Genomic DNA, 49,063 nt, shown 5'->3' on the forward strand with positions numbered 1-49,063 from the left:
CCCGGTGGCCGCCACCAGGTGGCGCGGCAAGACCGTGATCAGGTCGGAACTGGCGACAATCCGGCCTGCCGTAAAGAACTGATTCACCGTCAGCAGAATCTTGCGCTCGCGGTTCATGCCGGTCAGCACATCGTCGATCACCGCGTGCGGCTTGCCCGACAAGCTCACCAGCAAGTGGTCGGCGGCGCAATAGGTATCCAGCGTCATCGGCTGGTTCGCCAGCGGGTGATTCTTGTGCATCACGCACACATATTGTCCGGTGTACAACCTGGCGTGGCTGATCTGTGACTTGGCCATGCCCTGGCCGTCGGCCAGCTGAGCGGTGACGCCAGGGAAAAAGCCGACTGCCAGATCGATGTCGCCGCGCAGCAACATGGCGCGCGGGTCGCGTGTGGTCAGCGGCATCATGCGGATCTTGATGCGCGGGGCGTCGCGCATGATGGTGCGCACCAGCGACGGCAGCCACAACGCGGCGGTGGCATCCACCATGGCCATGCGGAAAGTGTTCTGGGCCCGTGTGATATCGAAGGTTTCCGGCGTGATGACCGCTTCCAGCTCGGACAGCGCCCGACGCACGGTCGGCCACAGCTCTTCCGCGCGCGGGGTCGGTTTGACGCCGTGCGCGGTGCGGATCACCAGTTCATCATTGAGCGTGTCGCGCAGGCGGCGCAGGGCGTTGGACACGGCCGGCTGGGTCATCGCCAGCAGGTTGGCGGCGCGGGTCAGATTCTGTTCGGTCATCACTGCGTCGAAAACACGCAACAGATTCAAATCAAGGGTCAGGAAACTCATGGTAGCGGGCCCTTACGGAACAGTGGAAGCTGAAAACGGCGGAAAGCCAGTAGAGGAAAGGGTTTCGGCGGAAAAGCCCGACCGAAAAAATCTAAGACATAACTGCGAAAAGCGACGAGAAAAACGCTATTCATGAATTATATAACTGATATCCAAAAACGAAATTGGCAAAGCAAAAGCGAGCTCACTACACTGCAATGCAACATAACACATTTCGCAAAGGGATCGAATCATGACAACCGCTACCGCACAAAGCACCACCAAGACCGCATCGACCAGCAAGTTTGCCGCCGTGATGCGCAACATCTTCATCCATTTCGTCAAGGCGCACGAGCTGCAAGCCGTGGTTCTGACCGCCTCGCAAGACAAGATCGCCGGCGCCAAGCACATGAACAAGATGGCCGACAAGTTCGAAGCGACCCAGCCTAACCTGGCTGCTGAACTGCGTTTCATCGCTTCGCGCGGCTAATTGCCTGCAACTCGGCTGCATCTCAGTGTTATTTGCAGCTGAAGCGCAATTGAACAAGTTTTAATTGCAGTGATATCGATTGCGCCGTGCGCGATTGAATTCGAACTGCAAGCATTAATGTAAAGAATTTCGGTGGTTGTGGCGCGTTTCCGCGCAAATGTTTGACGCTGATTCGATCAACGCGTCAGAGCCCCGATACCGCGTCTCCTCCTCCCTCTTTAGGAAGGATTAACCCCGCAGATCTCGGTCTGCGGGGTTTTTTTTGCCCGTCGGTTTTTGCGTTTGGCGGTCTGCTCGGGTTTTGCAGATAGCTACTCATATGGCAAAGCTGAATACCTGAGCGGTTTTATAGCCCTTAATCTGTCTCATTTTTGCTTAATTATTCAGAAAACATATATCTGATATGAGAAGTCTAAAGTGGCAATGCCGCCGCTGATTACATATACTGCATCGCAACAACAGAGAAATAGTTTGAATTATCAGGGGTAGAAATAACATGTCCATCTTAGCCATTGCCTTCCCAGCCGAAGCCGCGATTCCGCTCGCGCAATCGCTGATCGGCACCACCGCCGCCTTCGTGCGTCCGGTACTGGGCCTGGGCGCGTTGTTTACCCTGTTGATGGTGTTCAAGCCGCTGGTGATTGGTGTGCTGCGCGCGGCGCTGCTGCTGGTCAAACCACGCAAGTCTCTGGAACAGCGCATCGCGCAACACAAGTTCAGCGGCGTGATGATGCTGAACCGCATGGCCAATCAGTACAGCCATAGCCAACCGAATTTTGCAGCCGAGCTGCGCTCACTGGCGGCGCGCGACAAATAAGAACGACCGTCGCCGGCAGTGAGTTGTGAAGAATATGTAGTAGGTACCGCGTCTCCTCCTCCCTCTTTAGGAAGGATTAGCCCCATAGGTGAAAACCTGTGGGGCTTTTTTTATGTGCCGCCGGTTTCGGATTTGCCGTCTGCACGGCGGCCGGTAATCTGGACAGCTCCCGGTTCTCCCGAACTTCTATTGCCAAATACCTCATTTCCCGGCTCGGCCTGTCGGCATTCGTGATAACTTTGAACCCGTTTTTACACCACCCAGCCTCAAAGACATCATGTGCCAGCTTCTCGGGATGAATTGCAACACTCCCACCGATATCGTATTCAGCTTCACCGGTTTCGCCACGCGCGGGGGATTGACCGATCATCACAGCGACGGCTGGGGCATTGCCTTCTTCGAAGGCTCCGGCGTACGCTATTTTGTCGATCACCAGGCGGCGGTCGAATCGCCGATTGCCGAACTCATCAAGCGCTATCCGATCAAGTCGCAGCACGTCATCGCGCATATCCGCAAAGCCACTCAAGGCCGCGTGGCCTTGGCCAACTGCCATCCTTTTGTGCGCGAGCTTTGGGGGCGTTACTGGGTGTTCGCGCACAACGGCGATCTGAAGAATTTCACGCCGACGCTGGACGGCGCCTTCCGCCCGGTCGGCACCACCGACAGCGAACTGGCCTTTTGCTACATCCTGCAGGAAATGCGCAAGCGTTTCGGCGATACCCTGCCGCTGCTGGAGGATGTCAGACAGGCCCTGGCCGACATCTCCGCCTACATCGCCAGTCACGGCACCTTCAACATGCTGCTGTCGGATGGCTCGGCCTTGTACAGCCACTGTTCGACCCATCTCTATTACATCATCCGCAAACATCCGTTTGCCACCGCCAAGTTGTCGGACGATGATCTCTCGGTCGATTTTTCACAGGTCACCACGATCAACGACCGCGTCGCGGTGATCGTCACTCAGCCGCTGACCGACAACGAAACCTGGATTCAGTATCAGCCCGGTGAGCTCAAGGTCTTTGTGGATGGCGAAGTGCTGGCCTGACCACAATCAACAATCGCTCCGACCGGGCGCAGTCTGACCCGGCGCTTGTGGATAAGCTGCAATTCGTGCCCGAAATACTTCCTTCGCCACATTAACCAAAAGCAATTTCTGCGCACCCGCCGGTTTACTTTTAATGGTTACAAATTAGGCGTGCCCGGCTGCATTTCCCTGGCCTGGCTCGCACAGCCGCGCCCCGTCTGGCTTGGCTGCCAGCTAATATCCGGCTGAGTGGTTTCCCGAACCTGAATATGCGTTTTTGCTCTGGGAATTCCTGTCTCAGCCTGTGGATAACTTATCCCCAAGCAGGTAAAATAGCGCACTTTCGCGACGCCACGTCCGGGACTTCTCCCGGCTAAAGCATCAGCCCCGGCGTCCGCCCTATTCAATAAGAAGCTTCATGGAAAATTTTTGGCAGACTTGCTCGGCAAAGCTGGAGCAAGAACTGACTCCGCAACAATACAGCGCCTGGATCAAGCCGCTGGCTCCGCTCGACTACGAAGACGGCTTGCTGCGCATCGCCGCGCCCAATCGTTTCAAGCTGGACTGGGTCAAGACCCAGTTTGCCAACCGCATCACCACCCTCGCCTGCGAATACTGGGAAGCGCCGATCGAAGTGCAGTTCGTACTCGATCCGCGTGGCAACATGCCACGTCGTGCGCCGCCCGGCGCCGGCGATCCGGCCCTGGGCGGTAACGGACATCCCGGCGGCAACATGGGCGGCCCGTCCGGTTACAACGGCGGCGGCGCCAGCGGCCTCGGCCTGCCCTCGCACATGGCGGTGCAGGACTACATGCAGGCGCCCGCGCCGGCGCGCGAAACAGCGCGCCCGCGTCAGGAACTGTCACGCATCAACTCGGTATTGACCTTCGACAATCTGGTCACCGGTAAAGCCAACCAGCTGGCGCGCGCGGCGGCGACCCAGGTCGCCAATAATCCGGGCGTGTCCTACAACCCGCTGTTCCTGTACGGCGGCGTCGGCCTCGGCAAGACCCACGTGATCCATGCCATCGGCAATCAGGTGCTGATCGACAACCCCAACGCCAAGATCCGCTACATCCACGCCGAGCAATACGTGCGCGACGTGGTGACCGCCTATCAGCGCAAGGGCTTCGACGACTTCAAGCGCTATTACCACTCGCTCGACCTGCTGCTGATCGACGATATTCAATTCTTCGGCGGCAAGAGCCGCACCCAGGAAGAGTTCTTCTACGCCTTCGAAGCACTGATTGCGGCGAAAAAGCAGATCATCATCACCAGCGATACCTATCCCAAGGAAATCAGCGGCATGGATGACCGCCTGATTTCGCGCTTTGATTCCGGCCTGACGGTCGCCATCGAACCGCCCGAGCTGGAAATGCGGGTCGCGATCCTGATGAAGAAAGCGGCACTGGAAGACGTCGTGCTGTCCGACGACGTCGCCTTTTTCGTCGCCAAGCACCTGCGCTCCAACGTGCGCGAGCTGGAAGGCGCGCTGCGCAAGATCCTGGCCTATTCGCGCTTCCACGGCAAAGACATCACCATCGACGTCGTCAAGGACGCGCTGAAAGACCTGTTATCGGTGCAGAACCGCCAGATCTCGGTGGAAAACATCCAGAAGACCGTCGCCGATTTCTTCAACATCAAGATCGCCGACATGTATTCCAAGAAACGGCCCGCCAATATCGCCCGTCCGCGCCAGATCGCCATGTATCTGGCCAAGGAACTGACGCAGAAGAGTCTGCCGGAAATCGGCGATCTGTTCGGCGGCCGCGACCACACCACCGTGTTGCATGCAGTGCGCAAGATCGCCGCCGACCGCGCCAAGAGCCCGGAATGCAATCACGAACTGCACGTGCTGGAACAGACGCTCAAGGGTTGATGCCGTCGCGGGACGCCGGTCAAAAAATCTCCATGAAAAGCGCCTTCAGCTGAGCAAGAAATTACGCTTTAGCGGCGATGATTGATACAATGGAAGGCGGAGTTTTGCCGGCGGCTGCCCGAGCCGCCCGAATAGTGGAAAATTCGCGAAACTCCGTTGAAACACCAAGTAAAACTCATTAAAAGTTTTCAAATGTTTCTAAGTGCGTTCAGGTAATGTCAATCAGTCAAGAACACGCCAGACCATGTAGCAGGCAGGAACATTGCGGGAAGGAATCCGCGACCGGCAATTGCAAACAAACCGGGCTGTTTTCACATTGGAGGAACCGGCGCACGAATGGGAAAATTTTGAGCATCTGAGGGCGGGTCCGTACCGCAGGCAGATGCTGAAAGCAGCTTCGGCATCCAGACATCCCAGACATCCTTTAACCACTATTACCGAGGATAAACAGACTATGCAATTGGTCAAAACCCAACGAGACACGCTTTTGCGTCCTCTGCAAATCGTGAGCGGTATTGTCGAGCGTCGGCACACATTGCCGATTCTGGCCAATATCCTCATTCGCAAGGATGGCGAAAAGGTGTCTTTCCTGTCGACCGACATCGAGGTGCAGATCACCACGAACGCGGCCGTCGGCTCGGGCAGCGAAGTCATGGCGACCACCGTCGCCGCGCGCAAGCTGCTGGACATTCTGCGCGCCCTGCCGGATTCGGGCGAAGTCTCGATCTCGCTGTCGAACAAGCGTCTGACCGTGCAATCGGGCAAGTCGCGTTTCGCGCTGCAGACCCTGGCCGCTGAAGAATTCCCTACCGTGGCCCAGGCCGAGCACTACAACGCTCAGGTCAACCTGCCGCAAAAGACCCTCAAGCACCTGTTCAACATGGTCCACTTCGCCATGGCCCAGCAAGACATCCGTTACTACCTGAACGGCCTGCTGCTGGTGGTCGAGGGCAAGAACGTGATCGCCGTGGCGACCGATGGCCACCGTCTGGCCTTCTGCCAGGTCGCGACCGAACAGGAATTCCCGCGTCAGGAAGTCATCATCCCGCGCAAGACCATCATCGAACTGCAACGTCTGCTCGATGAAAGCGACGACGAAGTCAAACTCGAAATCGCCAACAACCAGGTTAAGCTGACTTTTGCCGACATCGAGCTCATTTCCAAGCTGGTCGAAGGCAAGTTCCCCGACTACACCCGCGTGGTGCCCAAGGGCTACAAGAACAACTTCACCATCGGCCGCGAACAGCTGCTGCGCTCGCTGCAACGCGCCGCGATCATGACCAGCGACAAGTTCAAGGGCGTGCGCTGGGTGGTTGCTCCCGGCAGCCTGAAGATCAGCTCCACCAATGCCGACCAGGAAGAAGCGGTCGAAGAACTCGAAATCGACTACGGCGGCGACAGCGTCGACATCGGTTTCAACGTCAGCTACCTGCTCGACGTGCTCAACAACCTGAAGAACGACTACGTCAACATCGCCCTCGGCGATGCCAATTCGTCAGCGCTCATCACCATCCCCGACAACGCCGATTTCAAATACGTTGTCATGCCGATGCGCATTTGATTTTCAAAGTTGGTAAGTAGACGAGGGGCCGTGTGAAACGGCCCTTCGCTACTTTTAAGAATTCCATTTTTGCCTGCGTTTGTTCGTCCTTATCCGGAATTCGGCAGTTTCTCAGCAGTCAGTCAGGCAGTTTCGTCAGTTTTTTCAGAAGGTAGCCATGTCCCAAGTTCCAGCAGACAACACCAATCCACCGCAACAAAGTCAATATGGAGCCTCCTCCATCCAGATTCTGGAAGGTTTGGAAGCGGTCCGCAAACGGCCGGGCATGTACATCGGCGACACCTCCGACGGCACCGGCCTGCACCACCTCGTATTCGAAGTGCTGGATAACTCCATCGACGAAGCGCTGGCCGGGCACTGCACCGAAATCCACGTCACCATCCACTCCGACAACTCGATTTCCGTCACCGACAACGGTCGCGGCATTCCGACCGGTCTCAAGATGGACGACAAGCACGAACCGAAACGCAGCGCGGCCGAAATCGTCATGACCGAACTGCACGCCGGCGGCAAGTTCGATCAGAACTCGTACAAGGTCTCAGGCGGTCTGCACGGCGTCGGCGTGTCCTGCGTCAACGGCCTGTCCAAACTGCTGCGCCTGACCGTGCGCCGCGACGGCAAAGTGCACGCCATGGAATTCGTGCGCGGCATTCCGCAAGACCGCCAGATCGAAGTCATCGACGGCGTCCAGGTCTCCCCGATCAAGGTCATCGGCGACACTGACAAGCGCGGCACCGAAGTGCATTTCTGGGCTGACGAAGAAATCTTCACCCACATCGAATTCCACTACGAAATTCTGGCCAAGCGCATCCGCGAACTGTCCTTCCTCAACAACGGCGTGCACATCAAGCTGACCGATCAGCGCACCGGCAAGGAAGAAGACTTCGCCTTCGAAGGCGGCACCCGCGGCTTCGTCGAATACATCAACAAGAACAAGAGCATCCTCAACCCGACCATCTTCCAGGCCACCGGCGAAAAGATGTCGGACCAGAACACCAACATCAGCGTCGACGTCTCCATGCAATGGAACGACGCCTACAACGAACAGGTGCTCTGCTTCACCAACAACATCCCGCAACGCGACGGCGGCACCCACCTGACCGGCCTGCGCGCCGCCATGACCCGCGTCATCAACAAGTACATCGAAGAAAACGATTTCGCCAAGAAGGCCAAGGTCGAAGTCTCCGGCGACGACATGCGCGAAGGCCTGACCTGCGTGCTGTCGGTCAAGGTGCCTGAACCCAAGTTCAGCTCGCAGACCAAGGACAAGCTGGTATCGAGCGAAGTGCGCGGCCCGGTGGAAGAAATCGTCGCCAAGACCCTGACCGACTTCTTGCAGGAAAAACCGAACGACGCCAAGATCATCTGCGGCAAGATCGTCGAAGCCGCGCGCGCGCGCGAAGCAGCCCGCAAGGCACGCGAACTGACGCGCCGCAAAGGCGTCATGGACGGCCTCGGCCTCTCCGCCAAACTGGCCGACTGCCAGGAAAAGGATCCGGCGCTGTGCGAACTCTACATCGTCGAGGGTGACTCCGCGGGCGGCTCGGCCAAGCAAGGCCGCGACCGTAAATTCCAGGCCATCCTGCCGCTGCGCGGCAAGGTCCTCAACGTCGAAAAAGCACGCTTCGAAAAGATGCTCTCCTCCGAGCAGATCACCACCCTGATCGCCACCCTCGGCACCAGCATCGGCCCGGACGAATTCAACGCCGACAAACTGCGCTACCACCGCATCATCATCATGACCGATGCGGACGTCGACGGCGCCCACATCCGCACCCTGCTGCTGACCCTGTTCTATCGCCAGATGCCGCAACTGGTCGAGCGCGGCCACATCTATATCGCCCAGCCGCCGCTGTACAAGGTCAAGGCCGGCAAGGACGAGCGCTATCTGAAAGACGATGTCGAAGAAGCGCAATACATGATGCAGATCGCCCTCAACGACGCCGAGCTGGTGCCGGCCGAAGGCGCAGACCCGATCAGCGGCGCACCGCTGACCGAACTGGTGCGTCAGTACAATACTGCCAACGCCATCATCACGCGCCTCACGCGCCTGATCGATCACGCCGCGCTGTCCGCCATCATGACCGGCGTCACGCTGGAACTGGGCGACGAGCAACAAGCCATCGCCTCGGCCGCAACGCTGACCAAAGCCATCAACGACCTCAGCATCACCGTGGTCGCCAAGCTGGACGAGCAGACCGAAAAATATCGCCTGCACATCAACCGTCTCTACCACGGCAACGTCAAGGTCACCGCGATCGATGCCGACTTCGTCACCGGCCCCGACTACCAGGTCCTGACCAACGCCGCCGCCACCTTCAGGGGCCTGATCCGCAAGGGCGCACTGATCCGTCGCGGCCAGGGCGAAAAGCAGAAGGAATCAGCCGTCACTGATTTCCACCAGGCCATGGCCTGGCTGCGCGACGAAGCCGAACGCGGCGTCAGCAAGCAGCGCTACAAAGGACTGGGCGAAATGAACCCGGAACAACTGTGGGAAACCACCATGGATCCGACCGTGCGCCGCCTCCTGAAAGTCCAGATCGAAGACGCCATCGCGGCGGACCAGATCTTCATGACACTGATGGGCGACGACGTCGAACCACGCCGCGCGTTCATTGAAAGTAATGCGCTGCAGGCTGGGAATATTGATGTTTGATTTTGTTGTGTAGCAGGAACCATAACTTGAGATTTTGGGAGGCATCCATTGAGACTATTATTGAAAGATGCGCGTCGATAGCTGTAGGTTTCTATATAGAAGGTGAGATTGTCCCCACAAATATGAGAACAAATTACCGGACTTAGTGGGAATATCCTATCTTCTAGTAAGCAAAGGCCAGCTCAGTTGAGCTGGCTTTTGCTTTTTGCTTACATGTAAAAGGGACTTGGCGGATTGATATCTCTGTGTCGTTACCATACTAATTGCGAAGAATTCTCAACATGCGTTAGTCCTTATTGTGTCGTTCTTTAAGATCAGAGCATGCCGTCCACTAAGCAGCATCTGCCAGTGCCATCCCTGGCTGTAAAACAACGGAATTATTTGAGAACAATTTTGTTCTTTCGCGTCGCCACGATCAGCTGAATTGTCAGGCACGAAAATGTCACACTATCTGGCGAAAAAGTACCTATGTAAATCAGGTCGTTAAATCAACGTGATAGCGTAACCTAACTCCTGGCCTCATTCTGGCGGTTGCGTCATTGGGTTTGGACCTTATCATTAATGGATCTATTTGGCCGTTTTGTCGTAGATAGGAAAGCTATGGCACTTCATGTTCATGACGACACATTTGACCCAACAATCCGTCCGGCTGGACCGGCCAGCTCCTAATAGACATCTTCGAGTCATAATTTATGGCAACCGAGGAGATGAAGATGAGCGGCAAGAGGTATACGGATGAATTCAAGATTGAGGCAGTTAAGCAAGTCACCGAGCGTGGCTATTCAGTTGCAGATGTGGCTCAGCGATTGGGCATCACGACCCATAGCCTGTACGCCTGGAAGATAAAGTTCGATAGACCTGAAGTTGTACAGCAGGCTGAACTGAATCAAAACGCAGAGATTCGGCGCCTCAAGGCGGAACTCAAGCGCATGACCGAGGAGCGCGATATCTTAAAAAAGGCCGCCGCGTACTTTGCCAAGGGATAGCGGCAAGGTACGCATTCATGCGCTCCCATCTCAACGAATTTGGATTGAGCACGATGTGCCGAGTACTCGGCGTTCATCGCAGTGGCTACTACGCCTGGCAGGGCCGTACACCTAGCAAACGCACACGCGAGAACGAACGGCTTTTGGGCCTGATCAAGCATCATTGGTTGGCCAGCGGCGGTGTGTATGGGTATCGTAAGATCACGGTAGATTTGCGCGAGTCGGGCGAAACCTGCAGCCGTCACCGCGTGCATCGACTAATGAGAGGAGACGGCCTGCGTGCAGAGGTCGGGTACGGAAGCAGGCCTCGCTATCGCGGCGGACCTGTCGGCGTGGTGGCCAACGTCCTGAATCGCGAGTTTTCCCCTGATGCGCCCAACAAGGTCTGGGTTACCGACATCACCTATATTCGAACCTATGAAGGATGGTTGTATTTGGCGGCGGTGATGGATCTTTATTCGCGTCAAATCGTCGGCTGGGCAACGCGTTCTACGATGACCAGCGATCTGGTGTTGCAAGCATTGTTAGCGGCAGTCTGGAAACGTAAACCAGGGCCCGGCGTAATGGTACATTCCGATCAGGGAAGCCAGTTCACCAGTGATGACTGGCAGTCCTTCCTGAAGGCCCACCATATGGTGCCGAGTATGAGCCGTCGCGGTAACTGCCACGATAACGCCGTTGCAGAAAGCTTCTTTAGCGCCTTGAAGAAGGAGCGAATCAAGCGGCGTATTTACCCGAACAGGGCTACCGCGACAACAGACGTATTCGATTACATTGAAATGTTCTACAACCCAATTCGCCGGCATGGTTCCGCTGGCGACTTGTCACCTGTAGAGTTCGAAAAGCGCTACGCGCTAGATGACTTGTGAGTGTCTACTGAAGGCTGGTCGGTCCAGGCCGAGAAGATTCGCCCCGGTTTGTACCGCGTTGAAATAACAATTGGCTATCTCGGCGGTACGGACTAATTCCGGGTTCATCGTTTCAGAATGCGACACGCCCGTGCACCTTACTCATCCGCTATGAAGCCATCATAGGTACACCGCTAGCAAACATAGCTCGTCCCACATACAATCTCATACCAAAATACCGCTAATAGGAAGTATCTTGAACAAACAACAGCTCGCCGCAAAGATTTGGGAATCGGCCAACCAGATGCGGTCGAAAATCGAGGCTAATGAATACAAAGATTACATCCTCGGTTTCATCTTTTATAAATATCTCTCGGACAAGCTTGAGCAATTCGCAAAAACTCAGGACTTCAGCAAAGAGGATATTCGTGCTCTTTCAGAAAACGATGCGGAGACTGTCGACTTTATTAAACGCAACCTTGGTTATTTCATCGCTCACGAGCATTTGTTTTCGACTTGGATCGACCAAGGTAGCGACTTCGAGGTCTCTCAAGTACGAGATGCTTTGTCCGCCTTCAGTCGCCTTATCCACCCCGATCATAAGCGCCTCTTTGAAGGGATATTCAAAACTCTGGAAACCGGGTTAAGTAAGCTTGGCGACACGGCGGCTAAGCAGACCAAGGCTATTAGTGAGCTCGTCCAGCTGATTAAAGTAATCCCCATGGATGGTCGCCAAGGATACGATGTTCTCGGTTTCATTTATGAGTATCTCATCAGCATGTTCGCCGCCAACGCTGGCAAAAAGGCGGGGGAGTTTTACACCCCGCACGAGGTCTCCGTTCTCATTTCTGAGATCATCGCGGACCACGTAAAGGGTAAGAAAAAAATTGATATTTATGACTCAACCAGCGGCTCTGGTTCGCTTTTGCTCAATATTGGCCATGCCATCGCCAAGCACATGGGTAATCGAGGAAATATCAAATATTTTGCTCAGGAGTTGAAAGAAAATACCTACAATCTTACGCGCATGAATCTCGTGATGCGCGGTATTCTTCCCGATAATATCGTCACGCGCAACGGCGACACGCTTGAAGACGACTGGCCGTTTTTTGACGACAAAGACCCCATCAATTCGTACAATCCGCTGTACCTCGACGCCGTTGTCTCGAATCCGCCCTACTCACAAAAGTGGGACCCGCAGCACAAAGATAGTGACCCCCGCTACGCCCGCTTCGGCCTCGCGCCCAAGTCCAAAGCCGATTACGCTTTTCTCCTACACGACCTGTACCACCTTAAGCCGGGCGGCATCATGGCCATCATTTTGCCCCACGGCGTCCTGTTTCGAGGTGGTGAAGAAGGGGCAATCCGCAAAAACCTCATCGAAAACGATCACCTCGAAACCATCATCGGCCTGCCGCCCAACATCTTTTTCGGTACCGGCATCGCCACCATCATTCTCGTGCTCCGGCAAAAGCGTAAGAGCAGCGATGTGCTTATCGTGGATGCCTCCAAGGGCTTTGCCAAGGAGGGAAAAAGCAACAAGCTTCGCGCTTCTGACATCAAGAAAATCGCTGACACTGTGATCGGCCGTGTCACCGTGCCGCGCTACAGCCGCCTCGTCCCCAAGACCGAGCTGCAGGCCAATGACTACAACCTCAACATCCCGCGCTATGTGGATTCCTCCGAGCCTGCGGAGAGTTGGGATCTCTACGCCTCCATGTTTGGCGGTATTCCCCTGAGCGAGCTGAATGCCCTGGCGGATTTCTGGAAAGCTTTTCCCAGCCTGCGCGCAACCCTCTTTACCGACAACGGCAAGCCCTACGTCGCGCCACTAGTGGAAGACCTCGCGCAGGCCACCCGCGAACATCGCGAGGTGAAGAAATACAGCACAGCATTTACCGCCGCCTTTGCCGATTTCACCCCTTGGCTGCGCGGCGCGCTGCTTGAAGAAATGCTCACCCTTCAGATTCCTCAGCAGGAGGCACTCATTAGCGAGGCCATATTTACCCGCCTCGCTCCGCTGTCGCTCATCGACAAATACCACGCCTACCAAATCCTCGACGATCACTGGCAACCCATCGCCGTCGATCTGGAAATTCTCCAGACTGAGGGCTTCGATGCAGCCCGCGTCGTGGATCCCAATATAGTCACCAAAAAGAAGGATGGCAAAGAAATTGAGGTGCAAGAAGGCTGGAAAGGCCGCATCTTGCATTTTGAGCTAGTACAGATAACGCATCACAAGAAGGAGCTGGCCGCGCTTCGCAAAAAGGAAACCCGCCTCAGCGAAATCACGGCCTCCCTTGAGGAAATCTTGGAGGGCCTCAGCGAAGAAGACAAGGCCAACGACACCGTCAACGACGCAGGCGACAAGTTTGTGAGTGCTGCCGTCGCCAAGGAGGCTAAGCTCTTGCTCGCCGAGGCAAAGAAATCAGGTACATTCGATCCCGAATCCTATGAGGCCAAGATCATCCAGGCCGCCGACTGGCTTGCCGAGGAAAAAATCCTGAAGGCGGCAATCAAACAAGAAGCTGCCACCCTCCACCTCAAGACTAAGAAAACGATTGAGGGCTTGAGTGGGGCGCAGGTACACGAGCTCCTCGAACGCAAATGGATCACCCCTTTGCACGACGAGCTGCGCTGCCTGCCCGATCAGCAGATTGATAGCTTGACCCGCAAGCTCGAAGCCCTCGTGCAAAAATACCAAATCACCTACGCTGACAACGCCCGCGATATTCAGCAAACTGAGAGCGATCTGGTGGGCATGATTGAGGAACTGGACGCAAATGAGTTCGACTTAACAGGTCTCACTGAGCTAAAAACCTTACTTGCCAGGAACTGAGATGGTGAAGCAAATAGACCGCAATCTTCCAAAGATTCGCTTCAAAGGATTTAAAGGCAAATGGGTAGAAGACCAATTAGGGAAACGAGTCGAATTCTTTAGCGGGCTTACATATTCGCCACGCAACGTTCAGAAAGGAGTTGGAACTCTTGTATTGCGTTCATCTAACATCAAGAAAGGTGAGATTGTTAATGCAGACAACGTCTATGTTGACCCTAAAATTGTTAATTCAAAAAATGTCGAAGTAGGTGACATTGCCGTTGTAGTCCGAAACGGATCACGCTCGCTTATTGGTAAACACGCGCAGATAAAGAGCCGAATGGATAACACAGTCATCGGCGCGTTTATGACTGGAATCCACTCAGAAAACCCTGCGTTTACCAACGCATTACTTGATACATCACAGTTCGATAAAGAGATAGAAAAAAACTTAGGGGCGACAATTAACCAAATCACAACCGGCGCATTTAGACAAATGATGTTCCGGTTTCCAAGTGACACAGAACAAACCAAAATTGGCGAATATTTTCAAGAGCTGGATCGGCTAATTGGGCTGCATCAGCATAAGCATGACAAGCTGGTGACGCTAAAAAAAGCGATGCTCCAAAAGATGCTCCCTCAACCTGGCGCCACCACCCCTGAAATCCGTTTCAAAGGCTTCTCAGGGGAATGGGTTGAGAAAAAGCTGGGCGAACTTTGTGAAATTGTCGGAGGCGGCACACCAAGCACTGCCATTCAAGAATATTGGGGCGGTGATATCGACTGGTATTCTCCGACGGAAATTGGTGACGACGTTTACGCTAGTGGGAGTGTAAAGACAATCACGCCGCTGGGTCTGACGAAGTGCTCCGCGAAAATGTTACCGCGGGACAGAACCATTTTGTTCACAAGCCGTGCAGGTATAGGAGACATGGCAATTCTCACAAAAGAAGGATGCACGAACCAAGGGTTCCAGTCTTTGGTTCTGCATGATGACATAGACCCCTATTTCATCTTTTCGATGCGTCATTTGATAAAGGTTCACGCGCTGAAATACGCATCGGGATCAACTTTTTTAGAGGTTTCAAGTAAGCAGCTTGAAAAGATGAAAATTCTTCTGCCCAAGGACAAAGAACAAAAAAAAATCGGCACCTACTTCCGCACATTGGACGAGCTGATTTCCAAACACGCCATCCAACTCCAAAAACTCAAGCAGATCAAATCCGCCTGCTTGGAAAAGATGTTTGTCTAAGCTTTTTACTGATTACCCATGACCACTTTTTCCAAAGAATCCGAATTTGAAGCTGCCATCATCCACGAGCTGCGTCAGCGCGGCTGGGGCGAAGCGGATGTCATGAAGTGTCCGAGCGAAGCGGACTTGCTAGCGAACTGGAAGCAAATCCTGTTTGAGAACAATCGCGGGATCAATCGGCTAAATGAAGTACCGCTGACTGATAGCGAGATGCAGCAGATCATGGAGCAGATTAGCGCGCTGCGCACGCCGCTCAAGCTCAACGGTTTCATCAATGGCAAGACCGTCGCCATCAAGCGCGATAACCCTGCGGACGCGCTGCATTTCGGCAAAGAAATCAGCCTGAAAATCTACGACCGCCACGAGATCGCCGCTGGGCAAAGCCGCTACCAGATCGTGCAACAGCCAGGCTACGCCCGAGGCTCGCAGTTGCTTAATGATCGGCGGGGTGACCTGCTGCTCCTTATCAATGGCATGCCAGTGATCCACATCGAGCTCAAGAAGAGCGGCGTGCCAGTAAGCCAGGCATACAACCAGATCCAAAAATATTCGCGTGAGAGAATATTCAGCGGCTTCTTTTCGCTCGTCCAAATCTTCGTAGCGATGGAGCCAGCGGAGGCGCTTTACTTCGCCAATCCCGGGCCGGATGGCAAATTCAACAAGGACTACGCCTTCCACTGGGCGGACTTCAATAACGAACCGATCAACGATTGGAAGACCTTTACCTCCAGTCTGCTGTCTATCCCAATGGCGCATCAGCTGATTGGCTTTTACACCGTGGCGGATGAGTCGGACGGCGTGCTCAAAGTGATGCGCAGCTATCAGTACTATGCCGCTCACGCCGTTTCTGACAAAGTAGCCAAGACCGATTGGAAAAACCCGAACCGCCTGGGCGGCTATATCTGGCATACCACCGGATCGGGCAAGACAATGACGAGCTTCAAGTCTGCTCAACTCATCGCCAATTCCAAAGATGCAGACAAGGTGGTTTTTTTGCTCGACCGCATCGAGCTGGGCACGCAGACGCTGAACGCTTATCGCAACTTCGCCGGAGACGGCAATGAAGTGCAGGCCACGGAACACACAGGCGTGCTCATCAAGAAACTCAAAAGCACGGATCCCGCCGATACCCTGATCGTCAGCTCCATCCAGAAGATGAGTCGGCTCAAGGATGAGGAGGACGGGCTTAAAGGCGATGATCTGGAGAAGATGCGCGCCAAGCGCATTGTGTTCATTGTTGATGAATGCCACCGCTCCACCTTTGGCGACATGCTCATTGATATTAAAAAGAGCTTTTCCGGCGCGGTTTTCTTCGGCTTTAGCGGCACACCAATCCAGCGTGAGAACGTTCGCAAGGACAACACCACCACCGATGTCTTCGGTGATGAGCTGCACCGCTACAGCATTGCCGACGGGATCCGTGACCAGAACGTCCTCGGCTTCGATCCTTACCAAGTGCTCACTTACCGCGACCGCGACCTGCGGCAGGCCGTCGCGCTGGAAAAAGCCAAAGCTACCACGGTGGCTAAAGCGCTTGCCGATGCTGCGAAGAAGAAGGTTTTCAACCGCTACATGCACGACGTGCCAATGGCGGGACACCGGGACAACTCCGGCGTTTACCAATCTGGCATTGAAGACTATCTGCCCAACACCCAATACAGCCGCGACGAGCATCAGAACGCGGTGATTCAAGACATTGCTGACAACTGGGTCACGCTGAGCCAAGGCGGGAAATTCCACGCCATCTTTGCCACCAGCAGTATCGAAGAAGCGATCATTTACTACCGCCTGATGAAGGCGCAGTGCCCGGATTTGAAAATCACCGCGCTCTTCGATCCGCATATCAGCGACGAAGACGGTGCCGCCGATGCCGAGTTCAAAACGAATGGCCTGGTCGAAATTCTTGAAGGTTACAACGCAGCCTATGGGCAGAAATTTGACTTCGGCACGCACGCGAACTTCAAAAAAGATTTGGCTGCGCGCCTCGCCCACAAAAGGCCCTACCTACGCATCGAGGCCGAGCCAGAGAAGCGGCTTGATCTGCTGATTGTGGTGAATCAGATGCTCACTGGCTTTGATTCGAAATGGGTGAACACGCTCTACCTCGACAAGCTGTTGGAGTATGAAAACATCATTCAGGCGTTCTCTCGCACCAACCGCCTGTTCGGGCCGGACAAGCCATTTGGCACCATTCGCTATTACCGCAAGCCCCACACGATGAAGTGTAACGTCGCTGCCGCCGTGAAGCTCTATTCCGGCGACAAACCGATTGGCCTATTTGCCGACCGCTTGCCGATGAACCTAGAGCGGATGAATGCAAGCTTTGTCGAAATCAGCGCCATTTTTAGCGCAGCAGGCATCACGGATTTCATGAAGTTGCCGGAAGACCTCAGTGCACGTGCGGCCTTTGCCAAGCAGTTTAACCAATTCAGCGCCATCCTTGAGGCAGCGAAGATTCAGGGCTTCACTTGGGAACAAACCATCTATGAGTTTGAAGGCGACCCCAAAATAACAGTGACGCTTAGCATTCTTCACCGGCAATACCTCACTCTGCTACAACGCTACAAAGAACTTGGCAGCAGCGGTGGTGGCAGTGGTGACGCCATCCCATTCGAGATCGATAGCCATATCACTGAGATAGACACCGGCAAAATCGATGCCGACTACATGAACTCGCGCTTTGAAAAATATCTCAAAGTTTTGCAGAACGGGAGTGATAGGGAAGCACGGGAAGCAACTCTCCTTGAGTTACAACGTTCCTTTTCCTCGCTTTCGCAAGGCCAGCAAAAGATCGCTGAGATCTTTTTACGTGATATCCACCGCGGAGATGTAGAGATCGATCCTAAACGCAGCTTCCGCGATTACCTCACCGACTACCAGGCCAAGGCAAAGAATAAGGAAGTTGAAGCCATCATTAAATACTTGGGCATTGATGCTGGCAAGCTGATCGCGCTGATGAATACCAATACCACCGTGGCAAACCTAAACGACTACGGTCGCTTCGATGAACTTAAGGCGACGATCGACAAGCAAAAAGCTAAAGCCTACTTTGAAGCACTTGAAGGACAGGCTATTCCTCCCTTTAAAGTGAATATTAAAGCCGCCAACTTGCTGCATGATTTTGTCCTTCAAGGCGGGTTTGAGATCGATGAAGCTAACGAAGTGCATAGCGAAAATGCTTAGAACGAACAGGTGTAGAGAGTTGTTGATTTGCATCGAAAATTGATAATCATCTAGCCGTCCTCCCCTCGCAAGCGCCGAGCAATAAAGTAACGGTGCGAACCCAACTTTATCAAGGAGAACGGTGATGTTGTTTTGCTGCATAGACCTTCAATCAGACAACTGCTTTGTCGTCGTTTCAAATGATGCCGATAGCGCCCGATGATGCGCTCACGTGGATATGGACAGCCGCTCGCGGTAGGCGTATCGGTTTGCCTGCGCATCATATAACGCGTGATGTTCTGGCAGTTTGTTCTTCTTGTGAAATTCGTATCGCAACAATTCGTTGATGTTACGGCTTACCATGCAGGGTCGGCACCACGCTGGCACCCGGCCGTCGAGTGCTACCGAAAATAAATCCCAGTCAGTTTGATAGTCAAAACAGATGTCCACATCTTCGTCGTGGGGCCGGATAATTTTCAACCAACTGGTTATTTTCATATACAGATCGTCGATCGGACAAAAGGCATTTGGCACACGACCAAGTAGTGGAATCACTACTTCACGTACAAATTCACTACAGTTGTCGAGAGGATATGGCACTTCCGCATAAAATTCTTCGCCGGACGCAGCGGCCATGCCAATACTGATCAGATGAGTATCAACAAAATTAGTAAATTCGGTGTCGACAAATACTTTTAGGCTCATGGGTAGTGTTCGTATCAAGACCGCAGGGTAGCTATTTCGAGTACGAATGCCTGGCTACTTCGGCATGCGTTTAAGTGGCAATATTAATGCGGATTTCACTTTGAAATGAAGTCTTCTCGAAACACCAGGAGAAAAGCCGGCGAGATATGTAATCATGTGCCGACTGGACTCCGCAACCGACCGGTTGATTTCTGCCAAACCGAAGAGTCATTCAGGGGCGAACGCTGGAGTTTGTAATCTAGTACATCCTATTCGATTAAGCCACAGTTTATACGCATGACATGTAGACGATTTTTGAATGACGCAAAGGGAGCATCGGTATTAGAACTTCATCACTCTGATTCCTGTGCGGATATCGGCGATGGATGTTCATCCGATATCTCAGACGAAGAATGATGCTTTTTCCTGCTAGATAAAATATTGTTTACTGACTGCCTCTGAATGTAAATGGCGCGCTCAAAAGCGTCGATGATTTTTTTCCTAGGTGGGCCAATGTCCAGATCCGGCCCAATCAATGGATTAATTGCAAATGTTATGTCGAAGCCGCGCGTCCCACGAAGCACCCCGCACATAACGCGAATTTCTTCGGGTGAAGGCATTAAGTGTGCCTCGGCTTCAGTTGTATTCCGGGCAACCAGATGCAAAACACTTGCCCATTGAGAAAATGCATAATCATCAAAATAAAACCGCTGCTCGTTCCACCGAACTTTATTGAAGACTCGCTCAACGTACAGATTAAATAAGTCGGTTCCAACTCTCCGGCATTCGAAGTGATGGCCGAGCATAAGAAGCACGCGAAGAGTGCTTCGCGCAAATTCCGATGCTAGCTCGAAGTTGCCGCGTTCCAAATTCACGAACAACAATATCGTTAGGCATGCAAGCGCATCCATGCTAGCTCGACGCTCAATTTTTTCCAGTACTCGGGGCCAGTCACGGCTACGAATATTATCCCTGCCGTCAAAAACTAATATTTGCAGTTCTGGTTCCAGTTGCTGCAGCCACTTTATCGGATTCGCTGACACATTGCTGCATTGGCGTAACACCTCCCACAACACATAGTTGATCTCCTTACCTGAGCCGTGAACCCGCAAATTCACGCGCGCAACGAGTGCCTCTTCCGGCGTGTGATCACCGCGCTTATAGGTGGCCCATTTATTTCGATGAAATGGGGTGCCATCTTTATCCCGTCCGAAACTTTCTGGTTCCATTAGTCGTTCAAGCGCATAGGCAGAAGTGACGCCGGTTGCCAAGCGTACGCCTTCGTACCAATAGATCCGCATTATTTTGTCAACAACGTCGGTTTTTGAGGAGATATTTGGGCTCATTCAGTATTTTGTGAAGGGCTACTAAAGACAGCATGTAATACAAGAAACGTATTGATTTCAATACGTTACATTAATAATTTCCCCAAAAATAGAGTAACGCAATGCACTTCTCGTCGTATCTGGGACTTTTCTCAGGGAGTTGCTAATATTTGGTGTGACTAATCGTGACAGAGCAGATGACATGAATCCAACGCATTTTAATGAGCCGCTGGCGGTTCTTCTGGACAGAGAACTGACGAGCCGGTATGGCCCAATGGTGTCAAACGACAATCTGCGGCTTGTGCTTGGATACTCCTCGATGGAGGCCTTTCGGCAGGCACTGTCACGTAAGACGATTCCTATCCCAGTTTTCGAGATTGAAAACCGGCGCGGCAAGTTCGCGCTTGTCAAGGATGTGGCCACATGGCTCGCGGCTCAACGGGAGCGCGCTTTTATCGACAATATAGCAATCAAGAGTGCCCCTGAAATGCAGGCGGCAGAACCCATCGTCACAACTGGAGGCGACCGATGACTTAATCTCAATTCAATAGCGATCAAAGTTGGGGCGCTAGAATGACCAAAGCCCAAGAGTTGTAGCTCTTGGGCCTTGTATTTACTGCTTGGATATTGACTGATCCGGTACTAAGTATGGTCCTTCCCGAATCCACTGTCAACGACTTGAACTCCTCACAGGCAGTTCAATTGGGTTCGCACGCCCCTGTTATCTCATTTTCGCGCTAGCGCCCTTAATTCGGGCGCTCGGCACGACACGTCAATGCCGCCTTGATGCGTCAGGACGGCATGCGCATGGAATTTATTCGACAGGGAATCATATGGCAAAGCACAGATACGTATTTCGGGAACCGCATCGAAATGAACGGCGGCGCGCAAGCGCGCCAAGAAGTAATGCTATGGCGGCAAAAATGATAGGTGAGCGAACAATAGAAGCTTGGAGGGTGGCATGAAAAACTCACCATCCTACGGCATTCGCAGCCGCCGAAATGCAATGAACGCCGGTGTCCGGCTTACTGCCCGGACATACGGTAAAGCTCGCATCGGCACCTATGCCAAGAAAGCCGACGGCCACATCACCGTCGATTCCGACCCAGAACGTTTGGTGGCGCACATACTACGCATTGACCCACGCGTGCGCTCATTCAAGCAACAACCATTCACTGTCGACTTGGTCGGCGAACGGCTGCTGTTCACGCGCGAAGAAGTATCCGAGGCACGCAGATTGCGTGGTTGCCGCATCGGAGATATGGAGTACACACCAGACTTTTCTGTGGTTCAGACCAATGGCCTGCTGTGCGCGTACGAGGTCAAAGTCCAGGGCTACGAGGGCGACGACCAGTACTGGATGAAAATCGAGCGCGCCCGGGAAATCATGGAGGCGTACTGCTATTCACTATCTACAGTGATTTTGCCGGCGGACGAACGACATCCGGTCGTCTTCAACGCTCAACTGCTGAAACCCGCGATAGCGCGCGCTCATACATACCTGACGCGGGACATCATCGACCGAGTCGAGCGCTATTGCGAATCCGGCCCGGTGCTGCAGCGCGCACTGTGCGCCAACCTTCAGATTCCGACGGGCCTGATTCCGCCCCTGCTAGCTACCGGTGTGCTGCAGGCAGACGTGGCGCACTACCGTATTTCTGCCGCACTGGAGCTGTCAGCCGGATATGGCGATCTGAGTCACCTTTGCTTGATTGAGGAGCTGCGGTCATGATGTCAGACCTGCGCGCCGGAGACAAATTGGCACAGCCCGGCAAGCCGGATAGCTACTTCGAGGTGCTGGACGCTCGTATCCATGCCGGCACCATCCATATCTTCGATGCAGAAAAACGCGAGGACCGATATGTCGATGAAGCCGGCGTCCGGGTCGGAATCTCGACCGGCAGCCTAGTGCTGTATCGAAAAGGGACACCGCGCGTCGGTATCGCCGCTCAGTACGATAATCCGGCACTGCACGCCAAGGTTCGGTTGCTCCATGACGTACTGCGGCGTATCGATGCTACCTGCTCGAAATGGAGACTATCGTTTAATGCCGCGATTTCCCATGCTCGTGAAGCCTACGAGAAAGAGAACGCGGACAACCTGATATCTTGCAAGTTTCCGTCCCGTCCGACGCTGTTCCGAGCTCATAAGAAGCAACTACTCGGTCTGCCTGTTCTTAAAGGTGACAAAAACAAAGGCAATGGAACGGCCAGGTATTCGAATGACCTTGTCGAATTTCTTGAAGGAGTTATCCGGGATGAGTTCCTTGTCACGGAATCCAAGTGGACGGTCCTGGACCTGACCAATTACATCAACCGTGAAGCCCGCCGTCGCGGCTTACATGTCGCCAAATGCGCTATCAGCCGCAAATTCGTGACCGCTACCATCCGCGACTTGACTGCAGATGCCGAATACGACCGGATGGATCCCCTCAATCGGATCGCTGGTAAGTCGTTCGCCAAGAAACGTATCCGGGCGGCGTTTCCGTTCGCCCGAATTGAACAGGATGCACTGCATCTACCATTCGTCGTGCACACACCTCATGGCGTCGCCCGGACTATCTATCTATTACTTGCGATTGATGTCTGCACAGGGTATCCGGTGGGATGGCATCTCGTCATTGGCGCACCGCGCGAGATGGATTCGCTGCTGTGCCTCGAGATGTATCTGACGCCAGCCAAGGCGGACCGCTTCAAGGAACTGGGTATCGTCCATGCACTGAATATCTATGGCACGCCTAGCCAAGTCATTTTTGATAATGGCCCAGAAACCAAAGGCGGCCGAATCGTTCGCTTGGAGATGCTGGAGATGGACGTCAAGCACTGCAAGGCGAAGGAAGCTCAAGGCAAGCCATTCATCGAACGTTTGAATAGAGCACTCAAGGAAGCGTTGCAGCGCCTCCCCGGCTGCACTCGCTTCGAAGGAAAGGATGGTATGCGCGACCCGGAGGCACTAGGCGAAGAGTTGATGACCGTCGGTGCGCTTGAGCAGTGGATTGTCCGGTGGCTTTACGAAAGCTGGGTCAACACTCCACTCGATCGCCTGCGCTGGGACGAACTACTGATCGATTCGGTCAAGGGTAAGACACCGCTTGAGCGCCTGAACTACTTAACCGAAGAGGGGGGATATCCCATCACCATGCCACCGTCACGTCAGGAATGGATGGCGGCGCTCTTCGATCACAAGATGTGTACGTTGAGTGCCAAGACGGGCATCACGCTTGAGCATGGATTTCGTTACAAGGGCGAAGCCATGTCATATCTTCTGGCCAAGTACGGTGACCACGCGCAGCTCCATGTGGTCTATAACCCCGACGATTTTCGCCAGGCGTACGTGTACGAGGACGATGACCTTCCGCTCATCACGCTGCTGCACGAACACGTCCGTCCAGAAACACCTGCATGGACCTTTGCGGAGGCTAAAAACCGATTCGATTCGGGCATGGATGACTGGATGGTTCCAGATGACAAGGTGCAATTCCAGCGTGACCTTGACGATGCGGTCACCGGAAATGGAAAGGCACGGAAGAGCAAACCACGCGGCAAGCGTGAAGAAAACAAGGAAACCGTGCGCCGGGCTAAAGACCAGTCAGCCATTCAGCGCACTATCGACCGACCGCTTTCGTCGGCCGCGCCGTTTGGGCCTGCACCTTCGACCAATTCATCGTTGCCCACTGAAGGCCCTAAGGCTTCCACCGTCTCGTACGACGACGTACCGTTGATGACTATCGTAAACAGAACCACTGGAGAAAAACTGCTGTGACGCCAGCCCAACAATTACGCCGAGATATCGAAACCTGCGAACTACCGCATCCCATGTTCGTGGCGCATCTCTCTGCACTTAAACGGCGCATCGATGACGCTCTTGCTGGTTTTGCACCGAAAATCGTTCGCGTACCAGGTCCGAGCGGCGTGGGGAAATCTTCGCTCATTGCCACACTGGCGCGGGACTACCATGAAACCCGTATCGACGGACGACGCCATGTTCCCGTATTGGTGGTGGAGGTACCTCAATCCGCGACGGCCAAACTGCTTCCCCAAAGTGTACTGCGGGCGCTGGGAATTCAGGTTCCTAGCCGCATGACGGCTGGAGCGATGTTCGATTTGATGGTGATGCAGCTTCGCCTAGCTGGTACACGTGTGGTGATTTTTGACGAGATAGCTCACCTAGTTGATGAAGGGGCGCGGGTGCCTCCGCGCGCCGCTAGCGACTGGCTCAAGACTCTGGCCGATACACTTGGCATGACGCTAATTTTCTTTGGTATTCCGCGACTCGAACGACTTTTTTCAGCTAATGAACAGCTGCGTCGCCGAGCTTGTCCTGCACGCAATTTCTTGCCATACGACGCAAGCGATACAGAGCAGATGAAAGCATACGTTTCATGCGTCACAAATTATGCCCGCCTGTTCGCTGCGGCTGGCTACCCCATTGACGTGCACCCCCGCGTACTGACGCAGCAAAGCTATTTGCTCTCCGGTGGCCTGATTGGTGTACTTGCCGACTTCATGCGCGAGTTGGCAAGCTCAATGGCGAATGAAGCGCCGCGCGCCATCACATACGCAGACTGCCAGAAGGCACTTGAAGACGTTAGCCACGCGGGGTCACCGCACAAATTGGCTTTCCAGAATTCGGGCATCGAAGACGTGGGCGTGGAGCTGATCGCCCTTAAGCAGGCATACGTCCATGTTTTGACCAGCAACACGGCGTCCGTACCGGTTCGTAAAAAATCAGGAGATAAACCATGAGCCTTATCCTCACCTATGCGCCTCGGGACGACGAGTCTGGAATGGGGTACTATCGTCGACTTTCCGCTGACAATGCGCTTTTCAGCTGGCGCAATCTGACTGACACGGCGGGTGTCGAGCGTAGTCGCCGCGCATTGCTGATGCGCACGAACGACGTAGCCCGTAATCTTGGTTTGGAAACGGCGTGGGCTGAATCCGCCAAACAGAAAGAAGACCTCTGCCACAACTGGGGCCGACTACATCGCGCGCAATCTGATGCTGTGTGTTCGGTGTGCTTGGCTGAATCGCCTTACCTTCGACACCAGTGGGAACACACCTATGTCACAGCATGTCCGCAGCACCACATACAGCTGGTTGACCAATGCGACGCCTGCGGAAAGCACCTTTCGCCGGAGCGACTCTATATAGGATTGTGCTCGTGTGGCCAAGACCTGACCAGCCTACCGCGCGTGCCGGCAACCCGAGCGCAGCAATGGTTGTCGGTGTTAATTGCAAGCAATGGCCGGCAGTCTGGCAGCATGAAGCCAATTCTGCATGACCTGGACATCAACGTTTTGGTGAAGGTTATTCGAACTCTCTGCCTGTATGCAGATCCGAAACAACGCAAGTTGGTGCGCCGTGCAGCCTTGCCAAAATCTGTCGCTGAAGCAGTTGAATTCCTCGCGCCGCTCGAAACTTTGCTGGCCGACTGGCCAATGGGCTTTCGGGCGCATGTTGAGCAACGCATTGCCACCGGTCGCAAGGATGCTCGCACACTGAATACGTTGTTGGGCGATTGGTATATTAGTCTGCGCAAGCTCTGCCAAGGCACAGCACTCGAGCCGCTCCTGCAAATCATCATCGACGTCGCAGCCGAAAAATCCGATTGCGTACTGGGCCTGGATTCGGCCAAGGCTATGGCCGAAGATGCGACTGGATACATGCGGGCACCAGATGCAGCAAAAGCCATAGGTGTCAGTGTTTCACGCCTGCATGACTCGATTCAGACTGGCGAATGCGGGCACCGCACGCGGCGTACGGGCACGCGCGGCCATGTGTATGAAGTTTCATGTGCTGAGGTTGAGCGCATCCAGCAGTTACGTGCCGAGTGGATTTCCGACAACGAGGCCTGCGAGCTGGCAAGTGTTCCACCCGTCGTGCTCGATCGTATGAAAGCGGCCGGCGTTATCCAGTCAGATATACACTGGCGCGAAGATCTAATGAAAGGTGGGCCGGTCGCGCATCAATCCGTGCTGGATTTATATGAGCGTGTTGATCGAGGCGCCGAACCCACTACAGTGGCTGATGATGCGACACTCACTTGGGCGGAACTGACCAGCCGCCGCATGGGTGAGAAGCAAGCCATCGAGTCGCTGATGAAGGCCATTGCGAACGGTGACGTAAAAGCCATCAAGCATGCTCGGACACTCGGCGAAATAGTTTTTAGACGTAGCGACGTATCGGGATATTTTGGTACGCCATTGCTCGAAGCTGGCATGTCGATCCAGCAGCTTGCCAAGACGACCGGCTGGAAATGGGAGTCCATTGATCACTGGGTGAATGAAGGATTGCTGGCATCCGAGACGATTGAACGTCGTGGCCAGTTATGCCGAGTGGTGTTGCCACATCAGTTGCTAGCGTTCCGCCTGTTGTTTGTGCCGTTGGCCGATCTGGCCCACTCTATGGGTACGAAAGCGTCAGCACTATCGCGCTTGTTGCCCGACGTTGAACTGGTCGGAGGGAAACGGCTTCCTGATGGTGCTATGCGTGGCGGGCTAATTCGTCTTGCTGATCTCGGCCGGCTGGCTGTCATCGGTGCGCGGGCTGGTCACGATTTGTTTGTTTCGTCAGCGTAATTTCCTTCTCGATTTAGCCAAGCGTATGTATGCTAACCCAGATAAAATCTGGGGCCACCGACATACTATCCCCTGAGAAATTCGCGTGAAAAAATGTTTCGAATACTCGAAGGAGGGTACGGACTAAACTTTTTTTGCGTTACGGCCGCCGTCATAGCCACGATCCAAACGCGAAGAAACCAGAGAGAAGTTTCACAATTTCAGAGCCGAGTGTCTCTATATTTTTAAGCTTGGAGGCGCATTTACTCGCAGGTTACTACTAGTTCAAATTCTTGAAGGCCTGGTAATTCTATGGGGATAAAATGAGTAGTCAAAACAACCATCAGCGCGTCTCGCAAGAAGACGATTTTTCGCTCGAGCTGGAAAGACTGATTGAGCATGATGATGGGGCTGCAGCGCGCTCTCATCTAGAGGCTGGCCGCTGGATTACTTATCGGGATCAAAACTATCCTGGCGCCATGGTGCGCGAATGGCCAAGCGGGAAGCGCGAATTAATAGAGGCAGACCTGCTCGGGAATATTTTTGTGCTTCGTACTCTTTGATAGTGGCCTTTCTTGCAACACATGCCAACGCGCGCTATACAAATCGTTCTGCATCGGTGGCACTATCTTGATTTGACCAAGCGTGAATTTACCAGTACATTGACGACATTGCCCTTGAGGCCTTAGTTTTACCTATGCCCTGCGTGGCCCCAAAAAGCCCAGCTTCTGCTGGGCTTTTTTGCTTTTGAGTAACGAATTATTTCGCTGAATTTTTGATTGCTTCGGCAGCTAGCCAAGTAGATAGCAGAGGCGTGAATGCCGGTGTATCGAGTTAAGCATATATGCCGGTTTCGCGGACAAGGATGGCCACGGTTGATGCCGGTATGCTTCAAATATGCATCAACTGTTCATCCGCGTGTTCGCTATGGCAGCGTGTATTAGAATGCCTGGGTAAAAATAAAAATCCATAGTCACAATGCCAACGCCATTTTCTATCACAATCTTCTCGACAACCGGGGACCCGGAGGGAGTGCGACACATTGACAAGTCGAATTGGTCCGGCTTCGGTGTCGTGTTCAAAAGAGAGCAGTTGCAAGAGCTCAAAACAGATGAGAGCTTTAAGCAAGCCGGCATCTACATCCTGATAGGGAATGTGTCTGAAGAAACGATTTATATTGGCGAGGCCGACCCAGTCGGAGAGCGACTAAAGAATCATGTCGCCAACAAGGAGGGTTGGGACTGGGGAGTCTACTTTGTCGACAAGAATCACAAGATTGGTAAAACCGAAGTCCAGTTCTTAGAATATGAACTGCTCCAGAAAGCAAAGACTTATGGCCGGGCGATCCTACTAAACAAGAATAGCCCTACAGCGCCCTCCATGTCTCCTGTAGCTAAGGCCACCGTCCAGGCGTTCTTGTCCGATATACTGCTCATCCTTCCGATGCTTGGAATTAATGCCTTTTCCGTTCCGAAAGCTGCTGGCCTCAAGGCAAGTTTGCAAGCAGAAAACATAGAAGAGCTTGATAGCGGTGCCTTCGATACTGTTGTTGTTCCTGCACGGGAGGAGGGCTTCAACAAGCGATTCCTGGCAGAGAACTGCTGGTTCGCCATTCGCATAGGCGCGCACCAAATTTCGAAACTGAAGTACATTGCGGCCTATCAAGTGGCCCCGGTCAGTGCAGTGACCCATGTCGCCGAAATCGCTTCGATTTCTTCGTACGAGAATACAGGTAAATTCCTTTTGACCTTCAAAGGGAAGGCGAAGAAAATCGAAGCCATATATCGTGGCGATTACAGCAATGTGAACATGCAGTCCCCACGCTATGCCCAGATCGATAAGCTGCTTAAAGCAAAGACCTTGGATGAAATTTGGGCATAAGGTGAATAAGCTCTTTAAAGCGACTATCCGTAACCTGGCAGCTCTGGAGCCTCGGTATCGGGTGGTCGTGAGCTTCCCAATGGGGTATCTCGGATACAAACTAATAGTGATCTCGCAGGTATTCGCTTCGCCCACGTTATGAAGTCGCAACGAATCAGGACGAGATACGGGCCTAATTGAAAATAAAAAATTTATTGATCAATCGAAACCGTCTGCACAATGGTCTTGAATTCTGCAAACACCTCCGGCTGCCGCTGCTGGAGGTAGCGCGACACCGCCTTGTTCTCAAGCAGTTTCGCCAGATACCCCTTCGCCAGTACCAGATGCAGCACATCCTGGCCATACGTTTGCTCCACGGTCTTGTACTGCACCTGCAAATTGCTCATCTCGCGCTCCATCTTCGCAATCTGCTCCTGCGAGATGCCCCCCAAGCGCTGTGGCTTCTTACCCTCAACGAGCATAGTCGCCGGTGTGGCGACGAGCATCGCCTCTGCATATGCAATCGTGACGTTGTTAGCCGCCACCATCAGCTCGACGCATTCGACCTGCCGCGTCGGTTTCATCCGGCGCAGCACGGGTGAAATCGCTGATGAGAACTGCCGATCTGCTAGCAGCTCGGCCGCCTCTGGGCATATGCCGTTCAACAGTGTTAGCTTTTTCGTGATCTGGCTGACGTCGACGCTGAGCGCCTTGGCCAGGCGTTGCGCCGTGACACCGCGCTCGATCGCCCGGCGAATCATGAAATGTTCTTGGACTGTCGATAGTCGGTTGATGCGGCTGTTATATGTATAGCTCTCGTCGTCTGTCGCCACTAGGCAAAGTGCCTCCGTGCAGTTCAATTGTTGCAAAGCAAGGAGTCGTACATGGCCATCCAACAATATGTAATGATTGGAATTCTTGTCAGTGGGCACTACCGATAGGGGTTCGATTAACCCAATTTCCTCGATCGATGCCCGGATCTGGATGAATTTGCGCAAGGACGTCGTCTCGGGCGGTATCTTGCGCGACAGCAGAATCCGATCAATCGGTATGTTCAGCGGCTCCGGAATGAAGCCCAGCGCCACCTTGCTCATGCCGCATGCCCTAAAGGCCAGACCCGTTCGGCAAGATACTTTGGCAAGGTATCGAGCCCCTCCGCCCGTAGCAGGGTCGTGAAATTCTCATCCGCTAGCAACTGACGCAAGGCGCCGGTCACAAACAGCAAGCGCTGCTGGGCGAACTCTGCTTTCTTGACCATCATCTTCTGCCGCGCCACCTCCTTTTGGTAAGTCCGGATTAAACTCGACGAAGTCACGTCGCTCCGCTTGTGCCGAGGACCAGGTATCATCGAACGTCCCATCGACTGCCGACTGTCAATCACACGTCGTGCCTGCAACAATTGCTGGCCGCGCAGATCACCGGATTCGTAGGCATCTTGCAGCGCGACCTGAACGGCCTTGTTGTCGTCCCCGGCATTGGCAATCATGATTGCGGCTGTTATCGGGATGCGTCCCTTCGCAACGGCAACCAGCAGTCGTTCTTCGCCATCCCGCAGCAAGGTTAAAATGGCATGGACGTATTCTGGGCGGAGGCCGGTCTTGGTTGCAATGATCTTCTTGTCATATCCCTGTTTGTGTAAGCGTTCGATTCCTTGCAATACTTCTAGTGGTTGATATTGACGACGCGCGATATTTTCGGTGAGATTCATGATGAGCGCATCCTCATCGCTGACGGTCACGACCAGCGCCGGAATGGTCGTTTCACCCAAGGAGCGGAATGCCTTTACCCGTCCTTCGCCGCATATCAGCAAATAGTGCTCGGTTCCATCCTGTTTCCTTCTTGAAGTGACAGTGATCGGCTTCTTCAATCCGATCGTTTGGATATTGGCGACGATTTCCTCGAAAACACGATTGTTGCGTTCCCTAGGGTTGAGTGTTTCGATCTGGTCGATCGGAATCATCCGCATTTCGCTCGGCCGCTGTTCCATGATCAGGCCGCCCTTCTCACGCGAACCCGTTCGGCCATGCTGTATAGATAGTCCAGCGTATCGTACCGAAAGGTATCGAATTCGATAGGATTGTGCTCCCGTAGATTGACGCGGGTGTGGTCGAAATCGAGCCGGGGCAGCAGATAGTAGTCGAGCGGCCTCTGGTTAAGCCGGTCGAGCCGGACCGCGACCGTGATGTCCGGTGCTAGGCTGGTATCGAAGCGTACCTTCCATGAATAACGCCCGGCACCATGGCTCTGGCAGCGAGCCAGCACCAGAGAGACGTCGAACTCTTCGTTCAACAGCAGCATGTCGGTGGCCGGGTCGCGTCTAACTGAACCGCCCAGCCCGGCAATTGCCGTTTCCGTCTGGGAGACAATCTCGGGATGATAGCGCCGCAGGAAGCGATTGGCCTCGAGATAGCGGTAATCCCGATCCGGAGAAAATCCCACCGTCTGGTACGCTTGCAGCAAGCTACCAAATCGGTGCGCGTACACGGCAGTGGACGGCATTCCTTCGGTTTCATTGATTATCAGGCCCGACAAGAAGCCGCGATGCTGGTACAGGTTGCGCAGCCTCTCGATCAGTTCTGCATCGGTATAGCGCCTGGCACGCGCACGCATGATGCCCCGCACCGTATAAAACATCTCGGCATCGACTATGGGATCGAACGCGCCATCCTTCCGGACCCACATCTCAGGTGTGTTGATCACGTGTAGCTTCTTGAGTTTGAAGGAGGTCCGGTTGTATAGATTGTTGCCGATGTATTTTTCATTTGTGAGCACCTCATGTACTGTGGCGCGGGTCCATGGTCGTCCAAGATCGGTCTTGACCGTCATGGCGTTCAGGCGCTCGGCGATGTCGGACTCGACTAGGCCGTCGTCAGTGAACCAGCGGTAGATTTGATTGACGATCCGGATTTCATCGTCCGCGCCGGGGACCAAGATAACCCGGTCGGTCTGTAGGCTCTTGTGCTCGCCGCGCTTGAGCTCGGCTTTTATGTTGCCGTTCTGGTCGATCAGCATGCGGCGCAGGCCGTAGCCGGCCGGACCGCCCTGGCGAAATCCCAGTTCGATCAGGCGGCACTGACCCGCGAACACCTTGGCCGACAGCTCGCGGCTGTATTCCCCTGCCATGGCCCGCTTGACGCCTTTGACAATGGTGGAGACCGGTGAGCCGTCGTTCTCGAACTGCTCGGCGCAGTACACGACCTGGATGCCGGCGCGCCGGCAGCGGTACTCGTAGTACGCACTTTCGTCCGCGTCCTGGAAGCGGCCCCAGCGGCTAACGTCGTACACCAGGATCATCTCGAAGCCAGGCTTGCCGCTCTCGACGTCTTGCAACAGTCGCTGCAACGCTTCGCGGCCATCGATACGCAAGCCGCTTTTGCCCGCATCGGTGTAGGTACGGATGATCTCGATATGTCGTCGGCTGGCGTATTCTCGGATCTTGTCAGCTTGGTTTTCAGTGGAGTACTGCTGGTGTTCGGTCGACATTCGAACGTACTCCACTGCGCGCATCACGGAAGGCGATGGCGAGTCGCCTTGTGATGCAATCTCGAAGTCAGAGGATTGGTCGTGCAGCATAAGCGTTAACTCTCAAGTTGTTAACAAGGAGTTCCAGTGCAACCATCCGAGCACGATGTCACCGGAGAACATGTCTTGTACGATAACAGGCGCAGGGCGCGCCTCGAGCAAGTCCTCTCTTTACAATCACTGATCCGGCATCGGAAAGTGTGACAGCACTCTGATTTCGACGATCCACAGGTCCATCTTTGCAATCACGGATCCGCGTACGGGACTGATCTGGTAGAGACCGGAATGCAGGCCGAGTGAGTCATTGGGGTTATTTGATGCGTCCATCTTTGCAATCACCTTGCCGCGATTCTTGGCATTGCGGTCATGTTGCTTTTCGCGGTTTTGCTCCACATAATCCGGATGCTCCCCACGGTAGTTGCCCCAGTAATCGGCGTGGCGGCTGCACCAAGCCTGCTGTGCACGGGCCTGGTTGTCAACGTAGTCAGGATCATGCAGGAGCTTTTCTTTGTGCCATCGGCGTTTGCGGGTACGTTGGCAGGGCGGGCTGGAGCAATAGGCCTGACGTGGCGAGTGGGGGTTCGGTTCGAACTTTTGCCCGCAGGCAGCACAGCATTTGGTATCCATCATCGTTCTCCATGCCGACGGCATGAACGAATAATAGTGCTACCTGTTACGCGCCAGTTTTCTGGCGAGCATTATTTCATTGTGCAAAAAATATTTTAATGTGGCAATGAAGAGATCAGGTTCCTAGCAACTTGTTCTCCATCATGGTTCGGGCCGGGAATGTCGAAGTTTCCCTAGTCTCGCCGACCCTAAGTTCCACTGATTTCCCAAGGCCGAATTTCAACCATTCTGGAAACCCTACCTTTAGCAGGTGTAGCCTGCTCACGCTCCGATGGCCGAGGGTGATGGGAGAACTTTGTAGGGGAACGTCCTCCGTCATTATGGTGGCTCGACTGCAGGAGAAAAGTCTCACACGATGCTTACCAAGATCTCATCTGACGCTTCCCACAGCCCGCAGAGCCTTATCTGATAAGGCAACAAATCTCACTTTATGAGTCTCGCTACATGTTGCAGAGTGACACAGAGAACGAGAAAGTACCGAGTTAGCAATAATTCGGTGATGCAGTAAATGACAAAAGCCAACCGAGAGGTTGGCTTTTGTCGTTTAGGAAGAAGAGTGTCCTGTGCTTGCCATGCCTTACAACCTATTGCCATAAAACGATCATCTGCATCTTCGAGCAACTCTTGCTGAATATAGTATGCTGGGCTATTAACTGAGGGCCAGTTTAATAAAGAATAACTATGTTCCTTTGCTTGCAGAATTGACCCTATCTAACTGATCCACCTTCCATTGGCGAGCGAACGCGGCAACGCGGTCATATGAGCCTTCGAACCCGAGCGCGCACAGGTCTGCGTGCATCTGCTTGAGGCTGCGTTTTTGCTTTCTAGATTTGGTGGATTCCGTTTTTAGCCACGTTGAAAGCTTGAATGCGTATGCATCCAAAGCACTGGCCGAACGTCGGTCTGCGTAGGCTGGCTCTACAGTTTCAGAGCGCAGGTGACGTCTAACGGTGTTCCTTGAAATGCCAAGTCGCTTGGCGATCTCTCTTAGCGATATCTGGTCTCGTAGGTGCCAGCGCCGAATAATTCCTAGTAATGCCACGTCGATCACTCCAATCTCCCACCTGATTGCCTAGGTAGGATTGTGTCTCAAACGTGGGTCAATTTTCGATGCAAAAATCCCAGCAAAGTGGGTCAGTTTTCGATGCAAATCTACATAATGTCATACGACAGATCTGACGCTATTTATTCACGTCACTTTTTGTACATCTTCCGATGCTCAGTCATCACCCCAATCACCCCCAGCTTCTGCACATCACTCCGCAAACTCGGGTAATCCGAATTCAGCGGAGACAATTCAAAAATCATCTCGCCGCTATCATCTAACTCGCGTGGTCGATATTTCTTGAATGTGGCTTCCTGCCTGCCGCACTTCGCGACTACAAAATCCCCCGGCTTCGCCGTCAGATCAGGGTCGATGATCACCACATCCCCGGCCCTGAACTCGGGCAGCATCGATTCATCTTCAAGTTTCAGTGCAAACGCGCGCGTGGAAATCTCGTAATTGATGTAGACCACATCAGAGCCGGCGTCGGGCGCATAGGCCGTGCCAGGTTTTGCCAGAGCGCTGGCTTGCGCTGTTGAAATAACCGGGATGGCACGCAGATTTTTGAGCGTCGCCAGCGTCTCCGGCTTTGATTCGCCGGAAAAGAAATCGGCGACCACAACGCCCAAAGCGTCTGCCAGAGAGTCCAGCTTGTCTTCCGATATCCATTGTTCCCCGCGCTCAATGCGAGAGAGGTTGCCATTTGCGATGCCGGCCAGATTCTCGACTTCGGCCAGTTTCATATTTCTGGCAAGCCTGATTTCCCTGATTTTTTGACCCGTTTTCATGGGCCTGATTCTCTAGAGCTAATGCGTAAGGCGCAAAGCGTATTGCGCATTATTAAATCCATATGTAAAGTGCGTATTGCGCATTTATGATTAATCTCGCACGCGAGTGCGCAATAGCTACTGTTCTGCGGCGAACTTACTTAAGCGTCCGTCCCAAGTCATGGTTCGTGGTCTGTTTTTAAGGAGGTCAGCGGTCTGATGAAACGACTTGAATCAAAAATTATTGAGGTCAATCAGCGTTACGAAACGCGCTTCGATTCGGCAAATTCTCCAAATTTTTCGGCTGGCGGAGATTCTACATATTTCGACCCCGGCAATCGCAAGATTCTTTTTCTGAAGTTGGATTGCCGTATCTGGTGGCTGTTTGATTTCGACATGATCGGCGCATGGCGTTTATGCCTTGAAGACAGACCGATTGCGATTGCAGCCGAACGCTTAGGTGGATCAAGGCAAGGCGTGCATATCGAGTTCAGCTTCAAGAAGACGACCATGTCTTCAATCAGCATGGCAATTGCAGATCGACATCAAGGCGATTTGTGGAATCACCGAATCAGTCTGATGCTGAAGTAGCTTGTCGGCTTCGCGGAAAAATAAGCGTGCGCCGAGCGCGGCGAAGTCCAGAGTCCCTCAATCCGCCGCCACCATCCCATGCTCCTCCAGCGCCGCCTTCACCTTCTCCCCGGCAAACAGCGTGGCAAACGCATGTCCTTGCGGCTGCTGTGTGCTCGCCGCGCCAACGCCCACCGCATACACCGTGAGATTCTGGATCTGTTTCGGCAGCGGGCCGACCAGATGGGCGCCTTTCACTTGCAGGATTTCGCTGATCTGATGCAGCGCCAGATCGGCCTGACCATCCAGCAGTCGGGTGGCGACCAGGCCGCCGGGAACCGGCACGGTTTTCTTGCCGATCTGTTCGGCGATGCCCATTTGCTCGAACAGTTGCTTCAGGTAGATGCCGCTCGATCCGCCTGAGGCGGGGTCGATGTAGGCGATCGATTTTGCGTTCAGCAGCGTCTTCTTGAATTGTTCGACGGTGGCGATGGCGGGTACCGCGTGGCCTTCTTTCACCGCCACGCCTACGCCGACGCTGGCGATGGTGTGCTGGCTGGAGGGGACCACGTAGCCGTCCTGCGCGAGTCTGGCGAGCATGTCGGCGGTGAGGATCACGACGTCGAATTTTTCCTTGTCGCGGATGCGTTTGTTGAGTACGCCGGCGGTGGCGTTGTCCACCACCACGTGCACGCCGCTGCGTTGCTCGAATTCGGCAGCGACCTGTTTGACGATGCCGGTGATGGCGCCGGCCGTCAGCACCTTGAGTTCGTCGGCGCTGCAGTGTGCTGCTGCGGTCCAGCCGGTGATCAACAAGGCCAGCGCTGCGATGGTGTTTTTCTTCATTTGATTTCCCCGATTTTTCCCGATGCCTGCATGCCGCAGGCGTTTCATTTCGACTAGTTCAACCAGAACAGCAGGCATTATGCGTCGTCATGTTGACGCCGCAATGACCTCTTCAGACTTGTTCAGATCAGCGCATACAGCGCCACTGCTGCCGCCGCCGCATCGATGGCCAGCACCAGCGCGCCGCCCAGCCGCCGCTGCATGAAGGCGCCCAGCGCCCAGAAGCCGGCCAGCAAGGCGCTGCTGGCGATCAGCAGGCGCAGATAGGATTCTTCTTCGGCGATCCACAGCAAGGCCGAGGCGGCGATCAGCAACACGGCGAATTGCAGGATGGCCAGCGCATTGGCGATGCGCGGCAGTTGCGTGTCGTAGCGTTGGCGCGCGGCGGCCAGATCGAAGCTGTCTTTCTGCGCGGGCATGTCGGGCGGAAGCCAGCCCGGCGGCTTGAACCAGATCTTCAGCTTGTCGCGCCAGCGCGGCATCTGCGCCGCACTGCGCCCCAGTTGCGCGTAGCCGCTGAAAATCGCCCACACCGGATCCCAGCTTTGCAGCGGCGTGCGCGTGCCGTAGACGCAGGCTTCCTTCTCTTCGGCGAAGGTGCCGAACAGGCGGTCCCAGATCACCAGCATGCCACCGTAATTTTTATCCAGATACTGATCGTTGACGGCGTGGTGCACACGGTGATTCGACGGCGAGGAAAACACGCGGTCGAACCAGCCCAGCTTGCCGATGTGCTCGGTGTGTATCCAGAACTGATACACCAGCACCACCAGACCGGCGATGCCGAATTGTTCCGGCGACACGCCCAGCAGCGCCATCGGCAGATAGAAGATCCAGCCGATCAGCACCACCGTGCTCTCCTGCCGCAGCGCAGTGGACAGATTGAAATCCTGACTCTGATGATGCACCGCATGCGCGGCCCACATCAGCGCGTTTTCATGGCCCATGCGATGCAGCCAGTAATCGCAGAAATCGTAAAGCACGATGGCCGCGATCCAGCCCAGTGCACCCTGCCAGAACCGCACATGCGGAAAGATCGCAAACAGGCGGTAAGCGATGGCATACAGGCCGACCTGAAACAGCTGCGTCACCAGCGCCACCAGCTGGCTGATCACACCCTGGCTGAGGCTGCTGATGGCGTCGCTCACGCGATAGGTATTGCGCCGGCGCACATAGCCATACGCAAATTCCACTGCGATCAGCAGCAGAAAAAACGGGATGACGCAGACAATGATTTGTTCCATGAAAGCAGGAGTGCGGAGCGCAGGCGGGCAATTGAATGCGTCATTATGACGCGAAGCAGCATATGTCGCCGGGCTGTTACGTATTACGCAAAGCCAGCGCCGACAAGGCTTTGCGAGTGTTCATGTGTAAATATTGCTGACCGGATAATTTTGCAGCGCCGTGCCATCGGCCTCGCCCGCACCCACGTGGCGGTATCGGTCAAAGCTGTAATCGGATGCGGCCGGCGAGGATGCGAGCAGGCGGTGATAATTCACGCACGCCTGTCATCTCATCTGCTTGCAAAGGACGCCATCATGCTCGACCCCGACGGCTACAGCATCGAAGTGGTGTACAAGAGCTGGCAGCACGGCTGAGCGCCCGGCGCATCAAAAACGCGGCAACCGTGAAAGACGTTTTTCCCGAAGAACATGCATTGTTCCGGTCCAGGTGAAAAGGTATACAAGAACCTGCTTCATTCTCTATTCCTTTCTTATCAGGCTAAACATGCGCCGTCCAATATGTTGTCTTGGCGACTATATCAGCAGCGGTGGTCGCGTCATCGCGGTGTCGGGGAACATGAACATTGATGGCCGACGTAATGCCAGGGCAGGTGACCCGGTTTCCTGTCCAAGACATGGCCACAATCGAATCATTGAGGGCGACGCCACCCTCTTTGATCACGGTGTGCCGGTGGTCTTGCATGGTCATCGATGTGCCTGTGGCTGCGTAGTTATTGCATCGAGCAGGGCAGGGGTGATTGCCCGCGGAGAGTCTATCCATGAGTCCATGGGTAATGGTCCTGACGCAATTCGAAGTCCGTCTACCGATTTCAGTGGGAAGCGCATCAGTGAAAGAGAGCGCATTGTTGAAGCTCATCAGCCGGCGACATTAGATGCCTACCCGGAAAGAATTTGCTCCAATCTTAGCAATGAAGAAATGGCGATCAAGTTAACGAAATTGAGAGACCGGGCTATTCAACTGGTCGATGTCCGCATCTCAGAATTGCAGCGCTGGGGCGACAGGGATCGGGCGCTTGTAATTGAATGGTTTGGCAATGATGATCCGAACATCAGGGTGATTCTGCAGGAGGGCATGCCGAAGATCGCTCGCGTGTTGAAGATGCTTACACCTGGAAATTTTGTTCGTTGGTCACAGAGAGAACAGCTCTTTATTCATTGTGACAATAGCCAGTCGAGCGCGACTGGCGTGGCCGCAGCTGTATGTAAACCAGAAAGCGAGAATCACGTCATTGCTATTAACTATATCTTTTGCAATTTTCCGGATGAAAGAAAAATATTTGGTACTGAAATCATGTTGGACGGAGAATCAAAGCTGCTCACATTGGTGCATGAGGTGACACACTTCACTGATGTCATGAATTCCGACGACGTGGTCTATGGTGTAACGAGCTCGCGCAGATTGGCGAAGCTGAAAGACCATAGAGCTATTTGCAATGCAGATAATATTGCCGCCTATGTCTTGGGGATCAGAAAGGATGTCTAGAGTGCACATGAACATCGGAATCCTCATGTTGATATTTTCAACCTGTGTACAGGCGAATACATTTGGTGGACTTGAGCATGAGGTCAATTTCGCACCGCGCTCGGCGGAGTTGAGCGCAAAGGAAATTCGCGCTCTGGTCGATTGGAAGATGAATGCCGAGAAGACATTCCCTGAAGCCGACTTCTATGTTTCCGCCAAAAGCAACGACGATATGGGTATTGATGATGAGCTGGCACAAAAACGGCTGGATCAGATTGTTCTGTTTCTAAAGCAAACAAACAGACGTTTGTCCTTCGTCGATATTGACCACAGACGAGGAAAATATGAGACAGGACAAATGATCGATTTCATGAACGCGGTTCTGGTCGGCGTTCAGCCAGCATGTACCAGAACGGCCAACTGCGGCGCAGAAGAAGGTCATCCGGTTTCCGACACAGAGCGCTAGTCGCGCCAGTCGGGGATCTTCGCTATTCCAGCAAGAGCTGGCAGCACGGCTGAGCGCCTGGCGCATCAAAAACTGAACACCCGCACCAGTTGCCCCAGCCGGCTGGCCTGTTCGCGCATGGCCTGGGTCGCGGCGGCGGCTTGTTCCACCAGCGCCGCGTTCTGCTGCGTCATGTCGTCCATGCGGCGCATGGCCATGTTGATCTTTTCTATGCCGGCGCCTTGCTCGGCGCTGGCATGGCTGATTTCTTCCACGATGTCGCTCACCGACTTCACGCGCTCCACCACCGACAGCATGGTGGCGCCGGTGTCGCTCACCAGCCGGTTGCCGTCTTCGATCTCGCGGCCGGATTGGTCGATCAGTTGCTTGATCTCCCTGGCGGCGGTGGCCGAGCGCTGGGCCAGCGCGCGCACTTCCGAAGCCACTACCGCAAAGCCGCGCCCCTGTTCGCCGGCGCGCGCCGCTTCCACCGCCGCATTCAGGGCCAGAATATTGGTCTGAAAAGCGATGCCGTCGATCACGCCGATGATGTCGATGATCTTGCGCGAGGAGGCGCTGATCGATTGCATGGTCGATTCCACGCGCGCCATCGCCGCGCCGCCGGCCACCGCCACTTCGGATGCCGACAGCGCCAGCTGGCGTGCCGCCGCCGCGTTGTCGGCGTTGTTGCGCACCGCCGCAGTCAGCTCCTGCATCGATGCAGCCGTCTGGCCCAGCGAACCGGCCTGCTCCTCGGTGCGGCTCGACAGATTCAGATTGCCGGCGGCGATTTCGCCGGAGGCCACGCCTATCGCTTCGGTGCCGCTGCGTACTTCGGCGACGATGGTGCGCAGGCCTTGCGTCATCAGTTGCAGCGCCTGCAGCAGCCGTCCGGTTTCATCGGTGGAGAGCCGGCTCAGGCGTGCGCTCAGATTGCCTGCCGCCACCTGCTGCGTGACCAGCACCGCATCGTTGAGCGGGCGCGACACAATGCGCGCCAGCCAGATCGCCATGCCGGCGCTGAGCAGCAGACACACCAGCAGCAGCGCGGCGATCAGCGTACGCGACAGCGCGTAGTCGTGCGTGGCCTGTTCGCTGGCGGCGGCGCCGGCTTGCTGATTGAGCGCCACCAGCTGGCCGGTCAGATTGAGCAGCTTGTCGTAGACCGGGATCGATGCACGCCGCGCCACTTCGCCGGCGCCGCGGGTGACGGCCGACATCTCGAAGATGTTTTTGTGCGCAGTCACGAAGTCGGCCAGCGACTGCTCCAGTTGCGCCACCAGCTTGCTTTCTTCAGGCGTGCGCGGCAGCGCCTTGTAGGCCGCCATCTTTTGCCGCACCTCGGCAAACAGCTTCTCGCTGTTGTTCTCGTTGTTGCGCACGTCTTCGCTGCGCTCGGCATGCAATTGCTCCAGCTGTACGGTGCGGATGCCGGCCAGCGCCAGCCTGATTTCCAGACTCAGGCTGGCGCCCGGCAGGCGGCGCAGGGCGATGTCGGAGGTTGACTGATTGAGGCGCGCCAGCTGCAGGATGGAAAACGCGCCGACCGCCATGGTCAGCGCCAGCACCAGCGAAAAACAGATCAGCAGCTTTCTTGAGATCGACAGATCGTAAAACCATTTCATTGCTTTTCCCCTTGAGTTTGCGGCAGGCGCCGGTGCCATGTCGATGCAGGTCTCCCCCGCTTTCCTCTTTGCTGAAGGACAGTGTTCAGAAACGCGGGCGACAAGCCCCCCTGCGCTGACGCGCATGCTGAACACCGTCCTGAGGATTTTTTAGTATTCCTGCAGAATCCGCTGCAGCGCGGCGGTATCGCTGCGTGCGTGCTGCGCGCTGCCGGCGGCCGATGTGCTGAGCGCCACCATCATCAGCAGCCGCGCCTTGTGCGCGACCTGATCGCCGGCCGCCAGCCAGTCGTAATCGTCGTCCGGCTGGCCGCCGTTGCGCACCACGATGCCGCTGCCGGTGCGCGAAGCGCGCACCACGTGGATGCCCTTGCTGCGCGCCTGGCGCAGGCTGCCGATCAATTGCCGGGCGACGTTGCCGTTGCCGGTCGCGGCATAGACGATGGCGGCCACGCCGGAGTCGCACATGGCCTTGATGGTGGCCGGGCGTATGCCGCCGTGGGCATACACGATGCCGACTTCCGGCAAGGCCTCGATGCAGTCGATCGACCATTCGCTGCTGACTGTGTGAGGCCGCAGCGGCGCTCGGTAAAACAGCGCGCGGCCTTCCACCACCACGCCCAGCGGGCCATAGGGCGAGCTGAAGGCTTCCAGCTTGAAGGTGCTGTGCTTGGAAACGTCGCGCGCCGTATGAATCTCGTCATTGCAGACCAGCAGCACGCCCTTGCCGGTCGCCTGCGGGCTGGCCGCCACCACGATGGCGTTGTACAGATTGAGCGGGCCGTCGCTGCTCAGCGCCGATGGCGGACGCATGGAACCGACCAGCACCACCGGCTTGTCGCTGTCCAGCGTCAGATGCAGAAAGTAGGCGGTCTCTTCCATGGTGTCGGTGCCGTGGGTGATGACCACGCCGTCGACGTCCTCGCGCCGCAGCAGGGTCGAGATGCGCTTGCCCAGCGTCAGCAACTGCTCGCTGTCGAAGTTCTCCGAACCCATCTGAAACAGTTGCTCGGCGCCGATGTTGGCGATGTCGGCGGCGGCTTCCACGCTGGCCAGGATTTCTTCTATCGGCAAAATGGAGCAGTCGTAGGCCGAGGCGTTCACGCTGCTGTCGCCGCGCCCGGCGATGGTGCCGCCGGTGCCGATCAGCACGATGTTGGGTTTGATATTGGTCATGATTTTTTTATCGTCGTATCGATGGTTGCGGGCTCAGTTGCCGACGCGGCGCAGATCGCGTCCCATGCGTCGTTCCAGCACCCGCGCCAGCATCGACAGCGGCCAGGCCACGATGAAGTAGAACAATCCGACCAGCAGGAAAATCTGCAGCGGCTGGAAGGATTCCGAAGCAATCGCCTTGGCCGCCAGCATCAGTTCATCGGTGGCGATCAGCGCGCACAGCGAACTGTCCTTCAGCAGCGAGACGAAGGTGATCACCAGCGGCGGCAGCATGCCGCGTGCAGCCTGCGGCAGCAGGATGTGGCGCAGCGCCGCAAACGGCGTCATGCCGGCCGCCAGTGCCGCTTCGCGCTGGCCGCGATGCAGCGCATTGAGACTGCCGCGAATGATCTCTGCGACATAGGCGCTGCCGCCCAGCCCCAGTCCCAGCACGCCGGCACCGAAGCCGCTCAGCGTGATGCCCAGCGGCGGTAGCCCGAAATACAAGGACAGCAGCAGCGCCAGCAGCGGAATCGCCCGCATCACCTGCACGAAGGCGGTGGCCGGCGTGCGCAGCGCGCGATGGCGGCTCATGGTGCCGGCCGCCAGCAAGGCGCCCAGCAGCAGCGCCAGCGCAAAGCCCAGCACCGACAGTTCTGCGGTCACGCGCACGCCGGCGATCAGGCGCGGGATCCAGTCGATCAGATAGTCGCGGTAATACTGCAGCAGCTCGGCGGAGAAGGTGGTCGGGTTCATCGCGCTCTCCGGAGTCTGCGTTCGAGGTAGAGAAAGCCGCTGCCTATGGGCAGGATCATGGCCACATAGATGGCGATCACGGCCAGATAGATCAGCGAGGTGTCGAAGGTCGAGGTGACCAGATTGCGCGCGAAGAACATGATCTCCGGCGCCGCAATCGCCGAGGCGATGGAGGTGTCCTTGATCAGCTGCGCCACATAATTGCCGACCGGCCCCAGGGTATTGCGCAGCACCTGCGGCAGCATGATGTAGCGCCAGTTCTGGAACGGCGTCATGCCGATCGCCAGCGCGGCTTCGCTCTGGCCCAGATGCAGCGAACGGAAGCCGCCGTGAAACACATCGGCCAGCACCGCCGCGCCTATCATGCCGAGGCCGAAAATCGCGGCGCTCATGGAACTGAGTTTGATGCCGAATACCGGCAGCCCGAAATACAGGATGAACACATGCGCCAGCGCCGGCACATTGCGCAGCCATTCGATGTAGGCGGTGATCAGAAAGCGCCATAGCCGGCGCCGCGTGAAGGTGGCCGCGGTGCCCAGCAGCAGGCCCAGCAGCAGCGCCAGGACGAAGGCGCCGAGCGCGATCTGCAGCGCGGTCCAGGCACCTGAAATCAGCAGCGGCAGGATGTGCAGCAGGCGCGCGGAGAGATCGGCGTTCATGCGGCGCTTCCGCCGGCTGCTGCTGGTGCTGCTGGTGCGCCGGCGCCGATCTGTCCCAGGAACGCGCGCGTGCGCTCATGCTGCGGGTTGTCGATCACCTGTTGCGGCGTGCCCTGCTCGATGATGTGGCCGCCGTCCATGAAGATCACGCGGTCGGCCACTTCGCGCGCGAAGCGGATTTCATGCGTGACCAGAATCATGGAGCGGTCTTCCTGCGCCAGCTTCTTGATCACGTTCAGTACCTCGCCGACCAGTTCGGGGTCGAGCGCCGAGGTCGGCTCGTCGAACAGAATCACCTTGGGTTGCTGCGCCAGCGCGCGCGCAATCGCTACACGCTGCTGCTGGCCGCCGGACAGCATCTCCGGATAACTGGCCGCCTTGTGCAGCATCTGCACCTTGTCCAGCATGGCGTCGGCCAGTTCGTAAGCCTGCGCGCGCGGCATGCCGCGTACCTTCATGGGGCCGATGGCGACGTTGTCGCGCACCGTCAGATGCGGCCACAGATAAAACAGCTGAAACACCATGGCGATTTCCTGCCGCTGCGGCGCCAGCTCGGTGTCGTTCATGCGGCGCAGAAGCTTGTTGTGCAGCTTCTTCTCGCCTATCAGTTCCTGCTCCAGAAAGATGTGACCGGCGCTCGGCGTTTCCAGATAGTTGATGCAGCGCAGACAGGTCGATTTGCCGGAGCCGCTGGGGCCGATGATGGCGACCGTTTCGCGCCGCTCCAGATCGAAGGAAATGCCCTTCAGGATTTGCGTGTTTCCGTATTGCTTGTGCAGGTCATCGACCCGCAATAGTGGCGTGCTCATGATGTCGGCGCTGTCGGTTGCTTGCTGCTGAGAGCCCGGCGGTGTGCGCTGCGCATACCGCCGGGTGGAAGATGAGGCTTAGCGGCAGCCCGGCAAGGCCCAGTCGGCAGCGCGGTCAACCCCGGCTCGGAAGTTCTTGCCGTCCGGCTTGTACCAGACGTCCTGCGTCAGGCCGTAGCGTGCGCCGATCTTTTTCATGTCGCAGTTCTTCCACAGCTTGGCGATTTCACCGTTGACCGCCTTCAGCAGCTCCGGATTGTCCTTGTTGATGCCGAACACCACCTGGCCCAGACCGGTCAGCAGCGGATAGTCGGGATTGTTGTCGGTGAAGGCGTTGAAATGCAGCTTCCATTGCGGATTGCGCGAGATCGCGTATTGCATCACCGGCGGGTCGCCGATCACGGCGTCGATGCGGCCCGACATCAGATCGCGCACGGCGGCATCCGAAGTGTCGTACAGCGCCAGTTGCAGACCGTTGATCTTGCGCAGCTCAGGAATGAAGGAAAAGCCGGTGATGGTGCCGACCTTCTTGTTTTCCAGATCGGCCAGATGCGACCAGTTGGTGGCGGCGGTCTGCGTGATGCCGTTTTTGAAATACATGATGGGATCGGTCAGCAGCATGATCTTGGAGCGCTGCTCGGTCCAGCCCATGGTGCCGCCCATGATGTCGACCCGCTTCGACTGCACCGAAGCGATGGTGCCCGACCATTCCATCAGCGCCGGCTTGATCTTCAGTTTCAAGGCATCGGCGCTCTGCTGCAGCACTTCGCCGTCGAAGCCGACCATCTTGCCGTCCTGATAGCCGGTGCCCGGCATGTCGCCGCTGAAGGCCACCGCCAGCGTACCGGCTTCAATCGTCCTGACCGCCTGCGCCTGTACTCCAAGCGGCGACAGCGCCAGCATCAGGGCCGTACAGGCCAGCACACCCGCCATCAATCTGCTTCCGCTCTTGCTACCGATCGTGATCTTCATAAACCCTCCCAGGGATGAAATTTGAGTGCATGGACCGTTCCATGTTGAGCAGACTTTATGTCAGCCGCCTGTTCATCGAATTGCATCATTCCGTTAAAAAATAGAACGTTTCGGACATATCGGTTTTCACGCTGAAATGCGAGCGGCCATGAAAAACGGCGAACGCTCAGGCGTTCGCCGTCCACAAAGAAGCCCGTTGCCACAGGGAAATCGCAGCCTATTCCAGCGGTACCGGGTTGACTGCCGAACGCAGTTTGGCCGGCGGCACGCCATACACCTGCTTGAAACCGCGTATGAAATGGGATGCATCGGCAAAGCCGCATTCGTAGGCGATGGCGGTGATCGCCTTGCCGGTGGTCAGCAGTTGCCAGCGCGCATAGCGCAGCCGCATCAGGCGGTAAAACTCCTGCGGCGCGATGCCCAGCTCATCCTGAAAGCGGCGTCCCAGCTGGCGCACGCTGACCCCGGTCAGCTCGGCCAGGGTGGCGACGGCCAGCGGCGCTTCCAGGTTTTCTTCCATCAGCATGATGCAGTGGCGCAGGGTGACGTCGTCCACCGCGAGATAGCCGAGCGCCTTGCGCCGCTCGACGAAGGGCGCGCCGCCGCTGCGGCTGACCGTCATCTGATAGATCACCTTGGCCGCGCGGTCCGGCCCGCAATGCAGATTGATCAGCTGCGAGGCCAGCTCGATCACCGATACCCCGCCGGCGCAGGTGATGCGGTTGCCGTCGATCAGATAGTCGGAATGGGTGATCACCCGCAGCGCCGGAAACATGTTGCGGTAATCGTCGAAGTGAAAGGCGTGCACGCAGGCCACGCGGTCATCCAGCAGGCCGGCTCTGGCCAGAATGAAGCTGCCGGTGCACATGCCGATCAGCGGCACGCCGAGTTCGGCCGCCTGCTGCAGATAGTGCCAGTAGCGCGGATCGACATCGTCCATGTGCGACAGCAGGCCGCCGATCACCACGATGTAGTCGAACTGCCCGGGCGCCGTCAGCGGCGCCTGCACCTTGACCGGAATGCCGCAGCTGGCATGCACTTCCTGCTGCTCGATACCGATGATCTGCCATGAACAGCGCAAAGGCCGGCTCTGGTCGCCGACGTCGGCGGCATGCCGCAGCGCATCGCAGAAGCCTGCCAGCGACAGCATGGGAAAGCGCGGCCATAGCATGAAGCCTATGCTCAGCTCGACGCCGGCATCCTGTTTCTTGTTGTGCGAATTCTTGTTGGCGGCGGCGGGTGTGCGGTCCAGCCGGCCGACGATATCTTTGCCGGGCGAGGACTTGTCTGCTTTGACGGCGGGTTCGCTGGTGACGCGCATGGTTCGCGATGGCTGGCTGAGGTTGGGCTGCGGATGATTGACGGACAAGTGCAAGCAAATTGCAGTCCAGTATAAAGCTCATCGCGTGCCAGGGTGCCAGCTTGCCGCCGCACCAGTCGCGTCAGTCATTTGTCAGGGGGCTGACGCCGGACTCGCTGGCCCGGAACAAGCGCGAACGCCTCAGAACTCGTTCTGCAACTGCTTGTAGCCCCGCACCAGTTCATTGTTGGTGCGGCTCACGTCTTCCGAAAATTCGGTGGCTTGCGCGCTCACACGCGGCATGGACATGATGTCGGTGTGCGGGCCGATGCGTTCGGTGGAGGGCACATAAAAGCCGGGCGGCAGCACGCAGCCGTCCACCACCGCATTGTGGCGCACCACGCAGCCGTCGCCGATGTCGCAATTGAACAGGACGCTGTTGAAGCCGATGAAGGCGTCGCTGCCGATGCGGCAGGGGCCGTGCACGATGGCGCGGTGCGCGATTGAGGTGCGCTCGCCGATGATCACGGCGGCGCCGGATTTGGAGTGGATCACCACGCCGTCCTGGATGTTGGAATGTGCGCCGATCTCGATGGCGTCCATGCCGCCGTGCTGATTCAGTTCATCGGCGCGGATCACGGCGTAGGGGCCGATGAAGACATTTTCCCTGACGATCACGCGGCCGCACAGGATGGCGGTCTGATCGACGTAAGCGGATTCGTGGACTTCCGGGAAGTGGCCGGATGGGTTGCGCCTGAGCATGGGATGCCGATGTCCTTTCTGACGGTGGATATGGCGTGCGGCAATGTGATGTGAGGATGGGCTTCAGCTGCGCCGCAGCTGCAACTGAAGACGACCGGTATCGGCGGAAAGCTGCGCAGCGGCCGCCACCGCTTCATCCTCCGCCGCCACCGGCAGCGCCGCCTGCTGCGACTTGAACACCAGCATGGCCTGCGTCAGGCCGTCGGCCTCGCGCCGCAGCGATTCGGTGGCGGCGCTGGCTTCTTCCACCAGCGCCGAGTTGCGCTGGGTGATTTCATCCAGCTGCGTCATCACCTGATTGATCTGTTCTATGCCCGAGGTCTGTTCATTGCTGGCGCTGGCAATGTCGGCGATCACCGTGCTCACGCGCTGCACCGACTGCACCACTTCCTGCATGGTCTCGCCGGTGCGCGCCGCCAGTTCGGTGCCGGCCGACACCTGCGACACCGAGTTGCCGATCAGGGTCTTGATCTCGCGCGCCGCCGATGCCGAGCGCTGCGCCAGATTGCGCACCTCGCTGGCGACCACCGCGAAGCCGCGTCCCTGTTCGCCGGCACGCGCTGCCTCTACGGCGGCGTTGAGCGCCAGAATATTGGTCTGAAAAGCGATGCCGTCGATCACGCCGATGATGTCGACGATGCGCTTGGAAAACTCATCGATGGCGCTCATGGTGCGCACCATGTCGGCCACCATGCGGCCGCCGCGTTCCGCCACGCCGGAGGCGGTGCGCGCCAGTGCATTGGCCTGTTCGGCATTGCTCGAATTTTTGCGCACCGTGCTGGTCATTTCCTGCATCGACGCCGCCGTCTGTTCCAGCGAAGCCGCCTGTTCTTCGGTGCGCCCCGAGAGATCCAGATTGCCGTTGACCAGCTCGGCGGTGGCAATCGAAATACGTTCGGTGCGGCCGCGTACTTCACCGACGATGCGCACCAGACTTTGATTCATCTCATGCAGGGCCGACAGCATCAGCCCGGTCTCGTCGGCCGACGGCGTGCTGAATTCGCTGCGCAGGTCGCCCTGCGACACGGCGGTGGCGATGGCGACCGCCTTGCGCAAGGGAAGCGTCACCACGCGCGCAATGAATACGGACAAGGCCAGCCCCGCCAGCAGGCTGCAGGCCAGCAGAATCACGATGCCGATCTTGGCGCTGTCGTAGGCGGCGTCCGCGTTTGCGCTGCCGGCATTGCTGCCGCTCTCGCTGATCGCCAGCAGCGCATCGATTTCGCGATTGAGCTGCGTGGTCAGCGTGCTGCCCTCGTTTCGGATCAGGGCCTTGGCTTCTTCGGTGCGGCCCTGATTCGACAGACCGAGAATTTTTTCATGCAGCGCCAGATAGGCCTTCATGGCTTCGGCATACGCGGCGTAGATTTTCTGTTCCGCTGCGTTTGGCGGCAAGGCCTGATAGGAGCGTTCCAGCGCGACGCGCTTCTGCGAAATCTCCTGCATGGCTTTTTCGAAGGCCGCCGCTTCGTCATTGCGGGTGGACAGCAGATGCTGGAATTCCTCGATGCGGAAACGGGCGATTTCCGAGCGCAGTCCCAGCAGCAGACGCGTGGCCGGCGTCCAGCGCGCATTGAGTTCGGACGACACCTGATGCACGCGCGTGATCTGGATCAGGGAAAAGCCGCCCAGTACCGCGGTCAGCAACAGCACGCACAGAAACGAGGCCATCAGCTTGGCCGACAGCTTCAGGTTGCGGAAATGATTCATCATGCTTGGTCCCTGGGAAAGTGATCCCGGCGCATCAGACCGGGATCGTGCGTGCCGGCGGCGTTCAGCAGCCGCTGCTCTGCGTTCAATTTGCT

General features: G+C 55.9%; 39 protein-coding genes and 1 pseudogene (1 of these 40 only partly in view). 20 read left to right on the forward strand and 20 right to left on the reverse strand.

Annotation, left to right across the window (positions count from 1 at the left end):
* On the reverse strand, positions 1–792 hold the 5' portion of the coding sequence (locus PQR62_RS22940; protein ID WP_408160385.1) for a LysR family transcriptional regulator. It extends 168 nt beyond the left edge of the window; only the first 792 of its 960 coding nucleotides appear in the window; the start codon lies at positions 790–792; its stop codon lies off the left edge, out of view.
* A gap of 232 nt (positions 793–1,024) precedes the next feature.
* Here PQR62_RS22940 and PQR62_RS22945 point away from each other — a divergent pair, with 232 nt between their 5' ends.
* The 10 genes from PQR62_RS22945 to PQR62_RS22990 all read left to right on the forward strand — a co-directional run bounded on the left by PQR62_RS22945 (position 1,025) and on the right by PQR62_RS22990 (position 18,285).
* Positions 1,025–1,261 carry a hypothetical protein gene (locus PQR62_RS22945; RefSeq protein WP_408160386.1) on the forward strand — a complete coding sequence of 79 codons (237 nt, stop codon included), beginning with the start codon at positions 1,025–1,027 and terminating at the stop codon, positions 1,259–1,261.
* A 496-nt stretch (positions 1,262–1,757) separates the two neighbouring features.
* Positions 1,758–2,078, forward strand: a complete 321-nt coding sequence (locus PQR62_RS22950; protein ID WP_408160387.1) for a hypothetical protein — start codon at positions 1,758–1,760, stop codon at positions 2,076–2,078.
* Positions 2,079–2,355: 277 nt separating this feature from the next.
* Positions 2,356–3,123, forward strand: coding sequence for a class II glutamine amidotransferase (locus PQR62_RS22955; protein ID WP_408160388.1), 768 nt, complete (start codon positions 2,356–2,358; stop codon positions 3,121–3,123).
* A gap of 397 nt (positions 3,124–3,520) precedes the next feature.
* On the forward strand, positions 3,521–4,981 hold the full coding sequence (gene dnaA / locus PQR62_RS22960) for a chromosomal replication initiator protein DnaA (protein WP_408160389.1): 1,461 nt from the start codon (positions 3,521–3,523) through the stop codon (positions 4,979–4,981).
* A gap of 454 nt (positions 4,982–5,435) precedes the next feature.
* A complete protein-coding gene (dnaN, locus tag PQR62_RS22965; protein WP_408160390.1) occupies positions 5,436–6,542 on the forward strand; it encodes a DNA polymerase III subunit beta in 1,107 nt (368 codons plus the stop codon).
* A 157-nt stretch (positions 6,543–6,699) separates the two neighbouring features.
* The gene (gene gyrB / locus PQR62_RS22970) at positions 6,700–9,198 is read left to right on the forward strand and encodes a DNA topoisomerase (ATP-hydrolyzing) subunit B (protein WP_408160391.1); all 2,499 of its coding nucleotides are present in this window, start codon (positions 6,700–6,702) and stop codon (positions 9,196–9,198) included.
* A 713-nt stretch (positions 9,199–9,911) separates the two neighbouring features.
* A protein-coding gene (locus PQR62_RS22975; RefSeq protein WP_408160392.1) for an IS3 family transposase occupies positions 9,912–11,053 on the forward strand; the annotation gives its coding sequence in 2 pieces (ribosomal slippage) (positions 9,912–10,158 and positions 10,158–11,053; 1,143 coding nt in all).
* A 235-nt stretch (positions 11,054–11,288) separates the two neighbouring features.
* Complete coding sequence (locus PQR62_RS22980) at positions 11,289–13,871, forward strand: type I restriction-modification system subunit M (RefSeq protein WP_408160393.1); 2,583 nt, start codon at positions 11,289–11,291, stop codon at positions 13,869–13,871.
* A gap of 1 nt (position 13,872) precedes the next feature.
* Positions 13,873–15,102, forward strand: coding sequence for a restriction endonuclease subunit S (locus PQR62_RS22985; protein ID WP_408160394.1), 1,230 nt, complete (start codon positions 13,873–13,875; stop codon positions 15,100–15,102).
* Positions 15,103–15,120: 18 nt separating this feature from the next.
* Positions 15,121–18,285 carry a type I restriction endonuclease subunit R gene (locus PQR62_RS22990; protein WP_408160395.1) on the forward strand — a complete coding sequence of 1,055 codons (3,165 nt, stop codon included), beginning with the start codon at positions 15,121–15,123 and terminating at the stop codon, positions 18,283–18,285.
* Between the two features lie 207 nt (positions 18,286–18,492).
* Here PQR62_RS22990 and PQR62_RS22995 read toward each other — a convergent pair whose 3' ends face one another.
* Both PQR62_RS22995 and PQR62_RS23000 read right to left on the reverse strand, forming a co-directional pair.
* A complete protein-coding gene (locus PQR62_RS22995; protein ID WP_408160396.1) occupies positions 18,493–18,969 on the reverse strand; it encodes a hypothetical protein in 477 nt (158 codons plus the stop codon).
* 332 nt (positions 18,970–19,301) lie between these two features.
* Positions 19,302–20,294 (reverse strand): hypothetical protein, encoded by a 993-nt coding sequence (locus PQR62_RS23000; protein WP_408160397.1) that lies wholly within the window; start codon positions 20,292–20,294, stop codon positions 19,302–19,304.
* A gap of 181 nt (positions 20,295–20,475) precedes the next feature.
* Here PQR62_RS23000 and PQR62_RS23005 point away from each other — a divergent pair, with 181 nt between their 5' ends.
* The 7 genes from PQR62_RS23005 (at position 20,476) to PQR62_RS23035 (ending at position 28,713) form a co-directional block, all read left to right on the forward strand.
* Complete coding sequence (locus PQR62_RS23005) at positions 20,476–20,805, forward strand: hypothetical protein (protein WP_408160399.1); 330 nt, start codon at positions 20,476–20,478, stop codon at positions 20,803–20,805.
* A 429-nt stretch (positions 20,806–21,234) separates the two neighbouring features.
* Entirely contained in the window at positions 21,235–22,005 is a 771-nt protein-coding gene (locus tag PQR62_RS23010; protein WP_408160400.1) for a hypothetical protein, read from the forward strand.
* Positions 22,002–24,035, forward strand: coding sequence for a TnsB C-terminal domain-containing protein (locus tag PQR62_RS23015; RefSeq protein ID WP_408160401.1), 2,034 nt, complete (start codon positions 22,002–22,004; stop codon positions 24,033–24,035). Before PQR62_RS23010 ends, PQR62_RS23015 begins: the two co-directional genes overlap by 4 nt.
* Positions 24,032–25,018, forward strand: coding sequence for a TniB family NTP-binding protein (locus PQR62_RS23020; protein WP_408160402.1), 987 nt, complete (start codon positions 24,032–24,034; stop codon positions 25,016–25,018). Before PQR62_RS23015 ends, PQR62_RS23020 begins: the two co-directional genes overlap by 4 nt.
* A complete protein-coding gene (locus PQR62_RS23025) occupies positions 25,015–26,853 on the forward strand; it encodes a TniQ family protein (protein WP_408160403.1) in 1,839 nt (612 codons plus the stop codon). Before PQR62_RS23020 ends, PQR62_RS23025 begins: the two co-directional genes overlap by 4 nt.
* 302 nt (positions 26,854–27,155) lie before the next feature.
* Positions 27,156–27,395 carry a hypothetical protein gene (locus PQR62_RS23030; RefSeq protein WP_408160404.1) on the forward strand — a complete coding sequence of 80 codons (240 nt, stop codon included), beginning with the start codon at positions 27,156–27,158 and terminating at the stop codon, positions 27,393–27,395.
* Between the two features lie 529 nt (positions 27,396–27,924).
* Positions 27,925–28,713 carry a GIY-YIG nuclease family protein gene (locus PQR62_RS23035; RefSeq protein ID WP_408160405.1) on the forward strand — a complete coding sequence of 263 codons (789 nt, stop codon included), beginning with the start codon at positions 27,925–27,927 and terminating at the stop codon, positions 28,711–28,713.
* A 191-nt stretch (positions 28,714–28,904) separates the two neighbouring features.
* Here PQR62_RS23035 and PQR62_RS23040 read toward each other — a convergent pair whose 3' ends face one another.
* The 6 genes and pseudogenes from PQR62_RS23040 to PQR62_RS23065 form a co-directional block, all read right to left on the reverse strand.
* Positions 28,905–29,786 (reverse strand): plasmid partitioning protein RepB C-terminal domain-containing protein, encoded by an 882-nt coding sequence (locus PQR62_RS23040; RefSeq protein ID WP_408160406.1) that lies wholly within the window; start codon positions 29,784–29,786, stop codon positions 28,905–28,907.
* Positions 29,783–30,679, reverse strand: a complete 897-nt coding sequence (locus PQR62_RS23045) for a plasmid partitioning protein RepB C-terminal domain-containing protein (RefSeq protein ID WP_408160407.1) — start codon at positions 30,677–30,679, stop codon at positions 29,783–29,785. The genes PQR62_RS23040 and PQR62_RS23045 overlap by 4 nt, the downstream gene beginning before the upstream one ends.
* Positions 30,680–30,681: 2 nt before the next feature.
* A complete protein-coding gene (locus tag PQR62_RS23050) occupies positions 30,682–32,199 on the reverse strand; it encodes a recombinase family protein (protein WP_408160427.1) in 1,518 nt (505 codons plus the stop codon).
* 192 nt (positions 32,200–32,391) lie between these two features.
* Positions 32,392–32,844 carry a hypothetical protein gene (locus PQR62_RS23055; RefSeq protein WP_408160408.1) on the reverse strand — a complete coding sequence of 151 codons (453 nt, stop codon included), beginning with the start codon at positions 32,842–32,844 and terminating at the stop codon, positions 32,392–32,394.
* Between the two features lie 679 nt (positions 32,845–33,523).
* Positions 33,524–33,892: pseudogene (locus PQR62_RS23060) on the reverse strand (helix-turn-helix domain-containing protein); the annotation flags it as partial.
* A 143-nt stretch (positions 33,893–34,035) separates the two neighbouring features.
* Positions 34,036–34,674, reverse strand: a complete 639-nt coding sequence (locus PQR62_RS23065) for a helix-turn-helix domain-containing protein (protein WP_408160409.1) — start codon at positions 34,672–34,674, stop codon at positions 34,036–34,038.
* A 198-nt stretch (positions 34,675–34,872) separates the two neighbouring features.
* Here PQR62_RS23065 and PQR62_RS23070 point away from each other — a divergent pair, with 198 nt between their 5' ends.
* The gene (locus tag PQR62_RS23070; RefSeq protein ID WP_408160410.1) at positions 34,873–35,244 is read left to right on the forward strand and encodes a hypothetical protein; all 372 of its coding nucleotides are present in this window, start codon (positions 34,873–34,875) and stop codon (positions 35,242–35,244) included.
* A gap of 57 nt (positions 35,245–35,301) precedes the next feature.
* On the opposite strand, the gene PQR62_RS23075 is transcribed toward PQR62_RS23070, so the two are convergent.
* Both PQR62_RS23075 and PQR62_RS23080 read right to left on the reverse strand, forming a co-directional pair.
* Positions 35,302–36,069, reverse strand: coding sequence for a molybdate ABC transporter substrate-binding protein (locus PQR62_RS23075; RefSeq protein WP_408160411.1), 768 nt, complete (start codon positions 36,067–36,069; stop codon positions 35,302–35,304).
* Positions 36,070–36,191: 122 nt separating this feature from the next.
* Positions 36,192–37,313 carry a sterol desaturase family protein gene (locus PQR62_RS23080; RefSeq protein ID WP_408160412.1) on the reverse strand — a complete coding sequence of 374 codons (1,122 nt, stop codon included), beginning with the start codon at positions 37,311–37,313 and terminating at the stop codon, positions 36,192–36,194.
* A gap of 484 nt (positions 37,314–37,797) precedes the next feature.
* On the opposite strand from PQR62_RS23080, the gene PQR62_RS23085 reads away from it, so the two are divergent.
* Both PQR62_RS23085 and PQR62_RS23090 read left to right on the forward strand, forming a co-directional pair.
* Entirely contained in the window at positions 37,798–38,796 is a 999-nt protein-coding gene (locus PQR62_RS23085; protein WP_408160413.1) for a PAAR domain-containing protein, read from the forward strand.
* A 7-nt stretch (positions 38,797–38,803) separates the two neighbouring features.
* On the forward strand, positions 38,804–39,241 hold the full coding sequence (locus PQR62_RS23090; RefSeq protein WP_408160414.1) for a hypothetical protein: 438 nt from the start codon (positions 38,804–38,806) through the stop codon (positions 39,239–39,241).
* A 65-nt stretch (positions 39,242–39,306) separates the two neighbouring features.
* Here the strand turns inward: PQR62_RS23090 and PQR62_RS23095 are convergent, their stop codons facing one another.
* From PQR62_RS23095 to PQR62_RS23135, 9 genes are all read right to left on the reverse strand, one after another.
* Positions 39,307–40,845: a methyl-accepting chemotaxis protein gene (locus tag PQR62_RS23095; protein WP_408160415.1), complete on the reverse strand. Its 1,539-nt coding sequence runs from the start codon at positions 40,843–40,845 to the stop codon at positions 39,307–39,309.
* 150 nt (positions 40,846–40,995) lie between these two features.
* Positions 40,996–42,021 (reverse strand): asparaginase, encoded by a 1,026-nt coding sequence (locus PQR62_RS23100; protein ID WP_408160416.1) that lies wholly within the window; start codon positions 42,019–42,021, stop codon positions 40,996–40,998.
* Positions 42,022–42,054: 33 nt separating this feature from the next.
* Positions 42,055–42,756, reverse strand: a complete 702-nt coding sequence (locus PQR62_RS23105; protein WP_408160417.1) for an amino acid ABC transporter permease — start codon at positions 42,754–42,756, stop codon at positions 42,055–42,057.
* Positions 42,753–43,415 carry an amino acid ABC transporter permease gene (locus tag PQR62_RS23110; protein WP_408160418.1) on the reverse strand — a complete coding sequence of 221 codons (663 nt, stop codon included), beginning with the start codon at positions 43,413–43,415 and terminating at the stop codon, positions 42,753–42,755. Before PQR62_RS23110 ends, PQR62_RS23105 begins: the two co-directional genes overlap by 4 nt.
* Positions 43,412–44,224 carry an amino acid ABC transporter ATP-binding protein gene (locus PQR62_RS23115; protein WP_408160419.1) on the reverse strand — a complete coding sequence of 271 codons (813 nt, stop codon included), beginning with the start codon at positions 44,222–44,224 and terminating at the stop codon, positions 43,412–43,414. The genes PQR62_RS23110 and PQR62_RS23115 overlap by 4 nt, the downstream gene beginning before the upstream one ends.
* Before the next feature lie 78 nt (positions 44,225–44,302).
* Positions 44,303–45,196, reverse strand: coding sequence for an ABC transporter substrate-binding protein (locus PQR62_RS23120; RefSeq protein WP_408160420.1), 894 nt, complete (start codon positions 45,194–45,196; stop codon positions 44,303–44,305).
* A gap of 217 nt (positions 45,197–45,413) precedes the next feature.
* A complete protein-coding gene (locus tag PQR62_RS23125; RefSeq protein ID WP_408160421.1) occupies positions 45,414–46,565 on the reverse strand; it encodes a GlxA family transcriptional regulator in 1,152 nt (383 codons plus the stop codon).
* 132 nt (positions 46,566–46,697) lie between these two features.
* A complete protein-coding gene (locus tag PQR62_RS23130) occupies positions 46,698–47,258 on the reverse strand; it encodes a gamma carbonic anhydrase family protein (protein ID WP_408160422.1) in 561 nt (186 codons plus the stop codon).
* A 63-nt stretch (positions 47,259–47,321) separates the two neighbouring features.
* Complete coding sequence (locus tag PQR62_RS23135) at positions 47,322–48,971, reverse strand: methyl-accepting chemotaxis protein (protein ID WP_408160423.1); 1,650 nt, start codon at positions 48,969–48,971, stop codon at positions 47,322–47,324.
* Between the last annotated feature and the right edge of the window lie 92 nt (positions 48,972–49,063).

It is taken from the genome of Herbaspirillum lusitanum (assembly GCF_046025995.1).
Lineage (GTDB): Bacteria > Pseudomonadota > Gammaproteobacteria > Burkholderiales > Burkholderiaceae_D > Herbaspirillum > Herbaspirillum lusitanum_A.

Excerpts from the sequence above, each read along its gene's own strand:
- PQR62_RS23120 (WP_408160420.1), bottom strand. The coding sequence starts at position 45,196 with ATGAAGATCACGATCGGTAGCAAGAGCGGAAGCAGATTGATGGCGGGT.
- PQR62_RS23055 (WP_408160408.1), bottom strand. The coding sequence starts at position 32,844 with ATGATGGATACCAAATGCTGTGCTGCCTGCGGGCAAAAGTTCGAACCG.
- PQR62_RS22990 (WP_408160395.1), top strand. The coding sequence starts at position 15,121 with ATGACCACTTTTTCCAAAGAATCCGAATTTGAAGCTGCCATCATCCAC.
- PQR62_RS23085 (WP_408160413.1), top strand. The coding sequence starts at position 37,798 with ATGCGCCGTCCAATATGTTGTCTTGGCGACTATATCAGCAGCGGTGGT.
- PQR62_RS22985 (WP_408160394.1), top strand. The coding sequence starts at position 13,873 with ATGGTGAAGCAAATAGACCGCAATCTTCCAAAGATTCGCTTCAAAGGA.
- PQR62_RS23005 (WP_408160399.1), top strand. The coding sequence starts at position 20,476 with ATGAATCCAACGCATTTTAATGAGCCGCTGGCGGTTCTTCTGGACAGA.
- PQR62_RS23040 (WP_408160406.1), bottom strand. The coding sequence starts at position 29,786 with ATGAGCAAGGTGGCGCTGGGCTTCATTCCGGAGCCGCTGAACATACCG.
- PQR62_RS23010 (WP_408160400.1), top strand. The coding sequence starts at position 21,235 with ATGAAAAACTCACCATCCTACGGCATTCGCAGCCGCCGAAATGCAATG.
- PQR62_RS22945 (WP_408160386.1), top strand. The coding sequence starts at position 1,025 with ATGACAACCGCTACCGCACAAAGCACCACCAAGACCGCATCGACCAGC.
- PQR62_RS23025 (WP_408160403.1), top strand. The coding sequence starts at position 25,015 with ATGAGCCTTATCCTCACCTATGCGCCTCGGGACGACGAGTCTGGAATG.
- PQR62_RS23070 (WP_408160410.1), top strand. The coding sequence starts at position 34,873 with ATGAAACGACTTGAATCAAAAATTATTGAGGTCAATCAGCGTTACGAA.
- dnaA (WP_408160389.1), top strand. The coding sequence starts at position 3,521 with ATGGAAAATTTTTGGCAGACTTGCTCGGCAAAGCTGGAGCAAGAACTG.
- PQR62_RS23105 (WP_408160417.1), bottom strand. The coding sequence starts at position 42,756 with ATGAACCCGACCACCTTCTCCGCCGAGCTGCTGCAGTATTACCGCGAC.
- PQR62_RS22995 (WP_408160396.1), bottom strand. The coding sequence starts at position 18,969 with ATGAGCCTAAAAGTATTTGTCGACACCGAATTTACTAATTTTGTTGAT.
- PQR62_RS23135 (WP_408160423.1), bottom strand. The coding sequence starts at position 48,971 with ATGATGAATCATTTCCGCAACCTGAAGCTGTCGGCCAAGCTGATGGCC.
- PQR62_RS23095 (WP_408160415.1), bottom strand. The coding sequence starts at position 40,845 with ATGAAATGGTTTTACGATCTGTCGATCTCAAGAAAGCTGCTGATCTGT.
- PQR62_RS23045 (WP_408160407.1), bottom strand. The coding sequence starts at position 30,679 with ATGGAACAGCGGCCGAGCGAAATGCGGATGATTCCGATCGACCAGATC.
- PQR62_RS22955 (WP_408160388.1), top strand. The coding sequence starts at position 2,356 with ATGTGCCAGCTTCTCGGGATGAATTGCAACACTCCCACCGATATCGTA.
- PQR62_RS23100 (WP_408160416.1), bottom strand. The coding sequence starts at position 42,021 with ATGACCAATATCAAACCCAACATCGTGCTGATCGGCACCGGCGGCACC.
- PQR62_RS23050 (WP_408160427.1), bottom strand. The coding sequence starts at position 32,199 with ATGCGCGCAGTGGAGTACGTTCGAATGTCGACCGAACACCAGCAGTAC.
- PQR62_RS23065 (WP_408160409.1), bottom strand. The coding sequence starts at position 34,674 with ATGAAAACGGGTCAAAAAATCAGGGAAATCAGGCTTGCCAGAAATATG.
- PQR62_RS23030 (WP_408160404.1), top strand. The coding sequence starts at position 27,156 with ATGAGTAGTCAAAACAACCATCAGCGCGTCTCGCAAGAAGACGATTTT.
- PQR62_RS23000 (WP_408160397.1), bottom strand. The coding sequence starts at position 20,294 with ATGAGCCCAAATATCTCCTCAAAAACCGACGTTGTTGACAAAATAATG.
- PQR62_RS23080 (WP_408160412.1), bottom strand. The coding sequence starts at position 37,313 with ATGGAACAAATCATTGTCTGCGTCATCCCGTTTTTTCTGCTGCTGATC.
- PQR62_RS23090 (WP_408160414.1), top strand. The coding sequence starts at position 38,804 with ATGAACATCGGAATCCTCATGTTGATATTTTCAACCTGTGTACAGGCG.
- dnaN (WP_408160390.1), top strand. The coding sequence starts at position 5,436 with ATGCAATTGGTCAAAACCCAACGAGACACGCTTTTGCGTCCTCTGCAA.
- PQR62_RS23115 (WP_408160419.1), bottom strand. The coding sequence starts at position 44,224 with ATGAGCACGCCACTATTGCGGGTCGATGACCTGCACAAGCAATACGGA.
- PQR62_RS22950 (WP_408160387.1), top strand. The coding sequence starts at position 1,758 with ATGTCCATCTTAGCCATTGCCTTCCCAGCCGAAGCCGCGATTCCGCTC.
- PQR62_RS23015 (WP_408160401.1), top strand. The coding sequence starts at position 22,002 with ATGATGTCAGACCTGCGCGCCGGAGACAAATTGGCACAGCCCGGCAAG.
- PQR62_RS23130 (WP_408160422.1), bottom strand. The coding sequence starts at position 47,258 with ATGCTCAGGCGCAACCCATCCGGCCACTTCCCGGAAGTCCACGAATCC.
- PQR62_RS23110 (WP_408160418.1), bottom strand. The coding sequence starts at position 43,415 with ATGAACGCCGATCTCTCCGCGCGCCTGCTGCACATCCTGCCGCTGCTG.
- gyrB (WP_408160391.1), top strand. The coding sequence starts at position 6,700 with ATGTCCCAAGTTCCAGCAGACAACACCAATCCACCGCAACAAAGTCAA.
- PQR62_RS23075 (WP_408160411.1), bottom strand. The coding sequence starts at position 36,069 with ATGAAGAAAAACACCATCGCAGCGCTGGCCTTGTTGATCACCGGCTGG.